41 protein-coding genes, 1 tRNA gene and 16 pseudogenes (1 of these 58 running past the window's edge) are annotated in these 57,279 nt (G+C 64.2%); 29 read left to right on the forward strand and 29 right to left on the reverse strand.

Features of this window, described 5'->3' with window-relative positions; translation table 11 throughout:
• From LN139_RS05595 to LN139_RS05620, 6 genes are all read right to left on the reverse strand, one after another.
• Positions 1-5: the 5' portion of a hybrid sensor histidine kinase/response regulator gene (locus LN139_RS05595; RefSeq protein WP_236359101.1), read on the reverse strand. The gene continues 1,639 nt to the left of window position 1, outside the view; the window shows 5 of its 1,644 coding nt (coding positions 1-5); its start codon is at positions 3-5; its stop codon lies off the left edge, out of view.
• Entirely contained in the window at positions 2-628 is a 627-nt protein-coding gene (locus LN139_RS05600; RefSeq protein WP_236359102.1) for a response regulator transcription factor, read from the reverse strand. Before LN139_RS05600 ends, LN139_RS05595 begins: the two co-directional genes overlap by 4 nt.
• Before the next feature lie 139 nt (positions 629-767).
• A complete protein-coding gene (locus LN139_RS05605) occupies positions 768-2,099 on the reverse strand; it encodes a deoxyguanosinetriphosphate triphosphohydrolase (RefSeq protein WP_236359103.1) in 1,332 nt (443 codons plus the stop codon).
• Between the two features lie 85 nt (positions 2,100-2,184).
• Positions 2,185-2,526, reverse strand: a complete 342-nt coding sequence (locus tag LN139_RS05610; protein WP_236359104.1) for a hypothetical protein — start codon at positions 2,524-2,526, stop codon at positions 2,185-2,187.
• Positions 2,523-2,891, reverse strand: a complete 369-nt coding sequence (locus LN139_RS05615; RefSeq protein WP_236360291.1) for a phage holin family protein — start codon at positions 2,889-2,891, stop codon at positions 2,523-2,525. Before LN139_RS05615 ends, LN139_RS05610 begins: the two co-directional genes overlap by 4 nt.
• A gap of 19 nt (positions 2,892-2,910) precedes the next feature.
• Positions 2,911-3,225, reverse strand: a complete 315-nt coding sequence (locus LN139_RS05620; protein ID WP_236359105.1) for a DUF883 family protein — start codon at positions 3,223-3,225, stop codon at positions 2,911-2,913.
• Between the two features lie 185 nt (positions 3,226-3,410).
• Between LN139_RS05620 and LN139_RS05625 the strand changes: the two genes are divergently transcribed.
• From LN139_RS05625 to LN139_RS05635, 3 genes are all read left to right on the forward strand, one after another.
• Positions 3,411-3,635, forward strand: a complete 225-nt coding sequence (locus LN139_RS05625; RefSeq protein WP_236359106.1) for a glutaredoxin family protein — start codon at positions 3,411-3,413, stop codon at positions 3,633-3,635.
• A gap of 75 nt (positions 3,636-3,710) precedes the next feature.
• Complete coding sequence (locus LN139_RS05630) at positions 3,711-4,052, forward strand: transcriptional regulator (RefSeq protein ID WP_236359107.1); 342 nt, start codon at positions 3,711-3,713, stop codon at positions 4,050-4,052.
• Positions 4,053-4,096: 44 nt separating this feature from the next.
• Positions 4,097-4,996, forward strand: a complete 900-nt coding sequence (locus LN139_RS05635) for a pseudouridine synthase (RefSeq protein ID WP_236359108.1) — start codon at positions 4,097-4,099, stop codon at positions 4,994-4,996.
• A 63-nt stretch (positions 4,997-5,059) separates the two neighbouring features.
• Here LN139_RS05635 and LN139_RS05640 read toward each other — a convergent pair.
• The 3 genes from LN139_RS05640 to mobA form a co-directional block, all read right to left on the reverse strand.
• Positions 5,060-5,136, reverse strand: a tRNA-Pro gene (locus LN139_RS05640).
• An 81-nt stretch (positions 5,137-5,217) separates the two neighbouring features.
• Positions 5,218-5,439, reverse strand: a complete 222-nt coding sequence (locus tag LN139_RS05645; RefSeq protein ID WP_236359109.1) for a YgdI/YgdR family lipoprotein — start codon at positions 5,437-5,439, stop codon at positions 5,218-5,220.
• A gap of 86 nt (positions 5,440-5,525) precedes the next feature.
• Complete coding sequence (gene mobA / locus LN139_RS05650; RefSeq protein WP_236359110.1) at positions 5,526-6,116, reverse strand: molybdenum cofactor guanylyltransferase MobA; 591 nt, start codon at positions 6,114-6,116, stop codon at positions 5,526-5,528.
• A 74-nt stretch (positions 6,117-6,190) separates the two neighbouring features.
• On the opposite strand from mobA, the gene moaB reads away from it, so the two are divergent.
• Positions 6,191-6,730: a molybdenum cofactor biosynthesis protein B gene (moaB, locus tag LN139_RS05655; RefSeq protein ID WP_236359111.1), complete on the forward strand. Its 540-nt coding sequence runs from the start codon at positions 6,191-6,193 to the stop codon at positions 6,728-6,730.
• Positions 6,714-7,931 carry a molybdopterin molybdotransferase MoeA gene (locus LN139_RS05660; protein ID WP_236359112.1) on the forward strand — a complete coding sequence of 406 codons (1,218 nt, stop codon included), beginning with the start codon at positions 6,714-6,716 and terminating at the stop codon, positions 7,929-7,931. The genes moaB and LN139_RS05660 overlap by 17 nt, the downstream gene beginning before the upstream one ends.
• Here the strand turns inward: LN139_RS05660 and LN139_RS05665 are convergent.
• Positions 7,924-9,362 (reverse strand): annotated as a pseudogene (locus LN139_RS05665) (mannose-1-phosphate guanylyltransferase/mannose-6-phosphate isomerase). The gene LN139_RS05660 and the pseudogene LN139_RS05665 overlap by 8 nt on opposite strands.
• Before the next feature lie 250 nt (positions 9,363-9,612).
• Between LN139_RS05665 and yegS the strand changes: the two are divergent.
• Both yegS and LN139_RS05675 read left to right on the forward strand, forming a co-directional pair.
• Positions 9,613-10,524 carry a lipid kinase YegS gene (gene yegS / locus LN139_RS05670; protein WP_236359113.1) on the forward strand — a complete coding sequence of 304 codons (912 nt, stop codon included), beginning with the start codon at positions 9,613-9,615 and terminating at the stop codon, positions 10,522-10,524.
• A 196-nt stretch (positions 10,525-10,720) separates the two neighbouring features.
• A pseudogene (locus tag LN139_RS05675) lies at positions 10,721-11,647 on the forward strand (chemotaxis protein CheV).
• A gap of 115 nt (positions 11,648-11,762) precedes the next feature.
• Here the strand turns inward: LN139_RS05675 and LN139_RS05680 are convergent.
• A pseudogene (locus LN139_RS05680) lies at positions 11,763-13,696 on the reverse strand (transglycosylase SLT domain-containing protein).
• Between the two features lie 162 nt (positions 13,697-13,858).
• Here LN139_RS05680 and LN139_RS05685 point away from each other — a divergent pair.
• Positions 13,859-15,781 carry an ATP-binding cassette domain-containing protein gene (locus LN139_RS05685; protein WP_236359114.1) on the forward strand — a complete coding sequence of 641 codons (1,923 nt, stop codon included), beginning with the start codon at positions 13,859-13,861 and terminating at the stop codon, positions 15,779-15,781.
• Positions 15,782-15,788: 7 nt separating this feature from the next.
• Here the strand turns inward: LN139_RS05685 and LN139_RS05690 are convergent, their stop codons facing one another.
• A complete protein-coding gene (locus tag LN139_RS05690) occupies positions 15,789-16,283 on the reverse strand; it encodes a universal stress protein (RefSeq protein WP_236359115.1) in 495 nt (164 codons plus the stop codon).
• Positions 16,284-16,385: 102 nt separating this feature from the next.
• Between LN139_RS05690 and LN139_RS05695 the strand changes: the two genes are divergently transcribed.
• The 7 genes and pseudogenes from LN139_RS05695 to LN139_RS05725 all read left to right on the forward strand — a co-directional run bounded on the left by LN139_RS05695 (position 16,386) and on the right by LN139_RS05725 (position 24,461).
• The gene (locus LN139_RS05695) at positions 16,386-16,823 is read left to right on the forward strand and encodes a hypothetical protein (protein ID WP_236359116.1); all 438 of its coding nucleotides are present in this window, start codon (positions 16,386-16,388) and stop codon (positions 16,821-16,823) included.
• A gap of 362 nt (positions 16,824-17,185) precedes the next feature.
• Positions 17,186-19,333: a fatty acid oxidation complex subunit alpha FadB gene (fadB, locus tag LN139_RS05700; protein ID WP_236359117.1), complete on the forward strand. Its 2,148-nt coding sequence runs from the start codon at positions 17,186-17,188 to the stop codon at positions 19,331-19,333.
• A 28-nt stretch (positions 19,334-19,361) separates the two neighbouring features.
• Positions 19,362-20,537, forward strand: a complete 1,176-nt coding sequence (gene fadA / locus LN139_RS05705; RefSeq protein ID WP_236359118.1) for an acetyl-CoA C-acyltransferase FadA — start codon at positions 19,362-19,364, stop codon at positions 20,535-20,537.
• A 91-nt stretch (positions 20,538-20,628) separates the two neighbouring features.
• Positions 20,629-20,880 carry a DUF1653 domain-containing protein gene (locus tag LN139_RS05710; RefSeq protein WP_236359119.1) on the forward strand — a complete coding sequence of 84 codons (252 nt, stop codon included), beginning with the start codon at positions 20,629-20,631 and terminating at the stop codon, positions 20,878-20,880.
• A gap of 98 nt (positions 20,881-20,978) precedes the next feature.
• Positions 20,979-23,596: pseudogene (topA, locus tag LN139_RS05715) on the forward strand (type I DNA topoisomerase).
• Positions 23,597-23,647: 51 nt separating this feature from the next.
• On the forward strand, positions 23,648-24,172 hold the full coding sequence (locus LN139_RS05720) for a DUF6586 family protein (protein ID WP_236359120.1): 525 nt from the start codon (positions 23,648-23,650) through the stop codon (positions 24,170-24,172).
• Positions 24,173-24,224: 52 nt separating this feature from the next.
• Complete coding sequence (locus tag LN139_RS05725; protein WP_236359121.1) at positions 24,225-24,461, forward strand: hypothetical protein; 237 nt, start codon at positions 24,225-24,227, stop codon at positions 24,459-24,461.
• Positions 24,462-24,496: 35 nt separating this feature from the next.
• Here LN139_RS05725 and yghU read toward each other — a convergent pair.
• Positions 24,497-25,332 (reverse strand): annotated as a pseudogene (yghU, locus tag LN139_RS05730) (glutathione-dependent disulfide-bond oxidoreductase).
• A 207-nt stretch (positions 25,333-25,539) separates the two neighbouring features.
• Here yghU and LN139_RS05735 point away from each other — a divergent pair.
• Entirely contained in the window at positions 25,540-26,424 is an 885-nt protein-coding gene (locus LN139_RS05735; RefSeq protein ID WP_236359122.1) for a GNAT family N-acetyltransferase, read from the forward strand.
• On the opposite strand, the gene LN139_RS05740 is transcribed toward LN139_RS05735, so the two are convergent.
• The 8 genes and pseudogenes from LN139_RS05740 to LN139_RS05775 form a co-directional block, all read right to left on the reverse strand.
• Positions 26,375-30,016 carry an AAA family ATPase gene (locus LN139_RS05740; protein ID WP_236359123.1) on the reverse strand — a complete coding sequence of 1,214 codons (3,642 nt, stop codon included), beginning with the start codon at positions 30,014-30,016 and terminating at the stop codon, positions 26,375-26,377. The genes LN139_RS05735 and LN139_RS05740 overlap by 50 nt on opposite strands.
• Positions 30,013-31,254 (reverse strand): exonuclease SbcCD subunit D C-terminal domain-containing protein, encoded by a 1,242-nt coding sequence (locus tag LN139_RS05745; protein ID WP_236359124.1) that lies wholly within the window; start codon positions 31,252-31,254, stop codon positions 30,013-30,015. The genes LN139_RS05740 and LN139_RS05745 overlap by 4 nt, the downstream gene beginning before the upstream one ends.
• 14 nt (positions 31,255-31,268) lie before the next feature.
• On the reverse strand, positions 31,269-32,894 hold the full coding sequence (locus LN139_RS05750) for a BatD family protein (protein ID WP_236359125.1): 1,626 nt from the start codon (positions 32,892-32,894) through the stop codon (positions 31,269-31,271).
• Positions 32,891-34,621 carry a VWA domain-containing protein gene (locus LN139_RS05755; protein ID WP_236359126.1) on the reverse strand — a complete coding sequence of 577 codons (1,731 nt, stop codon included), beginning with the start codon at positions 34,619-34,621 and terminating at the stop codon, positions 32,891-32,893. Before LN139_RS05755 ends, LN139_RS05750 begins: the two co-directional genes overlap by 4 nt.
• Positions 34,618-35,669: pseudogene (locus tag LN139_RS05760) on the reverse strand (vWA domain-containing protein). Before LN139_RS05760 ends, LN139_RS05755 begins: the two are co-directional and overlap by 4 nt.
• A complete protein-coding gene (locus LN139_RS05765) occupies positions 35,662-36,171 on the reverse strand; it encodes a DUF4381 domain-containing protein (protein ID WP_236359127.1) in 510 nt (169 codons plus the stop codon). Before LN139_RS05765 ends, LN139_RS05760 begins: the two are co-directional and overlap by 8 nt.
• Complete coding sequence (locus LN139_RS05770; RefSeq protein WP_236359128.1) at positions 36,168-37,112, reverse strand: DUF58 domain-containing protein; 945 nt, start codon at positions 37,110-37,112, stop codon at positions 36,168-36,170. Before LN139_RS05770 ends, LN139_RS05765 begins: the two co-directional genes overlap by 4 nt.
• Before the next feature lie 8 nt (positions 37,113-37,120).
• Positions 37,121-38,080, reverse strand: coding sequence for an AAA family ATPase (locus LN139_RS05775; RefSeq protein WP_236359129.1), 960 nt, complete (start codon positions 38,078-38,080; stop codon positions 37,121-37,123).
• A 350-nt stretch (positions 38,081-38,430) separates the two neighbouring features.
• Here LN139_RS05775 and LN139_RS05780 point away from each other — a divergent pair, with 350 nt between their 5' ends.
• Complete coding sequence (locus tag LN139_RS05780; protein WP_236359130.1) at positions 38,431-39,294, forward strand: RHS repeat-associated core domain-containing protein; 864 nt, start codon at positions 38,431-38,433, stop codon at positions 39,292-39,294.
• Positions 39,295-39,375: 81 nt separating this feature from the next.
• Here LN139_RS05780 and LN139_RS05785 read toward each other — a convergent pair.
• A pseudogene (locus tag LN139_RS05785) lies at positions 39,376-40,231 on the reverse strand (universal stress protein).
• 84 nt (positions 40,232-40,315) lie between these two features.
• On the opposite strand from LN139_RS05785, the pseudogene LN139_RS05790 reads away from it, so the two are divergent.
• Positions 40,316-40,925: pseudogene (locus tag LN139_RS05790) on the forward strand (tRNA-(ms[2]io[6]A)-hydroxylase).
• A gap of 6 nt (positions 40,926-40,931) precedes the next feature.
• Here the strand turns inward: LN139_RS05790 and LN139_RS05795 are convergent.
• Both LN139_RS05795 and LN139_RS05800 read right to left on the reverse strand, forming a co-directional pair.
• Complete coding sequence (locus LN139_RS05795) at positions 40,932-41,663, reverse strand: hypothetical protein (RefSeq protein WP_236359131.1); 732 nt, start codon at positions 41,661-41,663, stop codon at positions 40,932-40,934.
• Between the two features lie 117 nt (positions 41,664-41,780).
• On the reverse strand, positions 41,781-42,830 hold the full coding sequence (locus tag LN139_RS05800) for an AAA family ATPase (protein ID WP_236359132.1): 1,050 nt from the start codon (positions 42,828-42,830) through the stop codon (positions 41,781-41,783).
• A gap of 249 nt (positions 42,831-43,079) precedes the next feature.
• On the opposite strand from LN139_RS05800, the pseudogene LN139_RS05805 reads away from it, so the two are divergent.
• A pseudogene (locus LN139_RS05805) lies at positions 43,080-44,258 on the forward strand (acetyl-CoA C-acetyltransferase).
• A 501-nt stretch (positions 44,259-44,759) separates the two neighbouring features.
• Here LN139_RS05805 and LN139_RS05810 read toward each other — a convergent pair.
• Together LN139_RS05810 and LN139_RS05815 are read right to left on the reverse strand one after the other, a co-directional pair.
• The gene (locus LN139_RS05810; RefSeq protein WP_236359133.1) at positions 44,760-44,969 is read right to left on the reverse strand and encodes a hypothetical protein; all 210 of its coding nucleotides are present in this window, start codon (positions 44,967-44,969) and stop codon (positions 44,760-44,762) included.
• Positions 44,970-44,992: 23 nt separating this feature from the next.
• The gene (locus tag LN139_RS05815; protein WP_236359134.1) at positions 44,993-45,691 is read right to left on the reverse strand and encodes a M10 family metallopeptidase C-terminal domain-containing protein; all 699 of its coding nucleotides are present in this window, start codon (positions 45,689-45,691) and stop codon (positions 44,993-44,995) included.
• Between the two features lie 200 nt (positions 45,692-45,891).
• Between LN139_RS05815 and LN139_RS05820 the strand changes: the two are divergent.
• From LN139_RS05820 to LN139_RS05830, 4 genes and pseudogenes are all read left to right on the forward strand, one after another.
• Positions 45,892-46,598: pseudogene (locus LN139_RS05820) on the forward strand (response regulator).
• Positions 46,595-47,311 carry a hypothetical protein gene (locus tag LN139_RS25105; protein ID WP_329611013.1) on the forward strand — a complete coding sequence of 239 codons (717 nt, stop codon included), beginning with the start codon at positions 46,595-46,597 and terminating at the stop codon, positions 47,309-47,311. The pseudogene LN139_RS05820 and the gene LN139_RS25105 overlap by 4 nt, the downstream one beginning before the upstream one ends.
• Entirely contained in the window at positions 47,211-48,038 is an 828-nt protein-coding gene (locus LN139_RS25110; protein WP_329611043.1) for an ATP-binding protein, read from the forward strand. The genes LN139_RS25105 and LN139_RS25110 overlap by 101 nt, the downstream gene beginning before the upstream one ends.
• A 37-nt stretch (positions 48,039-48,075) precedes the next feature.
• Positions 48,076-48,619 (forward strand): annotated as a pseudogene (locus tag LN139_RS05830) (DUF4174 domain-containing protein).
• A gap of 217 nt (positions 48,620-48,836) precedes the next feature.
• Here the strand turns inward: LN139_RS05830 and LN139_RS05835 are convergent.
• Positions 48,837-49,595: pseudogene (locus tag LN139_RS05835) on the reverse strand (SDR family oxidoreductase).
• 177 nt (positions 49,596-49,772) lie between these two features.
• On the opposite strand from LN139_RS05835, the gene LN139_RS05840 reads away from it, so the two are divergent.
• From LN139_RS05840 to LN139_RS05855, 4 genes and pseudogenes are all read left to right on the forward strand, one after another.
• Positions 49,773-50,714 carry a 2-dehydro-3-deoxygalactonokinase gene (locus LN139_RS05840; RefSeq protein ID WP_236360294.1) on the forward strand — a complete coding sequence of 314 codons (942 nt, stop codon included), beginning with the start codon at positions 49,773-49,775 and terminating at the stop codon, positions 50,712-50,714.
• A pseudogene (locus LN139_RS05845) lies at positions 50,707-51,328 on the forward strand (2-dehydro-3-deoxy-6-phosphogalactonate aldolase). The gene LN139_RS05840 and the pseudogene LN139_RS05845 overlap by 8 nt, the downstream one beginning before the upstream one ends.
• 28 nt (positions 51,329-51,356) lie before the next feature.
• On the forward strand, positions 51,357-52,505 hold the full coding sequence (dgoD, locus tag LN139_RS05850) for a galactonate dehydratase (RefSeq protein WP_236359135.1): 1,149 nt from the start codon (positions 51,357-51,359) through the stop codon (positions 52,503-52,505).
• 141 nt (positions 52,506-52,646) lie between these two features.
• Positions 52,647-54,002: an MFS transporter gene (locus tag LN139_RS05855; RefSeq protein WP_442964414.1), complete on the forward strand. Its 1,356-nt coding sequence runs from the start codon at positions 52,647-52,649 to the stop codon at positions 54,000-54,002.
• Here the strand turns inward: LN139_RS05855 and LN139_RS05860 are convergent.
• A pseudogene (locus tag LN139_RS05860) lies at positions 53,899-54,553 on the reverse strand (HAD family hydrolase); the annotation flags it as partial. The gene LN139_RS05855 and the pseudogene LN139_RS05860 sit on opposite strands and share 104 nt — an antisense overlap.
• Positions 54,554-54,663: 110 nt before the next feature.
• On the opposite strand from LN139_RS05860, the gene LN139_RS25470 reads away from it, so the two are divergent.
• Together LN139_RS25470 and LN139_RS25475 are read left to right on the forward strand one after the other, a co-directional pair.
• Positions 54,664-55,083, forward strand: a complete 420-nt coding sequence (locus tag LN139_RS25470; RefSeq protein ID WP_442964388.1) for a helix-turn-helix domain-containing protein — start codon at positions 54,664-54,666, stop codon at positions 55,081-55,083.
• Positions 54,984-55,420 (forward strand): annotated as a pseudogene (locus LN139_RS25475) (IclR family transcriptional regulator domain-containing protein); the annotation flags it as partial. The gene LN139_RS25470 and the pseudogene LN139_RS25475, both read left to right, overlap by 100 nt.
• A 14-nt stretch (positions 55,421-55,434) precedes the next feature.
• On the opposite strand, the pseudogene LN139_RS05870 reads toward LN139_RS25475, so the two are convergent.
• Positions 55,435-57,085, reverse strand: a pseudogene (locus LN139_RS05870) (4Fe-4S dicluster domain-containing protein); the annotation flags it as partial.
• Positions 57,086-57,279 lie beyond the last annotated feature (194 nt).

Raw genomic sequence — 57,279 nt, forward strand, 5'->3', positions numbered from 1 at the left:
CTCATACCAGCGCATTCCGTTTGGCGATCTCGATCAGTTCCACCAACGAGCTGGCGCGCAGTTTGTGCATCAGCCGTTTTTTGTAGGTGCTGACGGTTTTTCCCGAAATGAACATGCTGGCGGCGATCTCCTTGTTACTGCGGCCTTGTGAGAACAGCTGCATCACCATCAATTCGCGATCGTTCACGCGTTCGAACAGCGCAAGCTCCGCCTGCTGCCACGCTGGCAAGGGGCCAGGATGCAATGCCTGGCTTGGGAAATAGTTGTAGCCGGCCATCACCGCGCGCACGGCACTGAGCAGTTCGGAAAGCTCTTCCTGCTTGCGGACAAAGCCGCAGGCGCCGGCCTGCATGCAACGGATGGCGAACAGCGCCGGAGTTTGCGCGGTCAGGACCAGAATGCGCAGGGGCGAGCCCATAGCGTTATAGCGCGCCAGCAACTCCAGGCCGTCCAGCCGTGGCAGGCTGAGGTCCAGGATCAGTAGATGAGGTTGTGCGTCGCGAATCATCTGCATGCCATCGACGCCGTTGTCGCACTCGCCAACCACCCCATACCCTTCACCTTCCAGCAGCATGCGAACCGCGAGCCGGACGACCGGGTGGTCATCGAGGATAAAAATGCTTTTCATGAAAACTTCCCTGCCATGCGTACCGGGGGCGACCGTAGCGCATTTGCCCCGCAGACGACATGCAGGGGCGGGCAGCAGGGGCTTAAATCGGAATTTTCCTACAAAAGTTTAGGACCGGTCGCCTAGGAAACGCTGCACTTCAAGCGGGCCGCGCGCCTCCGGTCATTTCCCGGGCCATGTCGCTGGCATAGCTGTCGGTCATCCCCGCGATGAAGTCCACCATGCGCAAAAAGGCGGAGTGCAGCGTGCTGTCGGGGCGTGGCGCGTTGGCACCCAGCAGGTCAAGGATGCGCCGGTGCTTGAAGGATGGTGTACGGCCGCCGTGTTGCTCCAGCGCTGCCCCGCAGAAGGCGTTGAGCAGCACTTCAAGGGTGGTGTAGGCACCAATCTCGTGCAGGGTTTTGCGTTTGTCCTGGAAAATACGCTGCCTTGCGATGTCTTTGGCGCTTTGTACGCAGCGCTTGGCTGGGCCCTGCATGTGCTCGACCAGGTCTGCCTCCAGTGTGCCGGCCAACAGTGCCGGCTGCTGTTCCACGAAGGCGCGGGCTGCGGCGTTGGTCAGGTGTTCGATGGCCTTGCCGCGCAGGATCGCCAGCTTGCGGCGCCGCGAATCCGCCGGCCCCAGTTGGCGGTAGGTTTCCGGCAAGTCGTCGCCCACCAGCCCAAGCAGCAGAGCTTCCACCTCCGCATAGTCGAGCAGCTCCATTTCGACGCCGTCTTCCAGGTCGATCAACGCGTAGCAGATATCGTCGGCCGCTTCCATCAGGTATACCAGCGGGTGGCGCGCCCAGCGTTGAGGGGCCAACTGAGGGATGCCGAGCTTCGCAGTGATCTGTTCCAGCAGGGGCAGCTCGCTCTGATAGCAGCCGAACTTGTGCTTCTTGTAACCCACGGCGTCGGCGTGGCGGGCGCTCCAGGGGTACTTGAGATACGCGCCCAAAGTGGCGTAGGTGAGGCGCATGCCGCCCTCTGCCTGGTGATACTCCAGTTGAGTCAGCAAGCGAAAACCTTGAGCGTTACCCTCGAAGCTGAGGAAGTCCTGGCGCTCGGCTTCACTCATCGCATCCAGCCAGCCACGGCCTGCTGCCTGCTGGAACCAATGGCGAATGGCATCTTCGCCCGAATGGCCGAATGGCGGGTTGCCGATATCATGCGCCAGGCATGCGGACTGCACGACCATGCCCAGGTCGGCAGCGGTACACCAGCCTGGCAGGCTGTCGCGAAGTGTCTCACCTACGCGCATGCCCAGTGACCTGCCCACGCAACTGACCTCCAGCGAGTGAGTCAGGCGGGTGTGGATGTGATCGTTGCTGGTGACTGGATGAACCTGGGTTTTGCGCCCAAGCCGGCGAAAAGCGCCGGAAAAGATGATGCGGTCGTGATCCTTGTGAAAGGGGCTGCGGCCCATTTCTTCGGCGCTGTGAACAGGCTTGCCGAGCCGTTCGCGGGTGAGCAGGGTGTGCCAGTCCAAGGCAAGTCTCCATCGGATGATTGCACCCAGCTTGCCGCGCCTGGGCGCGCGCATCAAGCGCCCAGTGGGCGCCTGATATTTCTGCTCAACGGCGGCTGGCGCGCTGCAGCAAGCGCAATACAGGTGCCAGGCTCGCTGCCAGTTTGGCGAAACGGCCCAGCGCCCCCAGCTTGCCCGACCGGGCACCTTTGCCCGAGAAGAACCCGAGCAAGGCTACAAGGCCCACGCCCCACAATGGGCCATGCTTGATGCCAAGGTTTTCCTGGACATTGCTGGTGAACCCGCGCAGACGCGACAGTGGATTAACCACGTCTCGAGCGTGCTGGCGAATTTCCTGGCGGTGCATTTCCATGCGCAGGCGAATGATCGCCTTGCGCATTTCGCGACGCGATGTACCAGCGATAGCAGGCAGGGTAGGGCGGCTCATGGCATCAGGCGCTCGCGGTCGTTGGCCAGCTCTTCGAGCGTGGCATGGAAAGGAGAGGATTCATCGAAGATCGCCGCCTTGAGCCTGAAGGCACAAAACAGGCCAGCGAGCACGTAGAAAACGCACAGCCCGATCATGCCGGGAACGCGATAGTTCTCCCACAGCAGGATCAGAATCAGGCCTGACAGTGCGACCAGCGCCAGCAGTGCAAACACCAGCGCCAGCCCCGCGAACAGAAGCAAGCTCAAGGTGCGCGCCTTCTGTTCCTGCAACTCGATACCCAAAAGCTCGAGATGGCTGTGAACCAAACCCAGAAATGCCGCCAGAAGGCCGCGCGAAGCCGAGCCCTGCGGGCGCGGGGGTATTCTGTGTGCTCGTCCATGTTCAACGCCTTGTGGCCAGCAGACCAATGAGAAAGCCGAGCCCTGCCGCAATCCCAACCGCCTGCATGGGTTTGTTCTGCACCCACGCCTCGGTGACATCTACCGCTTCGCGGCCCCGCTCCAGCACTGCCTGTTCGGTTTCATGTAGCGAAGCCTTGGCGCGTGCAAGGCTTTCGCGGACCTGGGCGCGAAGCACATCGGCCTGATCGCCTGCCAGGGTGGCGCTGTGTTCGAGGAGCTTCTCAGCGTCTTCGACCAATGCCTGGAAATCTGCCGCGAGCACTTCTTGCGCTGCTTTTGCCGTGATGCTGGCCATGGTGCCTCCTGTTAACGGTGCTTATGCGCTTCGACGCCCGGTGCAGCGCCGAGGTTCAGTCGGGCAATGGTACATTTTTTGCCGCCACGCGCCGACTGCCGGCCACGTGGGGCTGCCGAGGGTGGCTACACTCAACCTGGCTGCCGATGCCCTGACAATCACGCCTTGATTCCGGAACTGCGCCGATGTTGCCCGTATGCCAGTTGTTGATCGTGTTTCACCATCCGCCCTGCGAGCAGGCCGAGGAGGCATTGATGCCACTGATCGAGCATGGCCTTCAGGTGGAACTGGTGGATGTAGCGAAGCACCCTGAGTTGGCTGAGCGGGTGCCTGTGCTTCGGCGTACGGATACGGGCGATGAGCTGGAGTGGCCTTTCGATACGGATGCGCTCGTTCACTTCCTGAAATAAAGCGAGCGCGCCAAGCCTGCCGACGCGCGGCACACTCATACCTTGCTGAACCATTCATGGATGAGTAGTCTGTATATGCATACAGTGAAGCAGGGGCGTGGCAAGTTGAACATCGACCAACTCAAATACAGCGTCAATCGCATGCCGCCGGAGGCAGTGCTGGAGGCCGCGCTCACGTTGCGCCTCGAGGGGCTGGTGCTGGATCGCGACACGCCATTCGGCAAGGTTCACTTCAATGCGTGCTTCGCCGAAATCGAAGCGCTCTTCCAGCGTGCCGGCTATCACCGTGGCCTCGATGTTGTGGGCTATGACGGCGCTGCCTATGCACTCTACGACCCATCTCGCTGGGAGCCGGTGCAGGTGCTTCGCAAGTTGCGCGCCCTTTGCGAGCCAGAATCGATGCCCTTGGTGCTCTGATCGCGGATAATGCACGCTCCACCGCCTTTGCGACGAGCCCCTGCATGCCAGCTTCTTCTTCTTTCAACCCGGCCTTTTGCCAGGCCAGCACACTGGTACTGCCCCCTGGCCCCTGGGGTACTGTTTTCGAGTGCCTGTGTGCGCATTTTGCGAAGGTGCCGGCCCAGCAATGGGAGGACCGCTTCGCGCGTCGGCGTGTGCTCGATGTCGAGGGGCGGCCGCTGGAACGTGAAGCCCCCTATCGGCAGGGCTTGCGCGTGCACTATTTTCGCGAAGTGCCGGAAGAGCCGGTGATCGATGTCCAGGAGCAGGTGCTGTTTCAGGATGAGCATCTGGTGGTGGTCGATAAGCCGCATTTTCTGCCTGTTACCCCGGCTGGGCGCTATGTGGAGCAAACGCTGTTGCGTCGGCTCATTCGCTCACTCGGCAATCCTGACCTGGTGCCGCTGCACCGCATCGACCGGCACACGGCGGGCCTGGTGATGTTTTCCGCGCAACCAGCCACGCGAGGGACGTACCAGGCGTTGTTCGCCGAGCGGCGTATCCACAAGGTGTACCAGGCCATAGCCCCTGCGCTACCCGGGTTGAGCTTCCCGCATCGGCATGCCAGCCGAATGGTGAAGGGCGAACCTTTTTTCGAATGCGCGAGGTACCCGGCGAACCTAACAGCTGAAACCCATGTTCATGTGCTTGAACGCAGCGAGCATTGGTGGCGGTACGAGCTGTGGCCCGTGACCGGCAAGACCCACCAATTGCGCGTGCATATGGCCGCTCTGGGGGCAGCGCTGTGCAACGATCCGTTCTACCCCGAGGTCGTGCCTGACGGCGAGCAGGATGACTTCAGCAAACCGCTGAAGCTGCTGGCGCAGGCTGTAAGCTTCGACGACCCGCTGACTGGTGAGCCTCGGCGTTTTGACAGCCGGCTGCAGCTTGCCTGGCCCTGACAGCGGGTGGCGGGTGCAGAACGGAAACGAAAAAACCCGCCGAATGGCGGGTTTTTCAAGAGGTGGTCGGAGAGACAGGATTCGAACCTGCGGCCTTCTCGTCCCGAACGAGACGCGCTACCTGGCTGCGCTACACTCCGATGGCCGAGAGCATACTGCCGCTCGTTGCCTTATGCAAGCCCTTGATAGCAGGAGGGTTAATCCGCTTTCACAGGCTCGGCTTACAGCTCTTTTACGGTACGAACCTGGTCTTTGTTGAGCCGGGTGACCTTGCCATCGAGCTGCTTGAATTCGTAGAAGCCGGTGTCATCGTCGTATTTGGGCGTATCCACGGTCTGGATCTCACGCCCATCGTTCAGGGTGATCACATTAGGCGTCGAGCAACCTGCCAGAGCAGCCAGGCCAACGGCGAGCAGGACAGCAGGAACGATGCGGGTGGTCATTGCAAAATTCTCCGGAGTGAAAACAAGGTTTATCGCACAGTGGGACGCCAGTGCAGGGTGCAAAGTTCCTGGCACTGGCGCAAGTGTCAGTTTCCCTGATACGAGTCAAGCAAAGCCAGGGTATTGAGGTTGGCCAGGCGTGGATCATGCGCGGGGCAGTCGTAGGCCTGTACCTCACCGCTGAGTATGACTCGCTTGGGGCTGCGTTCGCCAGCAAGCCAGGCCTTCTCGAAGGCTTCGCCAAGTGCCTTGGGCAGTACGGCGAACAGCGGCTCCCATTGGCCACCCTGGCGGATCAGCGTGGGCAGTCCTGGCGCCTGGCGCGCCAGCGCAAGCCAAGGGGCCAGCAGGCTTGAGTCGATACCGGGCGCATCACAGGGCAGCACCAGCACCAGTGGGTGGCGTGCCAGGGCAAGCCCTGCGCAAAGGCCGGCCATGGGGCCTGGGTAGTCGGGTTCACGGTCAGGGACGAGGTGGTCGCCCCACTGCCGATAGAGTTCGGTATTACGGTTGCAGGAAATGATCAGGTCGTCGGTCAGCCCGCGTACCTGCCGAAACAGGTGGGCGATCAATGGCTTGCCGTGCCAGCTCAGCAGGCCCTTGTCCTGCCCGCCCACGCGCCTGCCCTGGCCCCCGGCCAGCAACAATACGGATAAAGAAAGCTCATCAGCAGGCATGGCAGGCTCGCTGCGCGGTCATCAGGTGGCTGTGATATAACACCGGCCATTGCCGCAAACAATCGGAACCTGCCATGAAAGCCAAGGCCGACACGCCTTTCGTGCCGCTCAACATTGCGGTGCTCACCGTCAGTGACACCCGCACCTTCGATAACGACACCTCTGGCCAACTGTTCGTCGACCGCCTCACCTCGGCCGGCCATCGGCTGGCCGAGCGCGTCTTGTTGAAGGACGATCTTTATCGCATTCGCGCCCAGGTTGCTCACTGGATCGCCGAGGAGGTGGTGCAAGTGGTACTGGTCACCGGGGGAACGGGCTTCACCGGCCGCGACAGCACGCCGGAGGCGGTGGCCTGCTTGCTGGATAAACGCATCGATGGATTTGGCGAGTTGTTCCGGCAGATCTCGGTTGCCGACATCGGCACCTCCACCGTTCAGTCCCGCGCATTGGCGGGCCTTGCCAATGGCACCCTGGTCTGCTGCCTGCCAGGGTCGACCAACGCCTGCCGCACCGCTTGGGACGGCATTCTGGCTGAGCAGTTGGATGCGCGTTTTCGCCCCTGCAATTTCGTGCCACACCTCAAGCAAGCCGCACCGTGTGAAAGCCGTGGCTGAGCGCTCCGCTTTGTTGTCGCTGGAGCAAGCCTTGGCGCTGTTGCTGGAAGCCGCCGATGCGTCACCGATTCTTGAGGTGGAACACCTCTCGCTTGCCGAGGCCGACCGCCGTGTGCTTGCCGAGGACCTGACCTCGCCGCTCGACGTTCCACCCTGGCCCAACAGTGCGATGGATGGTTACGCGCTGCGGCTTGCCGATGTCGCCGGGCAGCCGCTGCCGGTGAGCCAGCGAGTGCTCGCCGGCATGGCGCCCGCACCTTTGCAGCCAGGCACCTGCGCACGGATTTTCACCGGCGCGCCGGTGCCTGAAGGCGCCGATTGCGTGGAGATGCAGGAGAACACCGAAGTGCTGGGCGACGGTTGTGTCCGCTTGCTGCAGGCGCTCAGGCTCGGTCAGAACATTCGCCCGCAAGGCCAGGAAACCGTGCGGGGCGAAACCGTGCTTGCGGCCGGTGCGCGGCTGGGCCCCGCAGAACTGGGGCTGGCGGCCACTTTGGGCATGGATCGCATACCGGTACGGCGCAGGCCAGTGGTGGCAGTGCTGTCGACCGGCGATGAGCTGGTAGAGCCGGGCCAGGCGCTGGGGCCGGGGCAGATCTACAACAGCAACCGCCGCGTGCTCTGTAGCTGGCTGGAGCGCCTGGGCTGCCAGGTGCTGGACGCAGGCATCCTGCCTGACGATTTCGCCATGACCCGTGAGCGCCTGGGCGCCTACCGCCACGCCGATCTGATCCTCAGCACCGGCGGTGTGTCGGTGGGGGAGGCGGACTTCCTGGGCCAGGCGCTTCGTGAAGACGGTGCACTGGCGCTATGGAAACTCGCCATCAAGCCAGGCAAGCCGCTGACCTTCGGCCACTACCAGGGCGTGCCGGTCATCGGGCTGCCTGGCAACCCGGCTTCGACCCTGGTCACCTTCGGCCTGCTGGCGCGGCCCTACCTCATGCGACGGCTGGGCTGCCAGGCCGTCGAACCGCTTCGCCTCGTGGTACCGGCGGGCTTCGACTGGCCCAAGGCGGGCGGGCGCCGTGAGTTCTTGCGCGCCCGGCTGGACAGTGGCCGCGCAGTGCTCTACCCGAACCAGAGCTCCGGTGTACTACGCAGCGCTGCCTGGGCTCAGGGGCTGGTGGAAGTCCCGGAAGGGCGCAGTTTCAGCGAAGGGGAGGGGGTCAACTTCATTCCCCTGAGCGAGCTGTTCAACTGACCCTGCCGTACACATCGGTGAAGCGCACGATGTCGTCTTCACCGAGGTATTCACCACTTTGCACCTCGATCATCACCAGGTCGATCACGCCGGGGTTCATCAGGCGGTGCATGCGGCCGGGTTTGATGAAGGTCGACTCATTGGTGTCGAGCAGGAACTCTTCATCACCGTTGGTCACCTTGGCCATGCCGCTGACGATGATCCAGTGCTCGCTGCGGTGGTGGTGCATTTGCAAGGAGAGTTGCGCCTCAGGCTTGACTACGATGCGCTTGATCTTGAAGCGCTTGCCCTCTTCGAGCACGGTGTAGGTGCCCAGGGCCGTGTAACCGTGCGGTGCAGTCGATAGGCCTCATGGCCTTTGTCCTTGAGTGCCTTGGCGATTACCCGCACATCCTGGCTGCGGTGGGTGTCGGCAATCAACAGCGCGTCGGGCGTGTCGACGATCACCAGGTCCTGCACGCCTACGCACCCCACCACGCGCCGGGGCGAATCGATGTAGCAGTTGTGGGTGTCATGCAACACCGTCTCGCCGTTGCATTGGTTGCCTTGCGCATCGGCAGGTGCCAGCTCGCGGATTGCCTGCCATGAGCCGATGTCGCTCCAACCCAGCTGGCACGGCAGCACTGCAACCTTGCGAGAGTGCTCCATCACTGCGTAGTCGATCGACAGCGCCGGTGCCTGGCTGAAAGGCTCCGCGGCCAGCTCAACCTGAGTTTCCCCCTGGCCTTGCTTGCGCGGGCTCGCCGTCAGGCTGGCCTGGGCTGCTTCCAGTATCGCAGGCGCGTGCAGGGCCAGCTCCTGCAGGATTGCGTCTGCGCGCATGCAGAACATACCGGCATTCCACAGGTGGTTGCCGCCGGCCAGGAAGTCCTCGGCGGTGGCCTGGTCCGGCTTTTCCACGAAGCGCGCAACTTCGAACGCACCGTGTGTCAGCGCCGAACCCCGTTCGATGTAACCAAAGCCGGTTTCGGCGCGGGTAGGTACCAGCCCGAACGTCACCAGCGCGCCATCTGCTGCCACGGACTGCGCTGCCGCAACAGCCTCGGCGAATGCGGCGTGGTCCTGAATCAGATGGTCGGCAGGCAGCACCAGCATTTGAGCCTCAGGGCCATAGGTATCGGCCACGTACAGGGCGGCCACCGCGATGGCGGCTGCGGTATCGCGGCCTTCGGGCTCGAGCAGGAAATCCACCGCCAGTTTGCGATGGTTGTACTGGCGGTAGTCGTCCTGGGTGCGGAAATACTGCTCGCGCTGGGTGACCGTCACAATGCGCTCCACGCCAGGCAGGTTCGCTGCGCGCGTGAAGGTTTTCTGCAGCAGGCTTTCGCCATCGGGCAGGCGCATGAAGGGCTTGGGCATGCCCTCGCGCGAAACCGGCCACAAACGGGTGCCGGCGCCGCCGGCAATGATGCAGGGAACGAGGGAGCTCATCCTGAAAACCTCAGAAAGTGCGCGCGAGTGCGGGCTGGATTTGGGTGCGAAAAAGGCGGGCAGGCTACCGCCGCCTTCGAATGCGGCAGCGAGGGGAGAGTAGCGAGATAGTGCGCATGATAGTCAACGCATTGACTTTTGCAATGGCTTTTCATCGGAGTGACGAAAAATTGTCACTTCAGCTTCAGAGCCATTTGTGATGCGCCGTGGTCTATTGCCCATTCTCGATCACGTGGACGGAGTGTGGAGCATGGAACACCGTAAAGCCTGGATGATCCTGCATGGCAAGCAGGCGCTCAACGACGAGGTACGGCAAGCTGTGATCGCGCGCCGCGAGGCGGGTTGGGAGATTGCCGTACGCCTGACGTGGGAGGCCGGCGATGCCCAACGGTTGGTGCATGAGGGCCTGGAGGCTGGATACGGGATCGTTATCGCCGGGGGCGGTGATGGCACTTTGCGCGATGTCGCCCAGGCGTTGGCTGACGCGCCAGGGCGGGCCACCCTGGTTTTGTTACCGCTGGGCACCGCCAACGATTTTGCCCGCGCTGCGCAGGTGCCTCTGGAGCCGGCCGAGGCGCTGGCGTTGCTGGATGCCCCTGCGCGGCCAGTGGACCTGGGCGAGGCGGGCGGGGAGGTATTCCTGAACATGGCGACCGGCGGTTTCGGCAGCCAGGTCACCGCCAACACCTCCGAAGACCTCAAGAAAGTTTTGGGTGGCGCGGCGTATCTCTTCACCGGGCTGGGCCGCTTCAGCGAGCTCAAGGCTGCCTATGGCCGCCTGGAAGGCCCTGATTTTCACTGGGAAGGCGAGCTTCTGGCACTCGGCATCGGTAACGGCCGCCAGGCCGGCGGAGGCCACGCGCTGTGCCCTGAAGCCATGGCCGATGATGGCCTGTTGGACGTCAGTATCCTGCCGGCGCCGTCCGATATGATCGGCGCTCTCAAAGGGCTGCTCGCGGGAGGCCTCGCGCTGGACAACCTGTTTGTGCGTGCACGGCTGCCCTGGGTGCGTATTCACAGTGCCGAAGGCTTGGACATCAACCTGGACGGCGAGCCCTTGAAGAGCAACGACCTGCGTTTCGCAGCTCGCGCGGGCGCGCTGCGTGTGCACCTGCCTGCCGATTGCCCGCTGGTCGGCCAGCCAGGCCTGGCGATCTCCTGAAGTCGAGCGGGCCATTACCCCCGTGGGCCCGCTGCCTTGCCGATCGATCAAGATGCCGATCGGCTGATGGCGCTGGCCTTTGCTCCATGCGAGTGGTTTGATATTAATGTGATATCGCATTGCGGCTTCAAGTTTTCCGGCCGCTGGCCGATAGCCCGCATCAGACCACTGTCACTTCTCTCCCGGGGCTCAATCCATGGCTGGCATTCTCGATAGCGTCGATCAGCGCACGCAACTGGTCGGTGAAAACCGCCTGGAAATCCTTATGTTCCGCCTGGCGGGGCGGCAGTTGTTCGCCATCAACGTGTTCAAGGTGCAGGAAGTGCTGCAGCTGCCCAAGCTTACGTTGATGCCGCAACGCCATTCGTTCGTCTGCGGCGTGGTCAACCTTCGCGGCCAGACCCTCCCGGTGATCGACCTGTCCCAGGCCATCGGCATGAAACCCATCGCACCGGGCCCCAACAGCACCATCATCGTGACCGAGTACAACCGCTCGGTGCAGGCGTTCCTGGTGGGTGGTGTCGACCGCATCATCAACATGAACTGGGACGCGATCATGCCCCCGCCCACCAGTGCCGGGCGCCAGCATTACCTGACCGCTATCACCAAGGTCGATGACCAGTTGGTTGAGGTGATCGACGTGGAAAAGGTGCTGGCCGAGATCGTGCCGTACAACGCCAAGGTTCTCTCAGGATCGCCTTGAAGACCCGATCCTGGCGCGCGCTCGGGGCCGCGAAGTGCTGCTGGTGGATGACTCGACCGTGGCGCTGGCGCAATTGCGCGACACGCTATCGCAGTTGGGGATCAAGCTGCACACTGCCAGCAACGGCCTGAAGGGCCTGCAGATGCTCAAGGCATGGGCAGATGCCGGGAAGTGGTGACAGACAAGTTGCTGATGATGTTCACCGACGCCGAAATGCCGGAAATGGACGGCTACCGGTTGACCACCGAGATTCGCCAGGACCCACGTTTGGCCGCCCTTTACGTAGTGCTGCATACCTCATTGTCGGGCAGCTTCAACGAATCGATGGTGAAGAAGGTTGGCTGTGACAACTTCCTGTCGAAGTTCCAGCCTGACCGGCTGGTCGAGGTTGTGCGCCAGCGGTTGGAGCAGATTGGTTGAAGGCAGCTTGAAGCGGCTAGCTTCAAGCTGCAAGCGCCGGTGAGTCATTGTGTGTCGAGCGGCTCGTGACGCTGGGTTCGAGCTACAGGAAAAGGCCCTTTTGGGCCTTTTTCACTTACTGGTCGTCGAAAAACCGCTCGTTCCATTCCACGATCGGCTGCGGCGTGTTGAGTTTCTCGCCGTAGATCACCGCATAAGACAGCACGTTCTGCACATATTGCCGCGTTTCATCGAACGGTATCGACTCCACCCATACGTCGAAGCTCAGGTGATTGGCACCGCGCAGCCATTGCTTCACCCGGCCGGGGCCTGCGTTGTAGGCGGCGGTGGCCAGTACGCGGTTGCCGTTGAACTGCCCTTGAACCTGGCTCAGGTAAGCTGCGCCCAGCTGGACGTTCTTGTCCGGGTCGATCACCTGAGCCGGGCTTGCCAGAGGGATGTTGAACTTGCGTGCGGTTTCCTTGGCAGTGGCTGGCATCAGTTGCATCAGGCCCATGGCGCCGACGCCAGAGCGAGCGTCGTCCATGAATGCGCTTTCCTGGCGGGTGATGGCGAACGCCCAGCTTGCATGCACGCCGCGCAGCCTGGATTCACGCACCAGCGCGTCGCGGTGAGCCATCGGAAAGCGGATGTCCAGGTCGTCCCAGTACTGCGCCTGGCTGATGGTGCGGATGGCCGGGAAATACCAGCCCAGGTCATAGGCGAGGCGAGCCTGCGCGACCATTTCGTCACGGTCGAACAGCCGGGTGACGCGATACCACTCCCGGCGCCCGGGAACGATTTCGCCACGTTCGTAGAGCTCGAGCGCGCGGCGGATGCCCGGGGCCCGGCGTACCTTGGCCACTGTGGCCGCCGAGAGCGGCAGCGGGCGGTTGGTCAGTTGGTAAGGTTCCTGCGCGTGGTCAGCGGCGAGGAAACCGTAGAAGTCACGCTCCTTGGCCAGGCGCGGTACAGCTGCATGCCCAGCGGGTTGCGCGGTTGCGCCAGCTCCAGGCTGCGTGCCTGCCAGTAACGCCAGCGGTTGGTGCCTGCCAGCGATGCTGGCAGGCGTTTCGTCAGGTCGTAGGCGTCCTGCCAGCGGCCCAGGCGCAGCAGCAGGCGCAGGCGCCATTCGCTGACGGTATCGTCCTTGAGGTCCGGGTCGTAGCGGGTCATCAGGTCAAGGGCACGGGGGTCGTAGCGGCGCGCCAGGGTCAGGCCGATTTCATTGGCAATGGCGACTTTTTCGGCAGCGGAAAAACGCATGGTGGCGGCATAGCTGTCGAGCAGGGCCATGGCCTGCTCAGGGTCCTGTTTGGCCAGCCGGCGCAGGCCGTAGCTGACGATGTCGCCCATGGCTTCGTCGGCGGGCTGGAACAGTTGCGGTTGCTCCAGCAGCTCGGGTTTTTGCGCGACGTTGAGCAGCAGCTTGCCTTGATTGGAGAGCGTGACCAGGCCGCTGGCCAGGTTGTTGGCCAAGGAGGTATTGCGTGCCTTGACCGCCAGCTTCAGGCGCGCCCAGCGTTTCTGCTCGGTCAGCTGGCCTTCACCCGCCCAACGGGTGAACAGCGCCTCGCAGGTGGCGGGGCGGTCCTTGCCGCTGAGCCACAACTGATCGGTAAGGGCATAGCCTTCGGCGCGCAGGTTCGGCTGGGTAAGCTGGTATTGCGCGTGAAGGCAGTCGAGTTCGGCGAAGTTCAGTTTGGGGCTGTAATAGCGCTCGAAAGTGGCCCAGTCGCCACGGTCGCTCAACTGCCGCAGCCAGCGCAGCTTCATCCAGTTGGCTTGCGGCAGATCGCCATGGTCGGCGAGGAACCGCTCCACTTCCTCGTTGCTTGCCGACGGCAGCCGGGCGCTGAGCTCGTCGAAGGCGAGGTAGGGTTCAAGCGGGTAGTCGGCCAATGCCACCTTCGATTGCAGATAGAGCGCGCTGTTGCCCTTGGCCAGCGCAGCCTTGGCCTGGTCGTAGAGCTGGCGCTGGGTGGCGAGGTCAGCGGCGTGGATAGAGCTTGAGGTGACCGCAGAGAACAGCAGCACACAGGAAAAGACGCGGGACAGTCGACTGCGCATGAGACTTCCGGAAGCAAAAGCGGTGAAGACGGCACCAGGCCGTACGATGGGGGCTGAGCTTAGCCGGTCATGGCGCTGCCGTGAATGCGTCTGGTAAGAGGATGTGTCGCCCAGCGCCGGGCCAAACCGGGTAGAATGCGCGCCCGGTTGACGGAGAGACTCATGACCCTGCTCAAACTAAGCGACGTGTCGCTCGCTTATGGCGCCATGCCCTTGCTCGACAAGGTGTCCTGGCAGATCGCGCGCGGCGAGCGCGTATGCATCATCGGCCGTAACGGCACGGGCAAATCCAGCATGCTGCGCCTGGTGCGTGGCGACCAGAAGCCCGACGACGGCGATATCTGGCGAGCGCCCGGGCTCAAGATCGGCGAACTGCCACAGGAATTGCCGCGGGCCGACGAGCGGACGGTGTTCGATGTGGTCGCCGAGGGCCTGGCCGGGGTCGGTGAGCTGCTTGCACGTTATCACCACCTGAGCCAGAACATCGTCACCGACGAAGACCTGCAGGCACTGATGCACGTGCAGCAGGAGCTTGAGGCCCGCGACGGCTGGCGCCTGCAGCAACTGGTCGACAGCACCCTGAGCCGGTTGCAGCTGCCCGCCGACAAAACCCTCGCCGAGCTCTCCGGTGGCTGGCGCCGCCGTGTGCTGCTGGCCCAGGCGCTGGTCAGCGAGCCCGACCTGCTGCTGCTCGACGAGCCGACCAACCACCTGGATATCGGCGCCATTGCCTGGCTGGAGGAAGCGCTTTCAAGCTTCGGCGGCGCGGTGCTGTTCATCACCCACGACCGGGCCTTCCTGCAAGGCCTGGCCACGCGCATTCTGGAGCTGGACCGCGGCCACCTGATCGACTGGAACGGCGACTACGCCAGTTTCCTGGTGCACAAGGAGGCGGAGCTGGCGGCCGAGGAGGTCGCCAACGCCCTGTTCGACAAGCGCCTGGCTCAGGAAGAGGTCTGGATCCGGCAAGGCATCAAGGCGCGCCGTACCCGCAACGAAGGCCGCGTACGCGCGCTCAAGGCGTTGCGGGTCGAGCGTGGCGAGCGCCGCGAGCGGCAGGGCAAGGCGAACATCCAACTGGAGGTGGCCGACAAGTCGGGCAAGCAGGTGCTGGCGCTCGAGAACGTCAGCTACGCCCACCCCGGCGGCCCGATGCTGGTGAAGGATTTTTCCCTGGTGCTGCAGCGCGAGGATCGCATCGGCCTGCTCGGCGCCAACGGCAGCGGCAAAACCACGTTGCTCAAACTGATGCTCGAGGAACTGGCGCCGGTCAGCGGTACGGTCAAGGCCGGTACCAAGCTTGAGGTGGCCTATTTCGACCAGTTGCGGCTGCAGCTGGATCTGGACAAGACCGTCATCGACAACCTGGCCGAAGGCCGTGATTTCATCGAGATCGATGGCCAGAGCCGGCACGTGTTGAGCTACCTAGGCGACTTCCTGTTCAGCCCGCAGCGTGCGCGAACTCCGGTCAAGGCGCTTTCGGGTGGCGAGCGGGCGCGCCTGCTGCTGGCCAAGCTGTTCAGCAAGCCTGCGAACATGCTGGTGCTCGATGAGCCCACCAACGACCTGGATGTCGAGACTCTGGAACTGCTGGAAGAAGTGCTGGCCGGCTTCAAGGGCACGGTGCTCATGGTCAGCCACGATCGGGCCTTCCTCGATAACGTGGTCACCAGCACGCTGGTGTTCGAAGGCGATGGCCAGGTCCGCGAGTATGTCGGTGGTTACCAGGACTGGCTGCGCCAGGGCGGTTCCCCGCGCCTGCTGGGTGTCAAGGAGAACAAGAGCGGCAAGGCCGAGCTCAACAGCGCAGTTGTCAGCGCGCCTGAGGCAGCCCCTGCGCCGGCAACTGCCGAGCCTGCAGCTGCCAAGAAGAAGCTCAGCTACAAACTGCAACGCGAGCTCGATGCGCTGCCGGGGCAGATCGAAGCTCAAGAGCAGAAGATCGAAGCCGTGCAGCAGCAGATAGCGAACCCGGCTTTCTATCAGCGCCCGGCGGCAGAGACTACCGCCGTACTGGCCCAGCTCGAGCAATTGCAAGCCGAGCTCGACACGCTGGTGGAGCGTTGGGCCGAGCTCGACGGCTGAGGGCGTTTCAGAAGGCTGGTGTGGCGGGTGGTTCGCTCGCCTGAGGTGCGGGCGCTTCAGCGGCGGTAGCCGGCTTGAGGCGCACCGCCAGAACGTCACAAGGCGCGCCATGCAGTACGTCGCTCGAGGTGGAGCCCAGCAGCAGTTTCAGGCCATGGCGGCCGTGGCTGCCCACCACGATCAGGTCGATGCCGTTCTTCTTGGCCAGCTCGTGGATTTCCTGGCGGGGTTGGCCATAGGTGATATGGGCGTCGCCTCTTGGAATGTCCGGGAATTTTTTCAGCAGGTTCTCCAGGCGCTCCTTGGCCTGGTCGAATCGCTGCTGCTGCAGTTGTGAAAGGTCCATGGGCACGTCGCCGCCGAAGGCCATCGCCATCGGCTCGACGATATGAACCAGCGAAAGCTTGGTTCCGCCGGCCTGGGCCAGGCTCGCAGCGCGCTTGACTACCGGGTCGCACTCCTCGGTCAGGTCGACGGCGACCAGAATATGTTGATAGGACATGGCAATGACTCCCGACAATGGCATGAAAATGAGTATGGTCGCTTTCTGTACGGATGTTCTGACACCCGTCAGGGCGGCTCGTTGTTATCCGGGGCACTTGATATGACGGTCTGGATAGTGCTGTCAATCGTTCTGGTGCTGCTGAGCCCCATCGCCTGGCTTAAACCGTCGCGTCGCCAGAGCGGGCGCATGGCAGTGCGCCTGGAGGCGCGGCGCCTGGGCCTGGCCATGCAACTGGCGCCTGACAGCTGGCCGCACTGGATGAACGGGCAGGCGCCCGACCCCTGCCCGCAATATTCCCGCCCACGCACCTCGGCCACTGGCGGCGCCTGGTGCTACTGGCAGCCTTCGCCGGGCCGCTGGGTGAACCAGTGGCAGGAGCCCTGTGAAGATGAGCGCGTACTGGCGCAATTGGCACAACTCCCGGGCGATGCGTGGAAGGCTCAGGCCGACGCACGGATGGTGGCGTTGTGGTGGGGCGAGCGAGGTGACGTGGCTGTGGTGCACCAGGTGCTGAAAGTGCTGGCCTCAAGCCATTAAAAAGCCCGATCGCAAGGATCGGGCGGGGTAGGCCAGGCAGGCCGGAAATCACTCGGCTGATCATACGCCGGCCTCAGACAGTTTTGCTCATGATTTTCAAGCCTGTCGCATCGGTCGGCGTGCGGTAGGAACATACCGGCGCCACATTGCCTGGCTATGCTTGCACCAGTGTAAAAATGCCACCTGGGGCGGCCGTTGTGCCTGATTGACATTCCGCCTGCTTTGGCCGAAGGTGTGCGCAGCCCGATCAAACGGGCGTATGAATCGCTCGTTTGGCGTCCCATGCGCTCGCTTCGCTCCGGCGGGCAGGCCCTGTGGCCTGGCCGGGGCCCCAACATACGTTTCCATCTGGAGATCCGTTGATGATTTACGAAGGTAAAGCCATCACACTCAAGGCGCGCGACGGCGGCATCGTCGAACTGCGTTTCGACCTCGAAGGCGAGTCCGTCAACAAGTTCAACCGCCTGACTCTCGAAGAACTGCGAACGGCAGTCGACATTCTCAAAGCCCATGAAGGCCTTGCTGGCGTGCTGGTCACCAGTGGCAAGGATGTCTTCATCGTCGGCGCCGATATCACCGAGTTCGTTGCCAACTTCCGTCTCCCGGAGGCTGAATTGCTGGCTGGCAACCTGGAAGTGAACCGCATCTTCAGCGACTTCGAAGACCTCCCGGTACCGACCGTGGCGGCGATCAACGGTATCGCCCTGGGCGGTGGCCTTGAAATGTGCCTGGCGGCGGATTTTCGCGTCATGGCCAGCAGCGCCAAGATTGGCCTGCCTGAAGTCAAACTGGGCATCTACCCGGGCTTCGGCGGTACCGTGCGCCTGCCGCGCGTGATCGGTGCCGATAACGCCATCGAGTGGATCGCCGCCGGCAAGGAGCAACGTGCCGAGGAAGCGCTGAAAGTGCGCGCGGTCGACGCCGTGGTCGCCCCTCAGCTGCTCGAGGACGCATCACTCGATCTGCTGCGCCGAGCTATCTCGGGTGAGCTCGACCACCTGGCGCGTCGCCAGCCCAAGCTTGAAAAGCTCAAGCTCAATGCCATCGAGCAGATGATGGCATTCGAGACCGCCAAGGGCTTCGTCGCCGGCCAGGCCGGGCCGAACTACCCGGCCCCCGTCGAGGCCATCAAGACCATCCAGAAAGCCGCCAACTTCGGCCGCGACAAGGCTATCGAGGTCGAGGCCGCAGGCTTCGTCAAGATGGCCAAGACTCCAGCTGCCGAAAGCCTGATCGGCCTGTTCCTCAACGATCAGGAGCTCAAGCGCAAGGCCAAGGCCTGGGACGAACTCGCCAGGCCGGTCAACCAGGCGGCGGTGCTGGGCGCGGGCATCATGGGCGGTGGCATCGCCTACCAGTCGGCGTCCAAAGGCACGCCGATCCTGATGAAGGACATCAATGAAAAAGGTATCGCCCAGGGCCTGAGCGAGGCTTCCAAGCTGTTCGGCAAGCTGGTCGAGAAGGGGCGTTTGACCCCAGCCCAGATGGCCGAGGGCCTGAGCGCGATTCGGGCGACCATGTCCTATGGCGATTTCGGCGGTGTCGACATTGTGGTCGAGGCGGTGGTCGAGAACCCCAAGGTCAAGCAAGCCGTGCTCGCCGAGGTTGAAGCCCAGGTCAGGCCCGGCACCGTGCTGGCGTCCAACACCTCGACCATTTCCATCAGCCTGCTGGCCGAAGCGCTCAAGCACCCGGAAAACTTCGTTGGCATGCACTTCTTCAACCCGGTGCACATGATGCCGCTGGTTGAAGTGATCCGCGGCAAGCACTCCAGCGATGAGGCCGTCGCCACCACGGTGGCCTACGCCAAGAAGATGGGCAAGAACCCGATCGTGGTCAACGACTGCCCGGGCTTCCTGGTCAACCGCGTGCTGTTTCCCTATTTCGGTGGCTTCGCCCGCCTTGTCAGCGCCGGCATCGACTTCGTGCGTATCGACAAGATCATGGAGAAGTTCGGCTGGCCCATGGGCCCGGCCTACCTGATGGACGTGGTCGGCATCGACACCGGGCATCACGGCCGCGATGTGATGGCCGAAGGCTTCCCCGACCGGATGAAAGACGACCGTCGTTCGGCGATCGACGCGCTGTATGATGCCGGCCGCCTGGGGCAGAAGAACGGCAAGGGCTTCTATGCCTACGAGACCGACAAGAAGGGCAAACCCAGGAAGGTCGCCGACCCGTCGGTGCTCGAAGTGCTCAAGCCGGTGGTTTACGAGCAGCGCGAGCTGAGTGATGAAGACGTGCTCAACTGGATGATGATCCCCCTGTGCCTGGAAACCGTGCGCTGCCTGGAAGACGGCATCGTCGAAAGCGCGGCCGAAGCGGACATGGGGCTGGTGTATGGCATTGGCTTCCCTCCCTTCCGTGGGGGCGCGCTGCGCTACATCGACTCGATCGGCGTGGCCGAGTTCGTCGCCCAGGCCGACCGTTACGCCGAGCTGGGCCCGCTGTATCACCCCACCGCCCGCCTGCGTGAAATGGCCGCCAATGGCGAACGTTTTTTCGGCTGAGCCGCCCGACTACTGAGCGAGATCTGTTATGAGCCTGAATCCAAGAGATGTGGTGATCGTCGACTTCGGTCGCACACCCATGGGCCGCTCCAAGGGCGGCATGCATCGCAATACTCGCGCCGAGAACATGTCGGCGCACCTGATCGACCAATTGCTGGCGCGCAACCCGAACGTCGACCCCAGCGAAGTCGAAGACGTGATCTGGGGCTGCGTGAACCAGACCCTGGAGCAGGGCTGGAACATCGCCCGCATGGCGTCACTGATGACGCGCATTCCTCACAGCGCCGGTGCGCAAACCGTCAGCCGCCTGTGCGGCTCGTCGATGAGCGCGCTGCACACCGCTGCACAGGGCATCATGACCGGCCACGGCGATGTCTACGTGATCGGCGGTGTCGAGCACATGGGCCATGTGGGCATGATGCACGGTGTCGACCCCAACCCGCAGCTGTCGCTGCACGCGGCCAAGGCCTCGGGCATGATGGGGCTGACTGCCGAACTGCTGGGCAAGATGCACGGCATTGGCCGTGAGCAGCAGGACGCCTTCGCGGTGCGCTCTCATCAGCTGGCACACAAGGCCACTGTCGAAGGGCTGTTCAAGGATGAAATCATCCCGATGGAAGGCTACGACGAAGACGGCCGCCTGAAGGTGTTCGACTACGACGAAACCATCCGTGCCGACACCACCCTGGAAGGCCTGGCGGCGCTCAAGCCGGCGTTCAACCCCAAGGGCGGCACCGTGACGGCCGGCACCAGCTCGCAGATCACCGACGGTGCTTCGTGCATGATCGTGATGTCGGCGCAGCGTGCCCAGGACCTGGGCCTGTCGCCACTGGCCAAAATCCGCTCGATGGCTGTGGCAGGCTGCGATCCGTCGATCATGGGCTACGGCCCGGTACCGGCGACGCAGAAGGCACTCAAGCGCGCTGGCCTGTCCATCGCCGATATCGACTGCATCGAGCTCAACGAAGCCTTCGCCGCGCAAGCCTTGCCGGTGCTCAAGGACCTGAAAGTGCTCGACAAGATGGACGAGAAGGTCAACCTGCACGGCGGTGCGATCGCCTTGGGCCACCCCTTCGGTTGCTCCGGGGCACGGATTTCCGGCACTCTGTTGAACGTGATGAAGCAAAAGGATGCCACCCTGGGCATCGCTACCATGTGTATCGGCCTCGGCCAGGGCATCACCACGGTGTTCGAGCGGCTCTGACGGCACGCTCGCAATGACCGCGCCGGGGCCTTGTGCCCCGGCGCTCGTTTGCGCTTCAAAAATTTGAAACTTAATTTTCGTGAGGTTTTCCATGCAGATTCAGCCCGGCATCTACCGCCACTACAAAGGGCCGCAGTACCGGGTGTTCGGCGCGGCAAGGCATTCGGAAAGCGAGGAGTGGGTTGTGGTCTACCAGTCGCTGTATGGCGATTACGGCCTCTGGGTGCGGCCGCTGTCGATGTTTCTGGAGTCGGTAGCCGTGGACGGCGAACAGGTCCCGCGCTTTGCTCTGGAGCACGCCGAGGAGGGCCGTTTCGAGCTGCCGTCGGGCGATGAGGTTTAGGGAGGAAACTTGACCTCACCTTTTCACCACTATATATAGCGGTGCCTTCAAGGTTCTTACCGTTTTCTTTTTTCAGCCATTCAGGACATTTCCAATCCATGGGCAAATCGCTGGTCATCGTGGAATCCCCGGCCAAGGCCAAGACCATCAACAAGTACCTGGGCAACCAGTACGTGGTGAAGTCGAGTATCGGCCATATCCGCGACCTTCCCACCAGTGGTTCGGCCAGTGCTGCCAAGGAACCGGCCAAGGCGGGCGCCAAGAAGGCCAAGACTGCCTCTGAGGCACCGGTGCTGTCGGCGCGGGAAAAAGCCCGCAAGCAGCTGGTGACGCGCATGGGGGTCGACCCTGAGCACGGTTGGAAGGCGCAGTACGAAATCCTTCCCGGCAAGGAGAAGGTGATCGAAGAGTTGCGCCGGCTTGCCAAGGACGCCGACACCATCTATCTCGCAACCGACTTGGACCGCGAGGGGAGGCCATCGCCTGGCACCTGCGCGAAGCCATTGGCGGCGACGATTCACGCTACAAGCGCGTGGTGTTCAACGAAATCACCAAAAAGGCCATTCAGGAGGCGTTCTCGCAACCGGGCGACCTGGACATCGACCGCGTCAACGCGCAGCAGGCACGGCGCTTTCTGGACCGGGTGGTCGGCTATATGGTCTCGCCGCTGTTGTGGCAGAAGATCGCCCGTGGCCTGTCAGCCGGCCGGGTTCAGTCGGTGGCGGTGAAGCTGGTGGTTGAACGCGAGCGGGAAATCCGCGCCTTCATCCCCGAAGAATATTGGGAGCTGCATGCAGACCTGGGCGGCAAGGCCAAGGCGCAGGTGCGTTTCGAAGTCGCCCGCGAGAAGGGCGAAGCGTTCAAGCCGGTGAACGAAGCCCAGGCCATGGCCGCCGTTGAGGCGCTCAAGGCCGCAAGCTTCAGTGTGGCCAAGCGCGAAGACAAGCCCACCAGCAGCAAGCCATCGGCGCCGTTCATCACCTCCACCCTGCAACAGGCCGCGAGCAACCGCCTGGGCTTCGGTGTGAAGAAGACCATGATGATGGCCCAGCGCTTGTACGAAGCGGGCTACATCACCTACATGCGTACCGACTCCACCAACCTGTCCCAGGACGCCCTGGAGATGGCGCGCACCTATATCGACAAAGAGTTCGGCGCCGCCTACCTGCCGGCCCAGCCCAATGTCTATGGCAGCAAAGAGGGCGCCCAGGAGGCGCACGAAGCGATTCGCCCATCCGACGTCAACGTGGCCCCCACCCAGTTGTCGGGCATGGAGCGCGACGCCGAGCGCCTGTACGAGCTGATCTGGCGCCAGTTCCTGGCGTGCCAGATGACGCCCGCGCAGTACCTGTCCACCACCATCACCGTCATGGCCGGCGACTTCGAGCTGCGTGCCAAAGGCCGCATCCTGCGCTTCGACGGTTATACCCGTGTGATGCCTCAGCAGAGCAAGCCGGGCGAAGACAACGTGCTGCCGGAGATGGAGCAGGGCGAGGCGCTCAAGCTGATCAAGCTCGACCCCACCCAGCACTTCACCAAGCCGCCGGCACGCTTCTCCGAAGCCAGCCTGGTCAAGGAAATGGAAAAACGCGGCATCGGCCGGCCATCGACCTACGCTGCGATCATCTCCACCATCCAGGACCGCGGCTATGTGACCTTGCAGAACCGCCGCTTCCACTCCGAGAAAATGGGCGACATCGTCACCGAGCGCCTGTCGGAGAGCTTCGCCAACCTGATGGACTACGGCTTCACCGCCGGCATGGAAGAGAACCTCGACGACATCGCCCACGGCGAGCGTGACTGGAAAAACGTGCTCGACGAGTTCTATGGCGACTTCCGCTTCAAGCTCGAAAGTGCCGAAAACGCCGAGCACGGCATGCGTGCCAATCAGCCTACTCCGACGGACATTCCGTGCCCCGAGTGCGGCCGTCACATGATGATCCGCACCGCGTCCACAGGCGTATTCCTTGGCTGTTCGGGCTACAGCCTCCCGCCCAAGGAGCGCTGCAAGGCCACCATCAACCTGGTGCCAGGCAACGAGATCGCCGAGGACGACGAGGGTGAGTCCGAATCGCGGCTGCTGCTCAACAAGCACCGTTGCCCGATCTGCAGCACCGCCATGGACGCTTACCTGGTGGACGAGAAGCGCAAGCTGCACATCTGTGGCAACAACCCTGACTGCCCCGGCTACGAGGTGGAGCAGGGCAGCTACCGCATCAAGGGCTACGAAGGGCCAAGCCTTGAGTGCGACAAGTGCGGCAGCGAAATGCAGCTCAAGACCGGCCGCTTCGGCAAATTCTTCGGTTGCACCAACCCTGCGTGCAAGAACACCCGCAAGCTGCTGCGCAGCGGTGAAGCGGCGCCGCCGAAGATGGACGCGGTGAAGATGCCCGAGCTCAAGTGCGAGAAGGTCACCGACACCTACGTGCTGCGCGACGGTGCTTCCGGCCTGTTCCTTGCCGCCAGCCAGTTCCCGAAGAACCGTGAGACTCGCGCGCCGCTGGTGCTGGAACTGCTGCCGCACAAGGATGAGATCGATCCGAAGTACCACTTCCTGTTCGATGCGCCGATCAAGGATCCCGACGGCCGGCCTGCGGTGATCCGTTACAGCCGCAAGACCAAGGAGCAATATGTGCAGTCCGAGGTCGAGGGCAAGCCGACCGGCTGGCGAGCCTTCTTCGACGGCAAGGCCTGGAAGGTCGAAGACAAGCGCTGATCCATCACGGGGCCCACGGGCCCCGTTTTACTGTGTTCAAGGAGGTGTGCCATGGCGCACGAGCTCTATACCCGCACCAATCAGAAGATCTACTTCGCCGGCCTCGCCCTTGAGCAGTTGGCCCAGGCGGCGCAGGGCACTTCTATGAATGCCGCCGCGCTGCAGCAGGCCGGCCGCGAAGCGGTGCTGTTCCACCTGTACGGCGCACTGCTGGGTTTGTGCCATGAGATTGCCGGGTTTTACCACCTGCCGGACACTCGCGCCCCGCGCGCCGAGGCCTATCTGAATGAACAGGTGCTGGCACAGGCCGCCAACCCCGAGCTTGCTGAGCTGGTGGAATTGTTGCAAAGCCGGGATTCCTGGCTGGTGCGTTTGTTGGCTGCCTACAGCGCGCTTTACGAGCCGCCACGTGCACTGCGGGAAATAAAGCGTGACGTCACCACCCCACTGATCGCGGCAGTCAACCTGGACGAGCCGGAGCCTGAACCCGGGCTGGACGGCGTGACCCTGGAGCAATGGCGTCAGCATCTCAAGCAATTGGCCGTTCGGTTCCGCGATGGCTTGAGTGAGTGCTGACAAGCAAAAGCGCTGTTACACTATTCCGCCTTTCCCGGAGAACTTCATCTGTATGTCTACGTCCTTTCTTGAAATCGTCGAACTGCCAGACGGCCGTATCGAACTGCGCCGCGCCGAAGACGAAGGGTCGTTGGTGACTCTGGATTTCTCCGAGGACGCCAAGGCATTTCTCCAGGGCCAGCACGTCGAAGTGGCCAAAGCCATGCTCAGCGTGGGCGTTCAGATGGCGGGCAAGTTGGTCGATGGTGAGCTCGAACGCGCCGACGAAGGCCCGCGCGTCCTGCATTGAGAGGCGCAAGCGCCGCTCGCCGCTTGCTTGGATGATCAGCCGAAATCTTTCGCCGAGTGCCGCTCCAGCACTTGCGTAGCTTCATCACCCCACGGGCGGTTGACCCGCTGCCCGCGCTGTACAGCAGGGCGCTGTGCAATCAGGTCGGCCCACCGCTTGACGTGGGTGTAATCCTGTACCGACAAGAACTCCGCTGCATTGTACAGATCCCCGCGCACCAGCTTCCCGTACCAGGACCAGATGGCGATATCGGCGATGCTGTACTCGGCGCCTGCGATATAGGGCGGGCGGCCAGGTGGCGGTCAAGCACGTCGAGTTGGCGTTTGGCCTCCATCGCATAGCGGTCGATGGCGTATTTGATCTTCTCCGGGGCGTACGCATAGAAGTGCCCGAAGCCGCCCCCCAGGAACGGCGCTGAACCCATCTGCCAGAACAACCAGTTCAAGGCCTCGGTGCGCGACAGCGGATCTTGCGGCAGCAGGTCGCCGAACGCCTCGGCCAGGTACAGCAGAATGGCGCCAGACTCGAACACCCGAACCGGCTCAGTGCCACGGCGGTCGACCAGCGCCGGGATCTTGGAGTTGGGGTTGATTTCGACGAAACCACTGCCGAATTGCTCGCCGTCGTTGATGCGGATCAACCAGGCATCGTACTCGGCGCCCACGTGGCCACGCTCGAGCAGCTCTTCGAGCATGATGGTGACCTTGATGCCGTTGGGCGTGGCCAGGGAATACAGCTGGAACGGGTGTTCGCCCACTGGCAATGGCTTTTCATGAGTGGCGCCCGCGGCCGGGCGGTTGACGCTGGCGAAACGGCCTTCCTGGGCTTGGGGTGGGGTCCATACGGCGGGCGGGGTATAGGTGTCGGTCATAGAGGCCTCGAGAGGATTGAACGAGCTTGCTTTGTGTTGACCTCCCCACTTGGGGTCAGTGCGCTGACGATAACGCAAAATAATTGCTTTTGATGCTCGAGCGCGGCCAGTAATGGTAATGGACCCTTGAAAACCTACCGTCTTGGATCTTTGAACTGGCCAATCTCGCGCTAGAGTGTGACTTCTTTCCACGCCCTGGATGCCTCGATGCCGCGCCTTAACGATTTCAACCAGCCGCTGGGAGAGCCAGTAGAAGCCTGGCAGCCCCGCCCGCAGCCTGAGGGCGTGACACTCACCGGCTGCCACTGCCGCCTGGAGCCCCTCGATGCCGCACGCCATGCCGATGCGCTGTACACGGCTTACAGCCAGGCGGCAGATGGGCGTGACTGGACTTACCTGTTCGTCGGCCCCTTCGACAGCGCTGAGCAGTACCGTGAATACACCACAGCGATTGCACGCAGCACCGACCCCCGGCATTACGCGATCATCGACCTGAACAGCGGCGAGCCGGTGGGCACGATAGCGTTGATGCGCATTGACCCTGCCCATGGTGTGATCGAGGTGGGCAGCGTCACATTCTCCCCGCTGCTCAAGCAGTCCGTGCTGTCGACCGAAGCGCAATACCTGTTGATGCGCTACGTGTTCGACACTTTGGGTTACCGCCGTTATGAATGGAAATGCGACAGCCTCAACGAGCCCTCGCGCCGCGCTGCGCAACGCCTGGGCTTCACCTTCGAAGGGATCTTTCGCCAGGCCGTGATCTACAAGGGGCGCAGCCGTGACACGGCGTGGTTTTCCCTGCTTGCGCAGGAGTGGCCGATGGTCAGAGAAAGCGTTCGAGGCCTGGTTGGCTCCCGAAAACTTCGACGAGCAAGGCCGCCAGCGGCGGCGCCTGGAGGCGTTGCGCTGACTGCACAGCGCATCGTTGCCTGCCAGTTGCGGGGCATCGCCCGGCAAGCCGGCCTCCCACCTGGAAGGCTCAGGCCCGCAGATCACCTCGTGGGAGGGCGGCTTGCCGCGCGACAAGCCGATCCCCCCTGCCTCAGGGCGTCTCCACCACACTCAACCCATTACCCTGCCGGCGCACCCTGATCTGCACCGGAATGCGTTCATGCATCTCCTGCACGTGAGAGATCACCGCCACCTTGCGCCCTTGAGCCTGAAGGCTGTCCAGCGCGTCCATGGCCAACTGCAACGACTCAGGGTCAAGGCTGCCAAAGCCCTCATCGATGAACAGCGATTCGATCTTCAGCGTGCTGGATGCCATCGACGCCAGCCCCAGCGCGAGCGCCAGCGACACCAGGAAGGTTTCGCCGCCGGAGAGCGAATGCACCGAGCGGGTTTCGTCGCCCATCTCGGTGTCGACCACCAGCAAACCGAGCAGGCTGCCGCCGCGCTTGAGGCGGTAGCGGCGCACCAGTTGGCGCAACTGTACGTTGGCGTGCTGCACCAGCCGGTCGAGGTTGTACGCCTGGGCAATGCGGCGGAAGCGGTCGCCTTCCGCCGATCCGATCAGTGCCGACAAGCGGCCAGCGCGCAGGGCCACGGCCTGTGCCGCTTCCATGCGCGCCAGCAATTGCTGCTGCTCCTGCTGGCGACGTTGGTCGTCGAGCTGGCGGGCGCGCAGCTCACCGTGCTCGCGCTCCAGCGTTTCGCAGCGCTCGGTCAGCTCTGCCAACTGGGCCTGGAGCGCCTCGCGCTCAGGCGCGTCGCTACGCAACGCCTGATGAGCCTGCTGGCGGCTGGCGCGTTCGCCGACCAGTACCTGTGCCTGGGCCAGTGCGGTCTGGGCAGTGCCCAGCCGCTCGCGCACCTGCTGCGCCTCGATGTCGTCCAGTGCCAGCAAGGTTTGCAGGGTCTGGTCATCGAGCGTGGGCACGCTGGCGCGCCAGGCCTGGAGGGCTTGATCGAGCGACTGCGCCGTGTCGGTTTCCTGAGCCAGGCGCTGGCTGAGGCTGTGCTGCTCGCTTTCCAGGCGCACGACCTCCGTGGCTGCGGCCTGCAACTGTTCGGCCAACTGCGAGCAAGCTTCGCCTGCCGCGGTGATGGCCTGGTCAAGTTGCGTTTGCCAGGCGTCGGCGGAGGGGTGCTCGCCCAATAGGGTGGTGAGTTGCTGTTGGTCTGCGTCGCGGCGTTGATCGATCGTGGCCAGGCTCTGTTTACGCTCGGTCAGCGAATGTTCACTGTGCTGCAGTTGGTTGGCGAGCAAGGCCAGTTGCTGGGCGCGCTCGTCACGCGTCAGTTGCTCGTCACGCTGGCGCTCGAGCTGTTCGCGGCGCGTGGCGACCTGCTGGTCGAGCGCCATGAATGCCTGGGTAGGCTGCGTTTGCAGGGCCTGGCGATGGTCATCCGGCAGGAGGTTATCGAAAGCTTGCAGCTCTTCGGCAAGGCGCTGGCGATCATCGGCCAGCGCTTTTTGCTGGTTGGCCAGGGCCTGGGCGCTGGACTGGGCGGCCTGTTCTGCGCCATGGACTTGCTGTTGCAGGCGGCTGGCATCCTGCTGCCACTGGAACAGCCGCTGCTGCTGCTGTTCATCGTTTGCCAACTGCTGAGCCAGCCGCTCCCGGCGCTGCGCCAGGCGCTGGCCTTGCTCGGCCACCGGCAGCTCGGCCAGGCGTGCATACAACGGCAGTTGCGCAAGTGCGTCCAGGCACTGCTGGCGCTGCTGCTGCAGAGGTTCTTCCTGCTCGCGCAATTGCTTGAGCTGTTCGATCAACGCACCGACTTCAGCGCGCAGTTCGGCCAGCCGAGCGGCGTGCTGTTCCACGGCCTGGCGCGCCCGCTGTTCTTCATTGGCGTCATGGCCGGCCATGGCCTTGGCCAACGGTTCGGGCTGGTGCCACGGGTGCTCGAGGCTGCCGCACACTGCGCACGGCTCACCGGGTTGCAGCTGCTGGCGGAGCGCTTCAACGCTGCTGTCGCGCGCCAGGCGCTGGCGTTCCAGCAACTGCAAGGTGGTTGCCAATGCGGCGGTGGCCCGCTCGTGCTGCTGTTTGACCGCCATACCTTCGCGCGTGCGCGCCTCGCGTTGCTCACCCAACCGCTGCTGCTGTACGGCCAGTTGCGCCAGGCGCTCGTCGAGGTCGGCAACGCGCTGCCAGGCCCGCTCCAGCTCTTCGGTTTCCTTGAGCTGTTGACGGTTGTCGGCCAGCAGCCGATTGAGCACTTGTGCGCGCTCGGCAAGGTCCTCGCCATTGCTGTCAGCTTCCTGCTGAAGTGCCTGCAAGGCCTGGCGCGCGCTTTCCAGGGTTTCTCTGGCCTGTTGGGCCGCTGCTTCCAGCGCGGGCAATTCCTTGTCGCCCTGCTCAAGGCGCGCACTGGCTTCAAGCAGCTTCTGCAGGCGCGGGCGATGCACTGGCCAGGCGTCGGCCAAGGCTGCCAGCGCGCTGCTGTGTTCAAGGCCTTGGGCGATAGTGGCCAGTTCCGCGTCGGCGGCCTGTTGCCGCTCAAGGCTGGCGTGATGCTGGGCACTGGCTTGGGCGAATTCGGCTTGTGCCCGCTCAACGGCCTCTGCCAACGGCTGGCGATCCTGGGCAAGTGCCGCCAGGCCATGGGCGAGGTCGAAGGCCTGGCGCAGGGCAGGGGCGCTGGCTTGGCGAGCCGCCTGGGCCTGCTCCTGAGTGTGCCGGGCCTGCTGGTGGGCCGTGTGCAACTGTGCCTGCGCTTCGCGGCGGGCCTGCAACGAGCGTTCAAGTTCAACAGCCTGGTCGCCGAGCGTGGCGATGGCTTGCCGAGTGGCCGCTTGCTGGCTGAAGCGATGACGCTGCGGCGCCAGCTGTTCGAGCCAGTGCAGGCGCTCGCGTTCACTCTCCAGGTCGCCCAGCTCCGCCTGTGCGGCGGCGTGCTGATCGAGCGCGGCCTGGTGCTGTTCGGCAAGCTGGTCGCCTTCGGTGTACCACTGCCGCACCTGCTCGGCCAGGCGCAGGCTGGCCTGGTCAGCCTTGAGCGCGGCGGCAGCGCTGTGCACCTGCTGGTCGAGGGCCGCGCGATCGTCTTCGTCCAGCGGCGCGACAGCGCCCGCCTGGCCACGCAGCGCTTCAACAGCCTGCTGGGCGGCCTTGGCCTTTTCATAGGCGCGCCGGCCCAGGCGGCTGTAGAGCGCAGTGTCGGTGAGTTTTTCCAGCAGCTCGCTGCGCTCGTTGTCGTCGGCCTTGAGAAAGGCGCTGAAGTCGCTCTGGGCCAGCATCACCGCGCGGGTGAACTGGGCGAAGTTCAGCCCCAGGCAGGCCTCCAGGCGTTCGCGGTATTCGCCTTTCTGGCTGGCCAGCAACTGGTTGGCGTCCAGGTCGGTCAGGCTCTGGCGGCTGGCTTGCAGCTTGCCGTCGGCGCGTTCACGGGCGCGGTTGGCTTCCCAGCGGGCGCGGTAGCGGCGGCGGTCGACGCCGACGAAATCCACTTCGGCATAGCCTGCGCCAGTGCCGCGCCGCAGCAGGGTGCGCGGGTCGGCGGTTGTGATTTCACCGTCGGCGTCGGGCACCTTGGTGCTGGCGCTCACGTTGCCCAGCCGAGGCACTGCGCCGAACAACGCCAGGCACAGTGCGTCGAGGATCGTGCTCTTGCCCGCGCCGGTGGGGCCGGTGATGGCGAACAGGCCAGCGCTGGCGAGCGGTTCGCAGGTGAAGTCCAGGGTCACCGGGCCGGCAATGGAGGCCAGGTTCTTCAGGCGGATGGCAAGGATCTTCATGGCTGGTCGTCCTCCAGTTGCACGTCCTGCAACAGCTGGGCGAAATCCTCCAGCGTCTGCTCATCCGGCTCGCTGCCGTACTGTTCTTGCCAGGCCCGGGTGAACAGCGCCTGCGGCTGCATCTGCTCGAGCTCGAACACCACCCCGGCGGCCTCCTGGGCCACCAGCCCGCCCTGGTACTGGGCGGCGATACGCACCAGCCGCGCGGCCTTGCCCAGCAGGGCGGCCTCGATGCGCTGGCGCAGGTCCGGCTGCGGTTGGTCGAGCAGAATGCGCACTTCCAGCCACGGCAGATGCACTTCTTCTTCGAGCAGCCCCGGCACCGGCAACGCCTGCAGTTGCTCGATCACCTCTTCCAGCGGTGCCGGGCCGATGCGCTTGAGGTCTACGGCGCGGGGCACACGCAAAGCGTGCACATCCACGAGCTTGCCCTTGTCGTCGAAATCCACCTGCAGTACCTGGTGCGGGTAGTCCACTTCCGAAAACGACAGCGGAATCGGCGACCCGCTGTAGCGCAGGCGGAAGTCGGCATTGACCCGCTGCGGCTTGTGCAGGTGCCCGAGGGCGACGTAGTCGATGCTTTCGTCGAACAGGCTGGCCGGCAGGGCCTCGGCGCTGCCGATGATCAGGCTGCGCTCGGAGTCCAGCGACACGCTGCCGCCGGCAAGGTGGGCGTGGCTGATGGCGACCAGGGCCTGGCCACGCTTGCGCTTGGCGTTGGCGGCGGCGATCAGCTCTCGGTGCACACGGGCGATGCCGGCCAGGTAATCGTCACCGCGCTCGCCGCCGGTCACCTCCGCCGGGCGCAGGAACGGCAAGGCCAGGCACCAGCCCAGCGGCTTGCCGCGTTTGCCGGTGAGTGGAATCAGCAAGCGCTCGCTGTCCAGCGTGCCGTCGTCCAGCCATTGCACGCGGCCCAGCGCATGGGCGCGCAGCCGGCGCATCAGTGGTGCGGGCAACTCGATGCGAGAGCCGGAGTCATGGTTGCCGGCGATCATGATGATGGTCAGCGAGGGCAGTTGCTCGTGGGCGCTGACGATGAATTCGTACAGGCGCTCTTGCGCCCTGAGCGGGGGGTTGACTGTGTCGAAGATGTCGCCGGCCACCAGCAGGGCGTCGGGGCGCAGTTCGACGATGCGCCCCAGCAGCCATTTGAGGAAGCAGGTGTGCTCGTAGTCACGGTCCTGGCCGTGCAGCGACTGGCCCAGGTGCCAATCGGAGGTGTGCAGCAAACGCATGGGCAATCCGGAATCTATTGAGGGTAGAGCGGCGGCAGGCTGTCGCCGCCCCGCGTGCTGGCCCGCGCGCTGGCGGGCAGGGTGCCGATGGCGCGCCACAGGTCGGCGCCTTGCCAGTAACGGCCGGCTTCGCTGTAGAGCGCGCCGTTGAGTTTGTCCAGGGCCTCGGACAGCGGCGCATAGCGCGCCGCGAGGTCGGCCAGGTTTTCAGACTGCTGGCGGGCCCAGGCGTCCAGTGCCTGGCGCGTGGCCTGCGGCTCGTTGGCCAGGCACGCCCGTTCGAGCTCGTCGAGCAGGGCGCGCGGGTTGGGCCCCACCGGGGCAGGGCGCGCCACTGCCGGCAGGCGCCGGCCTCGCCACCACAGGCCGAAGCCAATCATTGCAAGGCAGAACCAGAAGAAGGTTGCCAACTGCCAGGGCCACAGCAGTGGCGCAGGTGCTTGTGGCTGCGCCGGGCTTGCCACAGGCGCCACCGGCGCGGCGCCAGGCGCCTCGGCGACCTGCAAGGTACGCCCGGCCACGCGTGTGCGTTCCAGGTGGTCTTCGCGAGTGTTCCACCACACCACTTCGATGGCGGGCAGCTCCAGGCTGCCGGCCCGGCTGGGGACCAGCGCCAAGCGCTCCTGGCGGCTACCGGCCACGCCGCGCTCACTGGCCTGATTGCTCAGTTGAGGCTGGTCGGGATACTGGCGCAGGCCCTTGATGTCGCCGACAGGCAACGGCGGCAACTGGCCGCTGGAAAGCCCTTCGGCCTTGATGGTCAGGGTGCGCGTAAGCGAATCGCCCACCTGCGCCTGGTCGCCCTCCGGGTTCCAGGTTTCGCTGATGGTCAAGGCCCGTGCCGGCAGCCATGGGCTGCCCTCGGGGTACTGAGCGGGCTTGGGCCGGACGCTCAACGGCATCTGTGCCGAGGTCACGCGCATCAGCGTACCGGGATGCGCCGCGCCGTCGTCGCCCTGGCTGACCGGTGTCGCGCTGAATACCAGTGCCGGGATCAGCAGGTCGCCGCTGCGCTGGGGGTAGATGGCGAAGCGGGTTTCGATGACGCCGTGGCGCACGCCGTTGATGATTTTTTCGTAGGTGCGTGGCGGGCCGAGCTGCTCGACCCGGGCATCGGCCACTTGCAGCGCCGAGAGGCTGCTGTCGTCGTAGAGCGGTACCGAATGATAGATGCGCAGGGTCAGGATGACCTGGGCCTGCACGTAGACGCTGTCCTGGTCCAGGCTTGCATCGATGAACACCGGAGCCAGGCTGTCGGTACTCGCCGGCTCGGCCTCGGCCAGTACCTGGATCACGATCGGCTGGCTGTGCAGCTCGCCCAGGCTCAGCGCAGGAATGGTGAGCGTGCCGCGGCTGCGCGGCACCAGCGTGATGATCCAGCGTGTGCTGCCACGACTGTCGTCGGCAAGGTTCGCCGGGTTGTTGATCTGGCGGGTGTCGCGTACACGGAAGCTATCGCCCAGCGGGGCCAGGTCGGGTTTGCCGAACAAGGTGACGTCGTTACTCTCAAGCACCAGCTCGAACGACTCGCCCTCGATCACCCTCGTGCGGTCGACGCTGGCCAGCAGCACCGAGGCGTGCGCCGGCAAGGCCAGGCAGGCCAGCAGAGTGCTCAGAAGAAAGGCGCGCAGCCGGTTCATGGGGTGGTGTCCTGCTGATGTTGCTGTTCGTACCAGAATTTTCGGCGCAGCAATTCTGACGGATCGTCGGGGATCTGTCTCAACCATTGCTCCAGCGCTTGCTGCCGCTCGCTCTCCACTGCCGGGCTTGCATCGGTGGGCGGCTCCTGGCCCTCACCGGTTGCAGTGTTGGCCTGGGCGTCGTCGCTGCCCTGGCCTGAACCCTGGGTTTGCGCCAAAGCCGGCTGGCCGGGCGCTTCGCTGCCCTGCGCATCGGCCTGGCCTTGGGGTTCAGGTGGTGGGGCAGCCGTGCCGGCATCGCCGGTGCCGTGTTCGGGGGCCTGGGGCTGTTGCGCAGGGGGCGTGCCTGCAGCCTGCTCAGCGTGGCGCTCATCCAGCAGTTGCTGGACCAAGGCACGGTTTTTCATGGCCTGCGGCAGGTCAGGCTGGCGCTCAAGGGCCTGGTCGAAGGCGTCGATGGCGGCCTCCAGCTGCCCCGAACGGGCAAGTGCCGTGCCACGGTTGTAGTGGTCCGCGGCACTGTCACCCCGGGCGAATTGCTGGGCCGCACCTGCGTAGTCGCCAGCTTCGAAAAGCGCCACGCCCTGCCAGCGATGGTCGCTGAAACGCCGGGCGGCCTCGGCGGGGCGGTTGGCGTCGAGCAGGCGCTGGCCTTGCTGGTCGGGGCGCAGCCAGAGGTCGTCCCAGCCTTGCGCCCAGGCCGGGTGCGGCGAGGCCAGTAGCAGTGGCAGCAGGCACAGCAGCCAGCCCCGGCGCGCGCCGAGGGCCGCGATCACCAAAAGAGGCAGCAGCAGCCAGTAGCCCTGGTCTGCCCAGGCATCCAGGTGCTGGCTGGTGCTGGCGCCGCGTGGCGCGCGTGGGCTGTCGAACAGGCCGAGGGTGCGCAGGTCATGGTCATCAACGCGCGCATTTTGGTACTGCCCGCGCTGATGCTCAGCGAAGCGCTCCAAAGCGTTGGCGTCGAGCCGGGGAAGGGCGATCGCGCCCTGTGCATCTTTGAGCAACTGCCCGTCCTCCAGCGTGACCGGTGCGCCGCTGGCGGTGCCGATGCCGAGAATCAGCAGAGGTGGGCTCTGCCTGCCCAGCAGATGGTCAATGCCGGCGCGCTCCTGGTCGCTGAGCGCGGAAGTGATCAACAGCAACCGGCCCTGGCCTTGGCCCGCCTGGGCGAGCAGGCCTTGCGCCTGGGCCACTGCCAGGTCCGCGCGCTGCCCAGGGGCCGGCATCAGAGACGGCTTGAGGGCGTCGAGCAGGTTGCTGGCGGTGGCCAGGTCATTGGACAACGGCACCAGCACATGGGCGCTGCCGGCGTAGACGACAATGGCGGTCTGCGCGTCGAGGCGGTTCTTGAGCAGGTCCTGCAGCTTGCGCCGGGCCTGCGCCAGGCGATTGGGCGCTACGTCGGTGGCAAGCATGTCGGGCGTCAGTTGCAGCATGACCACCAGCGGGTCGCCGGGCTTTTGCTCGAACTGCTCCAGCCGCTGCCAGCCCGGGCCGAGCAGCGCCAGCAGCGCCAGTGCCCAGCCCGCGCCCAGCAGCATCAGTGGCCAGCGCGCGCTACGGCCGCTGCCTGTAGAGAGCAATGCCGCATGGAAGGCGGGCGGCAGCAACTGATGCCAACGCCCGGTGCGCTGCTGGCGGCGCCAACGCCTGGCGAGCAGCCACAGCAGCAGCGGCGCGGCCAGCAGCCAGCCCAGGCGCATCCAATGGGGCCAGAGGTCGTTCATCGGCGCCTCCGCCAGCGCAGGTGCTCACGCCATTGGGGCGCCTGTGGCAGACGCTCGGCGGCGTGGTGTGCCCAGCGCTGCCACGCGGCGGGCACGCCCAGGCTGAGCGCAGCACTGAGCAATACCGCCGCAGCCAACGGCCAGTCATAGAGCTCGCGCACCGGCCGCGCACGGGTGGGCGACTGGCTCACCGGCTCCAGGCGATCAAGAGTGGTGCCGATGCCTTGCAGCTCGGCGCCGTTGCGCGCGCGAAATACTGCCCTCCGGTCAGGTGCGCCAGCTGCCGCAAGGTGGGCTCATCCAGGTCGAGGCTGGGGTTGAGCCCCAATTGGCCGTCGCTGCCAGGGTCGGCACCGATGCCGATGGTGTAGAGCTTTACCTCGCTTCGGGCGGCCAGCCGCGCAGCCACCAGCGGCGGCACCTGGCCGCCGTTGTTGGCGCCATCGGTGATCAGGACCATCACCCGGCTTTGTGCCGGGCGTTCGCGCAAGCGTTTCAGGCCCAGGCCGATGGCGTCACCGATGGCAGTGTTCTGCCCGGCGATGCCCACTTGCGCGTCGTCGAGCCAGGTGCGCACGGTGTGGCGGTCGAAGGTCAGCGGGGCTTGCAGGTAGGCCCGGCTGCCGAAAAGGATCAGGCCCAATCGGTCACCTTCGCGGGCTTCGAGAAAATCGCCGAGCAGGTGCTTGACCAGGCTCAGCCGGCTCACCGGTTCGCCTTGCCATTGCATGTCGGGGTAGTCCATGGAGCCGGAAACGTCCACAGCCACCAGCAGGTCGCGGCCGCTGGCAGGCACCGGCAATGGCGCACCCAGCCACTGCGGGCGCGCTGCGGCGAGCAGCAACAACAGCCACACCAGAAGGAACGGCAGCTGCCGGCGCCAGGGGGGCAGGTTCAGCCGAGCGCGGCGCTGGCCCAGGCGCTCCAGGTCGTCGATGAAAGCAACCTTGAGCACCGGCTCGCCGCTGCCCGCCACCGGCAACACGCGGCGCAGTAACCAGGGCAGCGGCAGCAGAGCGAAGATCCAAGGCCAGGCGAGTTCAAACATGCTTGCGAATCCACACGGCCACGGCCTGGTTGAGGCCGTCGATGGCTTTGTCGTCCAGCCGGCATTCGGGCTTGTACACGCCTTCGACCAGTACCATCCAGCGGGTGAGGCCTGCCGCCGGGCAGCGGTTATCCAGAAACGCCAGCCACTGGCGGCCGTTGAGCGTGTGGCTGTTGCTGCCTGGGTAGTGAATGCGGCACAGGCGTTTGAGCAGGCCATTGAGTTGCTGCAGCCAGGCCCCGGCCGGCGCGCTGCCATAGGGGCGTGTCAGCATGGCCAGCTCGATCAACGCTTCGGTGCGCAGTGGGTCCTGTTCGCTGGCGGGCTCTTCGATCGGTTCTTCGACGACGGGGGCCCGGCGCGGGCGCCAGTGCCGGTAGCGCCAGGCCAGGCCCGCCAGTGCCAGCAGCAACACCGGCAGCGCCCACCAGCCCGGGGCCAGCGGCCAGGCACTCACCTGGGGCGGTGGGATCAGCGGTTCGAGCTGCAGCAGGCTGGTCATCGCGCAGCCTTCGCCCGCGGCGGGTTCAGGTAGTCGCGCAGCTGCTCGACCGGGTCGCGCTCGGTGCCAAGTGGCAGCAGCAGGATGCCGGCCTGAACCGCCAGGCGCTCCCAGCGCGTGCGGCGCGCTTCGGCCAGCTCGGCGTAGGCCTGGCGCAAGGGCGCGCGTTGGGTGTCCAGATCCAGCACTTGCTCGCCCTGGGCGAAGCGCAGCAGGCCGGCGGCGGGCAGGGCGTGGTCGAGCGGGTCGCTCACCGGCAGTAACAACACGTCGCAGTGGCGGGCCAACAGGCTCAGTTGCTGTTCTGCGGTGGGCTCCAGCGCGCGTGCATCGCAGACGACGATGGCCAGGCTGCCGGGGCGCAGCACCTCGCGCGCACGGCGCAGGGCGGCGCCAAAATTGCCCGGCTCCGGGCTGCCGTCAGCGTCCAGGGCCTGGTTGAGCTGGGCCAGGCGCGCGAGCAGTTGCAGCAGGCTCTGCTTGCTGCGGCGCGGCTTGATCTCGTAGTGCTCGCCGTCACCGAACACCAGCCCGCCAACGCGATCATTGTGCTCAAGCGTTGCCCAGCCCATCAACGCAGCCACCCGTGCGGCGACTACCGACTTGAACGCCAGCGCGCTGCCGAAGAACAGCCGCCGGCTCTGCTCCACCAGCAGAAACACCGGGCGCTCGCGCTCCTCGTGAAACAGCTTGGTGTGTGGCTCCTGAGTGCGCGCGGTAACGCGCCAGTCGATGTTGCGAACGTCGTCGCCGGCCTGGTAAACGCGCACCTGGTCGAAGTCCACACCGCGCCCGCGCAGCTTCGAGTGATGCAGCCCCACCAGCGGCCCGCGCTGGCCAGGGCGGGCGAACAGCTGCACTTCGCGCACGCGGTGGCGCATCTCGATCAGGTCGGCCAGGGCCACCTTGACGCGGGAAGCAGGGTTGGCGGAATTGGGCATGCCGGGCCTCAGGCGACCGCGACCACGTCGAGGATGCGCTGGATCACGCGGTCCTGGTCAACCCCGGCCGCTTCGGCCTCGAACGACAGGATCAGGCGGTGGCGCAGCACGTCGAACACCACGGCCTGAATATCTTCGGGGCTCACGAAGTCTCGCCCGGCGAGCCAGGCATGGGCACGCGCGCAGCGGTCCAGGGCAATCGAGCCGCGCGGGCTGGCGCCGTAGGCCAGCCATTCGGCAAGCTCAGGGTCATAGCGGCCGGGGGTGCGAGTGGCCATCACCAATTGCACCAGGTATTCCTCCACGGCATCGGCCATATACAGCCCGAGGATCTCCCGACGCGCGGCGAAGATCGCCTGCTGGGTGACCCGCCGCTCGGGTTTGGCCTCGCCACCGAGCGCCTCGCCGCGGGCCTGCTGGAGAATCTTGCGTTCCACGCTGGCGTCCGGGAAGCCGATCTTGACGTGCATCAGGAAGCGGTCGAGCTGGGCCTCGGGCAAGGGGTAGGTACCCTCTTGCTCGATGGGGTTTTGCGTGGCCATCACCAGGAACAGCGGGGAAAGGTCATAAGTGCTGCGCCCCACGCTCACCTGGCGTTCGGCCATGGCCTCGAGCAGCGCCGATTGCACCTTGGCCGGCGCGCGGTTGATTTCGTCGGCCAGCACCAGGTTGTGGAAGATAGGCCCTTGCTGGAATACGAAGCTGCCGGTTTCCGGGCGGTAGATCTCGGTGCCGGTGATGTCGGCCGGCAGCAGATCAGGGGTGAACTGAATGCGGTGGAACTGCGCCTCGATGCCCTCGGCCAGCTCCTTGATCGCGCGGGTCTTGGCAAGGCCCGGCGCGCCCTCTACCAACATGTGGCCATCGGCGAGCAGCACCATCAGCAGGCGGTCGATGAGCTTGTCCTGGCCCAGGATCTGCGTGGCCAGAAAGTTGCGCAGCGCGATGAGCGCTTCACGGTGTTCCATGGGAGAAGAGTTCCTGAGTGGGCGCCGGGGGCCGAGCTCCGGGCCGCCGGGAGGTGGCGGCGCGCCATTGTACTGCATCGTGCATCGGGTGTGGTGGAGATGTTCGAACCGCCTCTGCCTGCAAGACTTGACAGTATCCAATTGTGTTTAGAGGGGTATATTCTGAAAGCCAGCCTCTGCTGGATGTTTTCAAATTTGAAGTCTGCTGAATATGCGCGGGCGAAGTATCGCCTTAGGTTTCACGTATCTTCCGGATTTCAGCGCTGCAACCTGATTTGGTGGTTGGAATGAAGATATCCCTCCCGCCCGTACCTGCAAAAAACGCATGCTCTGCCGATAGGAAAGTATCCATGCTTTTGGACAGTTTGAACCATACGCCGATCGGGCGATATATTGATAAGTCGATCATCCATAGTTCGTCGCCTCCCTACGGTGGTGGTGCGCGAAGAGGTGGAGCAGGTTTACATGGCGAATGGAGTGAGCATTGGCCCGGTTATTTATGGGGTTCTGGTTACCGCGCTTACATGCCGGCGCTACTGAAATTCAATCGGTCGGACACTTCCAGTCCATGGGGTGTGGGTGGGCTAAATTCATATCGTTTCTGCAATGCTGATCCAGTCAATCATGTGGATGCTACCGGCCATGGCGCTACGGGGTTGGTGGGTTTGCTGTTCGCCTCTCAAGCGGTCGCTACCGGCAAAGGCGTGCAGGCCTTGGGCGCTCTGGATGGAATACTCTTCAAACATCTGAACGCCGGAAGCATTCTCTCGCTTTCTGAAACATCGAAGAGTCTATACATCGAGGTTGCGCCGAGACTGCTGGAAGCAAGAGCTCTAATCACTCAGGCGTATCTCCAGCGTAAGGCTCTTCCTGGTTTGTATAGAGAGTTGGTAGGTGCTGCTTTGCTTCGTCCGGGCGCACAAATGAACTCGTTGTTGCCTGTTGTGGCTGGTTATGCACAGAATGCAGAATCGTTTTATAAGGTGTATGGGGTTGCTGTGGAGAGTGCAACACTTTCAACAGTTTTCACGGGGCCGATGACAAAAAACGCAGTCGCGGTATTTCAAAGAACCTCGGCGGCTGTGGCGTCGCGTAGGTTCAACGTATTCAGAAATGGTCTCCCAACCTATCCAGGTCTAATGGGAGAGGTCGAGCACGTCTATGGAGCCGAAATTCGCAGTTGGATCAGGAACGATATCCGCCGGGCTTTCTGATTGGTGAAAGGATAAGTGGCGCGAAGCAGTGTTTCTGGATTGGATGCTGGCGAATGTCAGATGACATACCATGACTTTTCTTCAGTCCTCAGCAAGGACTGTTAGCAGATGCTGATTGATCTGCGCTGTCTTGAGCACCAGCACATCACTTTCCAGCCGGTCCAGCACCGCCTCGGCCGTGTTGCCGATCAGGGCGCCGGCGATGCCGGTGCGGGCTACGGTGCCGATCACGGTCACTGCCACATTCAATTGGCTGGCCACCAGCGGGATGATCACATCGGCTGGGCCATCTGCGATGTGCAGGCGCTCGTCAGGGATATCGAAGTGGTCCTGCAGGCTTTGGTAATGCGCCTGATAGGGCTCCAGCACCTGGTCACGGCGTTGGAATTGGGGCGCCGGCGCGGCCAGGGCGGGCAGTGGATGTGCGCTGACCAGGTGCAGTTCGGCATGGGCCAGCTCAGCGATCTGAAAGGCCTGGTCGATGATCTGATCCTGCAGCTCGCGGTGCTGGCCGTCTGCATTGCCCACGTCCACCGCTGCCAGCACGCGGCCTTCGCGCCAGCGCCGGGCGTGGCGCACCATCAATACCGGCGCTGGGCAATGGCGAAGCAATTGCCAGTCAGGAGGGGTACAGCGCATTGAGGGCACCGTCGGGGACGTGCTGTTTGATCACCAGGTCGCATCCCTCGGCTTGCTGCACCAGGATCACCGTGCGGTGCAACGTCTGGTCCCAGGCCTGCTCGCCGCTGACGCTGTAGCCTTCGTCGGCAAGCCCGGCCTTCAGCCCCGCCAGCAGCGCAGTGCGGTCATGGTGGCGGTCACACACCAGCAGGTGCAGGTGGGCGCCGGTGGCCTGGGCGATCAGGCGGGCGCGGTTCAGGGCCAGCGGTGGGTGCTCGGCACCCAGCACCACCAGCAGGCGGCCAATGTCGTACATGGTCAAACCCTCGGGTTGCTCATGCTATGAGCGTAGCCGCCGCGCCGGTATACTCCGCGGTTTTTCTCCACGCCAGGGCCCGCCATGCTGTCTGAAATCCATGACTTTCTCGGTTGCCGCACGCCAGAGGCCTGGGTTCAGGCGGCGCTGGCCGACCCCGTCGACCATGCTCATCGACCACAAGAACTGTGAGTTCAAGGCCGCCGCCACCGCCATGAGCCTGATCGCCAAGTACAACGGCCACCTGGACCTGGTGAACTTCATGTCGCGCCTGGCCCGCGAGGAGCTGGTGCACCACGAGCAGGTGCTGCGCATCATGAAGCGGCGCAAGGTCGAGGTGCTGCCGCTTTCGGCCGGGCGCTACGCCTCGGGGCTGCGGGCGCTGGTGCGCAATCACGAGCCGGTGAAGCTGGTCGATACGCTGGTGGTGGGCGCTTTCATCGAGGCCCGCAGCTGCGAGCGCTTCGAGGCACTGGTGCCGCACCTGGACGAAGACCTCGGCATCTTCTACCACGGCCTGCTCAAGAGCGAGGCCCGGCACTACCAGGGCTATCTGAAGCTGGCGCATCAGTATGGCGATGCGGCGGATATCGCGCGCACGGTCGAGAAAGTGCGCGTGGCCGAGGCTGAGTTGATCCAGGCGCCGGATGAGGTGTTTCGGTTTCACAGCGGGGTGCCGGTGGCGGCCTACTGAGCTTCGCTAACGCAAGCTTTGAAACGCTTCCAGTGCTCGTTCATGAAAACGCGCGAAACTTGGCATTTGCTCGGCGAGTGCGGGGAGGTCTGCCGGGTTGGTTTCCAGCCGGCTGACCAGCACTTCGGTAGTGGCTTCAATTCCCAACGCACTGGCAAGTGCGGCCTTGGCCGATCGTGGAGAGCCGTCATTGCCGGGCAGTGCCTCGAAGGCCGCGCAATGCTGATAGGGTTGGTCTTTGAACATGCACAAAAACCAGGCCTCGGACTTGGGCTGTGGCAGCATGGGCACGGCTCTTTCAAAGCCTGAACGCTCGAAGCCGGCGATCATGGAGTCGAACTTGCGTTGTGCTTCACTGGCCGGGGAGCTTGCAGTGCCATCTGCGTCGCGAAACAGAAAAGCAACCACGGCATCGTTTTCAGCGCGTTCAAGATGGTTAGCGACCTCGCCTAACATCCAGGCATTGATGAAATAGAAACCGGTCTCGACGCTGCGCTTCTTCCCGGGTAAAGCAACCGAGCGCCGCCCTTTGCTGCGTACAACCAATTCCTGCTTGCAGCAGTACCGGTAAGTCTGGGGCCAGGTTTGTAGCGGGCTGTAGCCCAGCGCGTGTTCGGCAATCTGGTCTATCAGCAAGCTCAACGGCCCGAACCTGATCTCCTCGCCCTGGCTAATGGCTGCCGCGATCTTGCTCTCACCCAGGTCACTGGGGCCTTCACCGCTGAGAAGAATGATCACCAGGCCCTCTTGCTCAACGAGATCCGGCGGTGCTCATCCAGATGGCGGCAAGCGTCGGCCAGAGTAGACAGCTGCGTATCGGCAAAGGCTTCGCCCGGCCCCATGATCTTAAGTTTTTCAGCCATATGTGAAAGGCTGAAAAGGGGCCTGCTCTGCGTACAGCCATCGTTTGCCCGGTAGATGAAATGCACAGCCTTGCGGGCAGACTTCATCAGGCAGATAGTTGAGCACCATAGGGCTATGGGAGGTAACCAGGATTTGTTGGCCTGAGTTGAGCAATACCTCCACCAATTGCTCCGTGACCTCGGGGTTCACGCCGTTTTCGATCTCATCGAATATGAGCAGGGAATGGCCGGAAAGGGTTTGCGCCAGAATTGCCAGGATCCTCAGCAGGCCGTCATTGACGTGGCGTGCTTCCGTTTCGATTTGTTCCTGTTTTGTTTTCTCGATCAGATAGAGGTTCTTCCATCCCGCCTGCCGCCTTTTGACTTTGAAGTCGACAATGTGGGGGTAGAAATGCTGCAGCGACTCCAGCAGTTTCTGATGCTGCTCGGTGGTGAGGTCGAACAGGAATGAGGACAACCGCTCGCCGCCTGAGCCGATGTCCACGGCTTTGTTGCGTTGTGGCGTACGCATCAGATGGGGTGCCAGCAGTTCGAGCGACCTTATGTTCCTGATTTCGTCCCTGACCAGGATCAGCTCACTGTGGAGGATCTTTTCCTGCAGGGCAGATAATAGCGACCCGCTGTATTTGAAATCGATGACCTGGCCCGGCGAGTCGAAGAGGATGTATTTACCCTTGGAGACTTTGAGCAGGTCGCAGCTGTCGGACAGCCGTGTAACTCGCTCGGATGTGCATTTCATCGAGCGCAGGTTGGTGTTGCTGACCCATTCGTACAATTCGCCTGACGGTGCGCGGATTCTGAGGGCAAGCTCGATGTTAGTAGCTGAAGTTAATTTGGAATGAAGGTCGGCAGCCGTCCAGTCACGCTTGTCGAGCCATTTTTCCAGATCGCCTTTTACCAGTTGCGCGGTGAAATCCAGCGCCTGCAGAACGGTGGTTTTACCGGCGCCGTTAAGGCCGACCAGACAATTGAACTGGCCCAGGTCCGTGATCGAAAAGTCGACCAGGGACTTGAACCCTGAAATATGAATGCTGACGATCATAGGTGACCTGTCATGGATTTGAATTCTGCTAGAGCGGCTGAACCGAGGTCGCAAATCCTACTCCAGCCATCGGGAGCCTGCCACTGGACAGGCCCCTGACAACATGACCTGCCGTGTCCGGCAGTCTTTCGTTGATGTTTGGCGCACCAGACTCTTCCACTCACCCAATCAACCCATAAACAATCCAAAATTCCCAAACACCCCCGCCAGCCCGCATGATCTGCTCCTACCTCAACCCAGGAGCCTGCCATGCAGCCTGTCGTCATCGTCGCCGCCACCCGTACCGCCATCGGCGCCTTTCAGGGAGCGCTGGCCAACGTCCCTGCGCCGCAGCTCGGTGCAGCGGTGATCCGCCAGTTGCTCGCCAGCAGTGGGGTCGCTCCCGAGCAGGTCGACGAGGTGATCCTCGGCCAGGTGCTCGACTGCCGGCGCCGGGCAGAACCCGGCGCGCCAGGCGGCGTTGCTGGCGGGCCTGCCGCACAGCGTGCCGTCGCTGACGCTGAACAAGGTCTGCGGTTCAGGGCTCAAGGCCGTACACCTGGCGGTGCAGGCGATCCGCTGCGGCGATGCCGAGGTGGTGATCGCCGGCGGGCAGGAAACATGAGCCTGGCGCCTTACCTGCTGCCCGGCGCGCGCACCGGGCTGCGCATGGGCCATGCGCAGATGATCGACAGCATGATTACCGACGGGTTGTGGGACGCTTTCAACGATTACCACATGGGCGTGACGGCCGAGAACCTCGCTGAGCGCTACAGCATCACCCGCGAGCAGCAGGATGCCTTCGCAGCGCAGTCTCAGCAGAAGGCCCAGGCGGCGATTCAAGAAGGGCGGTTCAAGGCCGAGATCACGCCCATCAGCCTGCCGCAGAAAAAGGCGAGCCGCTGTTGTTCGACACCGACGAACAGCCACGCCCTGGCACCGATGCCGCAAGCCTGGCCAAGCTGCGCGCGGCTTTCAAAAAAGACGGCAGCGTCACCGCCGGCAATGCTTCGAGCCTCAACGACGGTGCGGCTGCCGTATTGCTGATGAGCCAAGCGCGCGCCGAGGCGCTGGGCGTGCCGATCCTGGCGCGGGTGGCGGGGTACGCCGGCGCCGGCGTAGACCCTGCTGTAATGGGCATCGGCCCGGTTTCGGCCACACGCTGCTGCCTGGAAAAGGCCGGCTGGGCCCTGAGCGACCTTGACCTGATCGAAGCCAACGAGGCCTTTGCCGCGCAAAGCCTGAGCGTGGCTGCCGAGCTTGAGTGGGACCTGGCCAAGGTCAACGTGAACGGTGGTGCGATCGCGCTGGGCCATCCCAGTTGGCGCCTCGGGTTGCCGCGTGCTGGTGACGCTGCTGCACGAACTGGTGCGGCGCGATGCCCACAAGGGCCTGGCGACCTTGTGCATTGGTGGCGGCCAGGGTGTGGCGCTGGCCATTGAACGCTGAGATATCCGCCTCAGTCTCAAGCGCAACGGCCGTCACTCGGTGGCCATTGCCTGGAGGGCAGCGTGTGCGCGCATCTGCTTCTTGCCTGGTGTTGAGCCTTGACGGCGTGGGCGGTACCAACCAACGCGGCGGAGCCTGCAGACGGCAATGCCTGGCGTGCCTGGGACGAACACAGCCGAAGGGTATTCGTGGCGGGGGCACTGGATGGGGCTGAGCTGGGTGCGACGGTGGCAGTGTTGGGCTGCAACCTCAAGGCCGAGGATCAACAGCAGCGGGCGTGCAACCAGGCCACCATCGACGCGTATCGGGCGGGGCAGCAACGCTACCTGCAAGGGTTGGCACCCGAGCAGCTCATGCAGGGCCTCGACGTGCTGCTACAGCGACCCGCAAAACCGCGCGATACTGCTGCGCGCGGGTTTGCAGGCCGTTGTCTACCAGGCGGGTGGGCTGCCCGATCCGCAGTCACTGATCGAGGCCTATCGGCATCGGGCGCCCTGAGGCTCAGGCGACTGCGTCGTGGTGAGCCTGGCCGACCACTTCCACTTCCGGTGCCAATTCAGCGATTTGCACGCTGGCTGCACTGCTCGCATCGAGCTTGGTGCTGCTGGTGGAAGCGAATACGAAGTTGCTGGCGCTCAGCTGGCCGATGAAGTCACCGTGCAGTGCGACTTCGAAACGGTTGCCGTCAGCGTCCAGGTCACGCGATTTCACGTAGGTGCGGGTGCCGCTTTCGTTCAGGACGATGTCCAGGGTGTTGTCGTGGCCATTGCCCAGGCCGGTGAAGCCCAGGCGGACACGTCGATGCGGTCGGCGCTGACGTTGAAGTCCTTGATGCGGTCGCCGTGGTTGCCGTCGGCCTGGCTGTAGTTGCGGTAGCTGTCGAGCAGGTCGTCGTAGCGGAACACGTTGGCGCCGCCGTTGCCGGTCAGCACGTCACGGCCCAGGCCGCCGACGAAGGTTTCGTTGGCGTCGGTGCCGGTCAGGCGGTCGTTGCCGTCGGTGCCGATGATCAGGCGCTCGAACAGCACGTTGCTTTCGTTCAGCGAGCCCAGCAGGTTGCCCTTGAAGCCGATTTCAAAGCGGTTGCCATCGGCGTCGGCTTCGAAGCTTTTCAGGTAGGTGCGATCGGTTTCGGCGTTGTAGCGTACTGCCAGGGTGCCGTTCAGGCCGTTGCCCAGGCCTTTGAAGCCCAGGTCGGCGATGTCGACCTTGTCTTCGCTGGGGTTAAAGTCGGTGATCAGGTCGGCGAAGCTCTTGGTGGCGGTCCGGTAGCTGTCACTGATGTCGGTGAAACGGAAGATGTCTGCGCCGGCGCCGCCGGTCAGCTTGTCGGCACCCGCGCCGCCAATGATCAGATCGTTGCCGCTGGTGCCGACCAATACATCTTTGCCGTCGGTACCTTCGATGCGGTTAGGAGCTTTTGCAGTTGCCATAGGTTTCCTCGTCCATGTAAGCCGCCCCAGCAGGCACTGGTGCGGCAGGTAAGCGCGAAAGTGCGCGCTTGTGTGACAGGCATCACACAAACCGGTGCCGAGGGCCGCTTGGCTAAATCTGTAATGGTGCTGCACGGTGTGGCTTTTACCCCCCGGTTTCGCCTTAGCGTGTGCCCATTCCCGGCCACGCCAGACCTCCCATGCCTGACACCCAGCATTTGCTGATCGTCGACGACGACCCTGACATCCGTTCCCTGCTCAGCGATTACCTCACTCAGGCCGGCTACCGCGTGAGCACCGCCGCCGACGGACGCGACATGCGCCGCGAACTCGACCTGCACGTGATCGACCTGGTAGTGCTCGACCTCATGCTGCCGGGCGTGGACGGCCTGGCGCTGTGCCGGCAGCTGCGTGAGGTGAGCAATGTGCCGGTGGTGATGCTCACGGCACGTGGCACGCTGGATGAGCCGCATCGCCGGGCTGGAGGAGGGCGCTGATGACTACGTGGCCAAACCGTTCGACCCGCGCGAGCTGCTGTTGCGTATCCAGACGGTGCTGCGCCGTGCGCTGAGCTTTCCTCAACGGGCGCGCATCGATGAGGTGGGCAGCATCACCTTCTCCGGCTGGCAGCTCGACACCGTGCCCGCCATGTGCTTTCGCCCGAGGGCGTGGTGGCGCACCTGGGCAACTCGGACTTTCGTGTGTTGCGCTTGCTGTTGCAGCACCCCGATCGGCCACTGAGCCGGAGTTTCTGCGCAACCACGCGTTCGACAAGGACAGCCAGCCGTTCGACCGCGCCGTGGATGTGTGCGTCAGCCGGCTGCGCCAGCGATTGGGCAATGCCTTGATCAAGACCGTGCGCAACGAAGGCTACATGCTCACCGCCACCGACGTGCGCAGCCAGTGAAGCGCTGGTGGGTGCGCTGCGTGCCACGCTCGCTGTACGGGCGCATGGTTGTGGTGATGGTGCTGGGCACGGTGGGCGCGCAAACCATCACCAGCACCGTGTGGTATGACGTGCGCCATACCCAGTCACTGGAAATCCCCACGCGCCTGGTGGCCACGCACCTGGCTGATCTTGTGCGAGTGGCCGAACAAGAGCCGGACCAGGTCGATCACCTTTCCGAATTGCTGCGCGCCCCCGGCTTCGAAGTGCGCGTCAATGCCAGCGCTACCCACCCGGACGTGCCGTTGGACGTCGACTCACAGGCCGCCGAAGACCTGCTGCGCACTGTGCTCAAGGAGAAAACCGGCAAGGCGCAGACCTTCCAGCTCCTGCGCCTGGAGCTGCTCGATCAGAACGACCACAAGGCTGGCCTGCCGGTGCTGCTTTCGGCCCGCGCCGACGTTGGGCCGGTTCCTGGTCGACCTGCGCCTGCCGGATGGGCGCTGGCTGCTGGTCGATGCCACCGAGGCTCAGGGTTGGAGCCCTCGCGCCATGTGGCAATTGGTCCTGGACTATGTGGTGCGCATCTACCTGGTGCGCATCCTGTTGGTGCTGTTGATCACGCTGGTGGCGGTGCGCCTGGTTACCGCGCCGCTCAAACGACTGGCCGACGCCGCCCGCGCGCTGGGGCACAACCTGCGCCAGCCGCCGCTGTCGGAAGAGGGGCCCAGTGAAGTGCGTGAGGCCAGCGCGGCGTTCAACGCCATGCAGCGCCAGTTGGCGGCTCATCTGAGCCAGCGCACGCGGTTCCTCGCAGCGGTGTCGCATGACTTGCGTTCGCCGCTGACGCGCATGCGCTTGCGCACCGAACGTATCGACGACGCCAACCTGCGTGAACTGCTGCTGCAAGACCTTGAAGGCATGCGGCAGATGGTCGATGCCACCCTGGCCTACATCAGCAGCGGGGAAACCCGCGAGCCCCAGCAACTGATCGACCTGAATGCGCTGTTGCTGAGCATCGAGGTGGATTTCACCGACCAGGGCCGACAAGTGGCCGTTCACGGCAGGGCCACCGGCCCGGTGCGCGGCTACGCCCGCAGCCTGCGCCGGGGGCTGCGTAACCTGATCGAGAACGCAGTGCGCTACGGCGGCGGCGCCGAGGTGAACGTCAGCAGCACGGCCTCGGGCTGGGAGGTCAATGTGGCAGACCGGGGGCCAGGCATTCCTGAAGAGCAACTGGAGCGAGTGACCGAGCCGTTCCTGCGCCTGGACGCCTCGCGCCAGGGCGAGGGCTACGGCCTGGGCCTGTCGATTGCCGATGCGGTGGCCAAGGCGCATGGCGGGCGTTTGACGCTGCGCAACCGAGAAGGTGGGGGGCTGGAGGCGATATTCGCCGTGGGGGCGAACAAATGGTGTAAATGCAGGGAATCGGCTCATAGGCTGGCCATTTCGGCTCAATGAGCGAATATTGTCGCAAAGACTTGTACTGGAGGTACCCATGCTCATCCGCTCGCTGGCCCTGGCCGCGTTGTGCGCTGTTTCCACCCCGTTGCTGGCCGCGGACAGCGATTCACCGCTGGCCAAGGACCGAGGCCACAACCGGGCGGTGGTGGTGCTGACCCGCAGTTCGGTCGACCCTCGACCTGACCAGCCTGCAGAATGCGCTCAAGGACCCCGCCACCCAACAGGGGTTCGCCCAGCGCAGTATGGTGCTCTACACCGTGGCCGACATGATCGGCAAGCGTAACGGGCAGAACATCGATGCTCAGGCGACCATGGCGTTGATCCGTGAGCTGAACCTGGGTGCGTCACCGCAAACCAAGACCCTGCTGATCGGCAAGGACGGTGAGCGGCATTTCGAGAAGGATGGCCCAGTGACCGTGAAGGAACTCTTCGAAGCGGTCGACAAATTGCCCGGCCAGGAAAAGGACGCCGCGCCTGCACCCGTTGCAGCCCCTGCTACCGAGCCTGCGGCTGAGGGCGCCAAGCCTGCCAAGGGCAAGGGTGGCAAGGCGGCCGCGCCGGCTGGCCTGGACGACTGACCTGGAAAAAGCATCGCGCAGCGCTCGGCGAGCCGGCCCTCTGAAGCGTATGGTGCGCAGGTTTTGTTCAAGTGGGAGGGCGGCTTGCCGCGCGACAGGCTGTATCTGCCTGAGTCGCGAGCGTCGCCCGTTACACGGCGTCCGTTACACGGCGTCCGGCAAGCCGGCCTCCCACAAGTTGATCTGCGCCGAGAGGCAATCCGGCCCCGGCCCAGCTTCACCCCCGTCCCACGAACGGCATGTTCGTCGCCATAACTGTCATGTTCAGCACGTTGGTGGACAGCGGCAGCCCCGCGATATACCTCACCGCATCAGCCACGTGGCTCACATCGCACATCGGCTCCACCGCCGTTTCCCCATTGGCCTGGCGCACGCCGCGCGTCATGCGCTCCGACAACTCTGTCAATGCGTTGCCGATGTCGATCTGGCTGACCGCGATGCCCCACTCGCGGCCATCCAGCGCAAGTGTCTTGGTCAGCCCCAGTACGGCATGCTTGCTCACCGTATAGGGTGACGAAAATGGCCTGGGCGTATGGGCAGAAATCGAACCGTTGTTCGAGGATTCGCCCGCCCTGCGGCTGTTGCCGACGCATCAAACCGAATGCTGCGCGGGCGCAGAGAAGACGCCGGTAATGTTGGTGTCGATCACCTGATGCCAGTGCGCCAGGTCCAGTTCATCCACTGGCACGGCAGGCGCGCCTACTCCGGCGTTGTTGAAGAGAAAGTCCACGCGCCCGAAGCGGCGCTCCACCTGTGCGAACAAGGCGTCGACGCTGTCGGCATCGCGCACATCGGTGGGCAGAGCCAGCGCCTGCTGGCCTTGGGCCTGTGCCTCCTGCGCCAGTGCCTGCAAGGGCTCCGGCCGGCGGCCGGCCAGCACCACGGTGAAACCGTCGTCAAGCAGCGCCAGGGCACAGGCACGGCCGATGCCACTGCCAGCGCCGGTGACCACTGCGATACGTGGAGTTGCTGACATGCCTCGGGCTCCTGTCGATTGAGATTGAAGCAAGCATAGCCGTATATGATCATTTGATTAATCCCATAATATGGGATTAAAAAGTACATGTTGAGATTTTTGAAGGCTTGCTCGTATAGTGGCCGCACACACCACCCCAAGAACAACACACAGGTGACGTGATGCAGGCTCAACTCGATTGCCCTGGACTGGGGTACTTCGTCCTTGCGTGCCTATCGGCTTGGCGCCGGCGGGCAGGTTCTGGATTCCCGAGCCTCGGCCCACGGGATCATGCACCTGCCGAAGCCCGGCGGGTTCGACGCGGCTTTCGAGCACGTTTGCGGCGATTGGCTGGCCGAACAGCCTCTGCCAGTGATTGCCTGTGGCATGGTCGGCAGCGCCCAGGGTTGGCGCGAAGCGCCTTACTGCCCGACCCCTGCGCGGGCCGCAGACCTGAGCGCCCATCTTCGAACCCTCGATACCGCCAGCGGCCACCGCCTGCACATCGTGCCCGGCGTGATCGAGCATGGCGCGCTGCCCAATGTGATGCGCGGTGAGGAAACCCAGGTGCTCGGCTTGCTGCGGGGCCTGGCTGAAGAACACCGCAATGGCCACCTGCTGGTGGGGCTGCCCGGCAGCCACAGCAAATGGGTGCGCGTCGAAAATGGCTGCATCACCCACTTCGACACCTTCATGACCGGCGAGCTGTACGCCATCGCCAGCGCCCATTCGATCCTCGGCCGCACTCAGCAGCGCGATGCGCCGTTTCAGGCGGCCGCCTTCGAGCGCGGTGTGCGTACAGCGTTGTCCGACACCGGAGCGCTAGGCCCGCTGTCGACCGCGTTCAGTGCTCGCACGCTCGGCCTGACAGGCGTGCTCGACGGCGCCGAGCAAGCCGATTATCTCTCGGGGCTGTGGATCGGCCATGAGGTGCAGGCGCTGCGCCAATCCACTGTCGCGCTGCCGGAGGTGCTGTTGATCGGCAATGAAGCACTGTGCGAGCGATATACCCGAGCCCTGGGCCTCGCCGGTTTTCCCCATCCCACCACCGCCACCCAGGCCACCGAGCGGGGCCTGTGGGCCGTCGCCGAAGCGGCCGGGCTGGTGGCCAGCGCTTCCAAGGAGTTTATCCATGCTTGACGCCACACTGGCCAACAACGGGCTGATCGCCATCCTTCGCGGGCTACGGTTCGAACAGGCCGCACAGGTAGGTGATGCACTGTATGAAGAAGGCTTTCGGGTGATCGAAGTGCCGCTCAACTCGCCCCAGCCGCTGGACAGCATCCGGCTGTTGCGCGACCGCCTGCCGGCCGATTGCCTGATCGGTGCTGGCACCGTGATGACCCCCGACCAAGTGCGCCAGGTGAAGGACGCCGGCGGCCAACTGATCGTGATGCCGCACTGCGATGTGCGCGTGCTCAAGGCGGCCAAGGCCGAAGGCCTCTACCTGGCGCCAGGCATCGCCACGCCCACCGAAGCGTTCAGTGCGCTGGAGCACGGGGCCGACGTGCTCAAGCTGTTCCCCGCCGAGGCCCTTTCCCCTGCGGTGGCCAAGGCGCTGCTCGCCGTGTTGCCGGCGGGCACCCGCCTGGCGCCGGTGGGCGGTATCACGCCGGAGAACATCAAGCCCTGGTTCGACGCCGGCGCCCGCGGCTTCGGGCTGGGTCGGGCCTGTTCACCCAGCGCTGGCTACAGGCGACATCCGCCGCCGCGCCCAGGCCTACATGGCCGCCTGGCGCGCTCTGACCGCTTGAACCCAAGACATCGACAAGAGACAAACCGATGAAAATCACCCGACTCACCACCTTCATCGTGCCGCCGCGCTGGTGCTTTCTGAAGGTTGAAACCGACGAAGGCGTGACCGGCTGGGGCGAGCCGGTGGTGGAGGGCCGCGCCCATACTGTGGCCGCAGCGGTCGAGGAGCTGGCCGACTACCTGATCGGCAAGGACCCACGCAACATCGAAGACATCTGGACCGTGCTCTACCGGGGTGGCTTCTACCGCGGCGGCGCGGTGCATGATGAGCGCCTGGCCGGGATTGACCAGGCATTGTGGGATATCAAGGGCAAGGCACTGGGCGTGCCGGTGAGTGACCTGCTCGGCGGCCAGGTGCGTGACCGCATTCGCGTGTACAGCTGGATCGGCGGTGACCGCCCGGCCGACACCGCACGCATGGCCAAAGAGGCCGTTGAGCGTGGCTTCACGGCGGTGAAGATGAACGGCACCGAGGAGCTGCAGTTCGTCGACAGCTTCGACAAGGTCGACCTCTGCCTGCAGAACGTGGCGGCAGTGCGCGACGCCGTTGGCCCGAACGTGGGCATCGGCGTCGACTTCCATGGCCGGGTTCACAAGCCCATGGCCAAGGTGCTGATCAAGGAACTGGCGGCCTACAACCTGATGTTCATCGAAGAGCCGGCGCTCAGCGAAAACGCCGAGGCGCTCAAGGAGCTGGCGCCGCTGTCGAGCACCCCGATTGCCCTGGGCGAGCGGTTGTACTCGCGCTGGGACATCAAACGCATCCTGGCCGAGGGCTACGTCGACATCATCCAGCCCGACGCCTCTCATGCCGGCGGCATCACCGAAACCCGCAAGATCGCCAACATGGCCGAGGCCTACGACGTGGCGTTGGCCTTGCACTGCCCGTTGGGCCCGATCGCGCTGGCCGCCTGCCTTCAGCTGGACGCCAACTGCTACAACGCGTTCATTCAGGAGCAGAGCCTGGGCATCCATTACAACGAAAGCAACGACCTGCTCGACTACATCGCCAACCCCGAGGTATTCGCCTACGAAAACGGCTACGTGAAGATCCCGACCGGGCCGGGCCTTGGCATCGAGATCAATGAAGCCTATGTGCGCGAGCGTGCGCAGGTTGGCCATCGCTGGCGCAACCCGGTGTGGCGCCATGCCGACGGCAGTTTCGCCGAGTGGTAAAGCGCTGAGCGCTGCCTTATCGCACACCCTTCAAAAGCAATAAAAAGAGGTGAGGTCATGGCCAGTCGGGCCCCTACAGCGGCTGCCGCATCCACTGCGGCGGCCGCCACCGCTACGCCCAGCCGGAAGCGGTTTTTCATCATGGTGTTGCTGTTCATCACCGTGGTCATCAATTACCTGGACCGCAGCAACCTGTCGATCGCCGCGCCCACGCTCACCCGTGAGCTGGGCATCGACCCGGTGCATGCCGGGCTGATCTTCTCCGCCTTCGGCTGGACCTACGCGGCCATGCAGATCCCGGGCGGCTGGCTGGTCGACCGAGTGCCGCCGCGGGTGCTGTACACCGCAGCGCTGGCACTGTGGTCGCTGGCTACGGTGTTCCTGGGCCTGGCCGGCAGCTTCATTGCACTCTTCGTGCTGCGCCTGGCCGTGGGCGCGCTGGAGGCGCCGGCGTACCCGATCAACAACCGGGTGGTCACCACCTGGTTCCCCGAGCGAGAGCGCGCCACCGCCATCGGTCTTTATACCAGCGGCCAGTTCGTCGGGCTGGCGTTCCTGACGCCGGTGCTCGCCTGGCTGCAGGTAAGCTTTGGCTGGCACATGGTGTTCGTGGTCACTGGTGCAGTCGGGATTCTCTGGGCGGCGGCCTGGTACGTGCTGTACCGCGAGCCACGGCAGTTCCCCAGGTGCGAACCAGGCCGAGGTGGCGCTGATCGAGCAGGGCGGGGGCTGGTGGATATCGCAAGCAAAGCGCGCCAGCCGTTTCGCTGGGCCGACCTTGGCATCGTACTCAGCCAACGCAAGCTCTGGGGCATCTATCTGGGGCAGTTCTGCCTGAACTCGACCTTGTGGTTCTTCCTCGACCCTGGTTCGCCGCCTACCCTGGTCAATTACCGGCACATGGACTTCATCAAGTCCGGCTTGCTCGCCTCGCTGCCGTTTCTCGCCGCTTTCGTCGGGGTGCTGTGTTCAGGGTTCTTTTTCGATTGGCTGATCCGCCGGGGCGCGAGCCTGGGCCTTGCGCGCAAGCTGCCGATCATCTCCGGCCTGTTGATTTCCACCTGCATCCTGGGCGCCAACTACCTGGATTCCACGCCCTTGGTGATCGCCTGCCTGGCGCTGGCGTTCTTCGGCAATGGCCTGGCTTCGATCACCTGGTCGCTGGTGTCGACCTTGGCGCCGGCGCGCCTGCTGGGGCTGACCGGCGGGATGTTCAGACTTCATCGGAAACCTGGCGGCGATCGTTACGCCCATGGTGATTGGCTTTCTGGCGACGGGCGATTCTTTCGCCCTGCCCATTGCCTATATCGCCACCACCGCCTTGATCGGCGCGCTGTCGTACATCCTGCTGGTGGGCAAGGTGGAACGCATCCGCATCGACTAGGGCGCGCTCGGCCACCAGATGCGGCAGCTCACGCATGTCGGAGAAGGTGGCCTCCACGCCCAGTGCCAGCAACTGCTCGGCGTGGCCGGGCGGAATATGGCTGGCGCCGGTGAAGCCCAGTACGCGCATGCCGGCGGCCAGTGCTGCCGTGGCACCTGTGGTGCTGTCTTCGACCACCAGGCAGTGCCCGGGCGCTACGCCATTGGCCTGAGCTGCAGCCAGGTCGACATCCGGTGCGGGCTTCGGCCTGGCGACCCGGTCGGCGCTGAATACGCCGGCGTTGACGCGCTCGGCCGAGCAGGGCCCGGCCCAGCGCGAACTGCACTGCATCGAAGCGGCTGTTGCTGGCCACTGCCAGTGGCAGCTCGATAGCCAGCAAGGCGTCGCGGGCACCGGGGATGGCTTGTACCTCGTCACGAATCAGCGCTTCGGTGTGCGCATGCAGGTGATCGACGAAACCCTCCGGCAGCGGCTGGCCGAAGTGCGCTTCGACACGCTTGAAGATATCGCGGGTCTGCAGGCCGAAGGTGCCGAAGAGCAGTTCGCGCAGGGCCTGGGCCGGGTCGAGCTGCGCCAGTGCCTGATGGAGGCTGCGCTCCGCGATGATTTCGCTGTCGATCAGCACGCCGTCGCAGTCGCAGATCAGAAGGTCGATCGATGCCATGGGGCCTCGGGGTCATGTAAATGTGTTCTGTAGGATAGCGGTGCCGCCACGGGTTCCCAGCGCCAAAGCGGCTGCGCATAATGGCCGCCGCCCTTCCAGCAAGGTTCTTCATGTCCGAGGCATCCTCCGGCGCAGCCCCCACCGGTACGCAGACCCTGCTTCGCGGGCTGGCGATCATCCATGCGGTGGCCGGCGGTGCCTGCGACCTGAAAAGCGTCGGCGAGCGTGTCGGCACCACGCGCAGCACCACGCATCGGCTGGTCAGTGCGCTGGTGGATGAGCGTTACCTGCGTTTGTTGCCTCAAGGTGGATACCGGCTGGGCGCGCGCCTGATCGAGCTTGGGTTTCAGGCCCGCGAGGAGGTGCCCTGGTGGTGCTGGCCGAGCCATGGCTGGCGCGCCTTTCGGCCGACACTGGAGACACCGTTCGCTTGGCCGTGCGCGATGGCGACGAGGTGCTGTACCTGCCGCAGAGCGCCTGGCCGCAATGGGCCGGAAATCGCTCGCGGGTGGGCCACCGCATGCCGCTGATGGCGCACCGGCATCGGCAAGGCGTTGTTGCTGGAGGCGGGGGAGGCCGAATGGCGTCGGTTGTTCGATACCTGCCCGTTGCCTGGCGCCGAATTGGGGGGCGCTGCTTGGGCGCATGCAGGCGTATGTGGCAGGGCAGTATGCGTTTGACCTGGAAGACGACGAGCCTTCGATTCGCTGTGTGGCGGCGCCCGTGCGTGATGCCAGCCGCCAGATCGTTGCGGCGATCAGCGTAGCCAGCACCTCACCCTACATGCCGGATGCACGGATGGCCGAGCTGTTGCCGGTGGTGTGCGAAGCGGCCAAGGCCATCAGCGCCGAGCTGGGCGCGCGCTGATGGCCGGGCTGTTGCATGTTGGGGTAGTTCGGCCCACCGGAGCCTTCCGGCGCTACCCAAGTGATGTTCTGCGCCGGGTCCTTGATGTCGCAGGTCTTGCAGTGCACGCAGTTCTGCGCGTTGATCTGGAACCGTTTGGAACCGTCGGCCTCGCTCACCACCTCGTACACGCCGGCGGGGCAGTAGCGCTGCGCCGGCTCGTCGAACAGCGGAAGGTTTTTGGCCAGCGGGATCGAAGGGTCGGCCAGGTGCAGGTGGCAGGGCTGGTCTTCCTCGTGGTTGGTGCTTGAAAGGAACACGGAGCTGAGCTTGTCGAAGCTGAGCTTGCCGTCGGGCCTTGGGTATTCGATGCGGGTGGCCTGCGCGGCAGGCTTGAGGCAGGCGTGATCCGGCTGGTTGTCGTGCAGGGTGAAGGGCAGCTTGCCACCGAACCAGTTCTGCTCGACGTAGTTGAATGCGCCACCCAGTACCGCGCCGTATTTGTGCAGCGCCGGGCCGAAGTTGCGGCTGCGGAACAGCTCATCGTACAGCCAGCTCTCGCGGAAGGCCTGTGGGTAGGCCTCGAGCAGGTCGCCGCCTTCGGCACCGCCCAGCAATCTGGCGGCGATGGCTTCGGCGGCCAGCATGCCGGACTTCATCGCCGTGTGGCTGCCCTTGATCTTGGCGAAGTTCAGCGTGCCCAGGTCGCAACCGATCAGGGCGCCACCGGGGAAGATCATCTTCGGCAGCGAGTTGAGCCCGCCCTTGCAGATGGCGCGGGCGCCATAGGCCACACGTTTGCCGCCTTCGAGATACTGCGCCACCACCGGGTGGTGCTTGTAGCGCTGGAATTCGTCGAACGGCGACAGGTACGGGTTGGTGTAGGAGAGGTCGACGATCAGGCCGACCACGACCTGGTTGTTCTCCAGGTGATAGAGGAACGAACCCCCCATGTTCTGGTTGTCCATCGGCCAGCCGGCGGTGTGTACCACCAGGCCCGGCTGATGCTTCTCGGGCGCCACGTCCCAGATTTCCTTGATGCCGATGCCATAGTGCTGGGCATCGGCGTCACTGGCCAGGGCGAAACGCTCGATCAGTTGCTTGCCCAGGTGCCCGCGGCAGCCTTCTGCGAACAGGGTGTACTTGCCACGCAATTCCATGCCGGGGGTGTACATGCCTTCCTTGGGCTGGCCCTCGCGGTTCACGCCCATGTCGCCGGTGATGATGCCGCGCACCGCGCCCTGTTCATCGAACAGCACTTCCTGGGCGGCGAAACCGGGGTACACCTCCACGCCCAGGTTTTCGGCCTGCTGAGCCAGCCAACGGCACAGGTTGCCCAGGGAGATGATGTAGTTGCCCTGGTTGTGCATGGTCTTGGGCACGAAGGCGTCCGGCACCTTGGTGGCGGCGGTCGCGTTCTTGAGGAAATCAGATGTCGTCTCGAGTGACCGGAGTGTTCAGCGGCGCGCCTAGGGCTTGCCAGTCCGGGAACAGCTCGGTAAGCGCACGCGGTTCGAATACCGCGCCGGAAGAATGTGCGCACCTACCTCGGAGCCTTTCGACCACGCAGACGCTGATCTCCTGGCCCGCGTCGGCGGCCTGTTGCTTCAGGCGGCACGCCGCGGACAGGCCCGAGGGGCCTGCTCCGACGATGACGACGTCGAATTCCATGTATTCGCGTTCCACAGGTTATCTCCTACACAAGGCTCGTTTTTCTAATGGGCTGCACGGACGGCGCGTAGCGAAAAATGAAAGCGCTACAAGGGCCACTGACACTGGCTCGGCATTATATCTACACCAGACCACCGGTCCAGATCAAACGTTTGTTTGAATTTGCTGAAGCCCAGATAAATCGCGGGGTCGCAGTGCTGTGACCGGCC

Origin of the sequence: Pseudomonas sp. KNUC1026 (genome assembly GCF_021650705.1) — a bacterium.
Taxonomy (GTDB): domain Bacteria; phylum Pseudomonadota; class Gammaproteobacteria; order Pseudomonadales; family Pseudomonadaceae; genus Aquipseudomonas.

Coding starts and splice junctions, on each gene's coding strand:
- LN139_RS05755 (WP_236359126.1), bottom strand. CDS start 34,621: ATGAACGACCTCTGGCCCCATTGGATGCGCCTGGGCTGGCTGCTGGCC.
- LN139_RS05610 (WP_236359104.1), bottom strand. CDS start 2,526: ATGAGCCGCCCTACCCTGCCTGCTATCGCTGGTACATCGCGTCGCGAA.
- fadB (WP_236359117.1), top strand. CDS start 17,186: ATGATTTACGAAGGTAAAGCCATCACACTCAAGGCGCGCGACGGCGGC.
- LN139_RS05685 (WP_236359114.1), top strand. CDS start 13,859: ATGACCCTGCTCAAACTAAGCGACGTGTCGCTCGCTTATGGCGCCATG.
- LN139_RS05720 (WP_236359120.1), top strand. CDS start 23,648: ATGGCGCACGAGCTCTATACCCGCACCAATCAGAAGATCTACTTCGCC.
- mobA (WP_236359110.1), bottom strand. CDS start 6,116: ATGCCTGCTGATGAGCTTTCTTTATCCGTATTGTTGCTGGCCGGGGGC.
- LN139_RS05780 (WP_236359130.1), top strand. CDS start 38,431: ATGCTTTTGGACAGTTTGAACCATACGCCGATCGGGCGATATATTGAT.
- LN139_RS05625 (WP_236359106.1), top strand. CDS start 3,411: ATGTTGCCCGTATGCCAGTTGTTGATCGTGTTTCACCATCCGCCCTGC.
- LN139_RS05645 (WP_236359109.1), bottom strand. CDS start 5,439: ATGACCACCCGCATCGTTCCTGCTGTCCTGCTCGCCGTTGGCCTGGCT.
- LN139_RS05710 (WP_236359119.1), top strand. CDS start 20,629: ATGCAGATTCAGCCCGGCATCTACCGCCACTACAAAGGGCCGCAGTAC.
- fadA (WP_236359118.1), top strand. CDS start 19,362: ATGAGCCTGAATCCAAGAGATGTGGTGATCGTCGACTTCGGTCGCACA.
- LN139_RS05745 (WP_236359124.1), bottom strand. CDS start 31,254: ATGCGTTTGCTGCACACCTCCGATTGGCACCTGGGCCAGTCGCTGCAC.
- LN139_RS05740 (WP_236359123.1), bottom strand. CDS start 30,016: ATGAAGATCCTTGCCATCCGCCTGAAGAACCTGGCCTCCATTGCCGGC.
- LN139_RS05815 (WP_236359134.1), bottom strand. CDS start 45,691: ATGGCAACTGCAAAAGCTCCTAACCGCATCGAAGGTACCGACGGCAAA.
- LN139_RS05775 (WP_236359129.1), bottom strand. CDS start 38,080: ATGGAACACCGTGAAGCGCTCATCGCGCTGCGCAACTTTCTGGCCACG.
- moaB (WP_236359111.1), top strand. CDS start 6,191: ATGAAAGCCAAGGCCGACACGCCTTTCGTGCCGCTCAACATTGCGGTG.
- LN139_RS05690 (WP_236359115.1), bottom strand. CDS start 16,283: ATGTCCTATCAACATATTCTGGTCGCCGTCGACCTGACCGAGGAGTGC.
- LN139_RS05750 (WP_236359125.1), bottom strand. CDS start 32,894: ATGAACCGGCTGCGCGCCTTTCTTCTGAGCACTCTGCTGGCCTGCCTG.
- LN139_RS05630 (WP_236359107.1), top strand. CDS start 3,711: ATGCATACAGTGAAGCAGGGGCGTGGCAAGTTGAACATCGACCAACTC.
- LN139_RS05635 (WP_236359108.1), top strand. CDS start 4,097: ATGCCAGCTTCTTCTTCTTTCAACCCGGCCTTTTGCCAGGCCAGCACA.
- LN139_RS25470 (WP_442964388.1), top strand. CDS start 54,664: ATGTCCGAGGCATCCTCCGGCGCAGCCCCCACCGGTACGCAGACCCTG.
- LN139_RS05770 (WP_236359128.1), bottom strand. CDS start 37,112: ATGCCCAATTCCGCCAACCCTGCTTCCCGCGTCAAGGTGGCCCTGGCC.
- LN139_RS05735 (WP_236359122.1), top strand. CDS start 25,540: ATGCCGCGCCTTAACGATTTCAACCAGCCGCTGGGAGAGCCAGTAGAA.
- LN139_RS05765 (WP_236359127.1), bottom strand. CDS start 36,171: ATGACCAGCCTGCTGCAGCTCGAACCGCTGATCCCACCGCCCCAGGTG.
- LN139_RS05695 (WP_236359116.1), top strand. CDS start 16,386: ATGACGGTCTGGATAGTGCTGTCAATCGTTCTGGTGCTGCTGAGCCCC.
- LN139_RS05855 (WP_442964414.1), top strand. CDS start 52,647: ATGGTGTTGCTGTTCATCACCGTGGTCATCAATTACCTGGACCGCAGC.
- LN139_RS05620 (WP_236359105.1), bottom strand. CDS start 3,225: ATGGCCAGCATCACGGCAAAAGCAGCGCAAGAAGTGCTCGCGGCAGAT.
- LN139_RS05600 (WP_236359102.1), bottom strand. CDS start 628: ATGAAAAGCATTTTTATCCTCGATGACCACCCGGTCGTCCGGCTCGCG.
- LN139_RS05725 (WP_236359121.1), top strand. CDS start 24,225: ATGTCTACGTCCTTTCTTGAAATCGTCGAACTGCCAGACGGCCGTATC.
- LN139_RS05800 (WP_236359132.1), bottom strand. CDS start 42,830: ATGATCGTCAGCATTCATATTTCAGGGTTCAAGTCCCTGGTCGACTTT.
- yegS (WP_236359113.1), top strand. CDS start 9,613: ATGGAACACCGTAAAGCCTGGATGATCCTGCATGGCAAGCAGGCGCTC.
- dgoD (WP_236359135.1), top strand. CDS start 51,357: ATGAAAATCACCCGACTCACCACCTTCATCGTGCCGCCGCGCTGGTGC.